46 protein-coding genes, 3 pseudogenes and 2 riboswitches (1 of these 51 running past the window's edge) are annotated in these 57,671 nt (G+C 72.3%); of the genes and pseudogenes, 29 read left to right on the plus strand and 20 right to left on the minus strand.

Annotated elements, in window-relative coordinates:
* Positions 1-684, minus strand: a 684-nt coding sequence (locus ABD198_RS20610; protein WP_344003948.1) for a maltotransferase domain-containing protein, incomplete at its 3' end; no start/stop codon positions are given.
* Positions 685-946: 262 nt separating this feature from the next.
* Positions 947-2,151, minus strand: a pseudogene (locus ABD198_RS20615) (S8 family peptidase).
* Positions 2,152-2,480: 329 nt separating this feature from the next.
* Here ABD198_RS20615 and ABD198_RS20620 point away from each other — a divergent pair.
* A complete protein-coding gene (locus ABD198_RS20620) occupies positions 2,481-5,099 on the plus strand; it encodes a glycosyltransferase family 1 protein (protein WP_344003951.1) in 2,619 nt (872 codons plus the stop codon).
* 42 nt (positions 5,100-5,141) lie between these two features.
* Here the strand turns inward: ABD198_RS20620 and ABD198_RS20625 are convergent, their stop codons facing one another.
* The 5 genes from ABD198_RS20625 to glgX all read right to left on the minus strand — a co-directional run bounded on the left by ABD198_RS20625 (position 5,142) and on the right by glgX (position 14,142).
* Positions 5,142-5,660, minus strand: a complete 519-nt coding sequence (locus tag ABD198_RS20625; protein ID WP_344003953.1) for a DUF1990 domain-containing protein — start codon at positions 5,658-5,660, stop codon at positions 5,142-5,144.
* Between the two features lie 86 nt (positions 5,661-5,746).
* A complete protein-coding gene (locus ABD198_RS20630) occupies positions 5,747-7,792 on the minus strand; it encodes a M4 family metallopeptidase (protein WP_344003955.1) in 2,046 nt (681 codons plus the stop codon).
* Positions 7,793-8,126: 334 nt separating this feature from the next.
* Complete coding sequence (locus ABD198_RS20635; RefSeq protein ID WP_344003957.1) at positions 8,127-9,977, minus strand: ABC transporter ATP-binding protein; 1,851 nt, start codon at positions 9,975-9,977, stop codon at positions 8,127-8,129.
* A complete protein-coding gene (locus ABD198_RS20640) occupies positions 9,974-11,884 on the minus strand; it encodes an ABC transporter ATP-binding protein (protein WP_425580516.1) in 1,911 nt (636 codons plus the stop codon). The genes ABD198_RS20635 and ABD198_RS20640 overlap by 4 nt, the downstream gene beginning before the upstream one ends.
* A gap of 161 nt (positions 11,885-12,045) precedes the next feature.
* The gene (gene glgX / locus ABD198_RS20645; protein ID WP_425580517.1) at positions 12,046-14,142 is read right to left on the minus strand and encodes a glycogen debranching protein GlgX; all 2,097 of its coding nucleotides are present in this window, start codon (positions 14,140-14,142) and stop codon (positions 12,046-12,048) included.
* 274 nt (positions 14,143-14,416) lie between these two features.
* Here glgX and ABD198_RS20650 point away from each other — a divergent pair, with 274 nt between their 5' ends.
* The 6 genes and pseudogenes from ABD198_RS20650 (at position 14,417) to ABD198_RS20675 (ending at position 19,644) form a co-directional block, all read left to right on the plus strand.
* Complete coding sequence (locus ABD198_RS20650; protein WP_344003962.1) at positions 14,417-15,637, plus strand: L,D-transpeptidase; 1,221 nt, start codon at positions 14,417-14,419, stop codon at positions 15,635-15,637.
* Between the two features lie 226 nt (positions 15,638-15,863).
* Positions 15,864-17,123, plus strand: a complete 1,260-nt coding sequence (locus ABD198_RS20655; RefSeq protein WP_344003965.1) for a L,D-transpeptidase — start codon at positions 15,864-15,866, stop codon at positions 17,121-17,123.
* Between the two features lie 125 nt (positions 17,124-17,248).
* Entirely contained in the window at positions 17,249-18,016 is a 768-nt protein-coding gene (locus ABD198_RS20660) for an enoyl-CoA hydratase/isomerase family protein (RefSeq protein WP_344003969.1), read from the plus strand.
* Between the two features lie 179 nt (positions 18,017-18,195).
* A complete protein-coding gene (locus ABD198_RS20665) occupies positions 18,196-18,804 on the plus strand; it encodes an ATP-binding protein (RefSeq protein WP_344003972.1) in 609 nt (202 codons plus the stop codon).
* A gap of 125 nt (positions 18,805-18,929) precedes the next feature.
* Positions 18,930-19,162 (plus strand): annotated as a pseudogene (locus ABD198_RS30760) (MerR family transcriptional regulator); the annotation flags it as partial.
* 269 nt (positions 19,163-19,431) lie between these two features.
* Positions 19,432-19,644 (plus strand): EF-hand domain-containing protein, encoded by a 213-nt coding sequence (locus tag ABD198_RS20675; RefSeq protein ID WP_344003974.1) that lies wholly within the window; start codon positions 19,432-19,434, stop codon positions 19,642-19,644.
* 52 nt (positions 19,645-19,696) lie between these two features.
* Here ABD198_RS20675 and ABD198_RS20680 read toward each other — a convergent pair whose 3' ends face one another.
* The 4 genes from ABD198_RS20680 to ABD198_RS20695 all read right to left on the minus strand — a co-directional run bounded on the left by ABD198_RS20680 (position 19,697) and on the right by ABD198_RS20695 (position 23,608).
* Entirely contained in the window at positions 19,697-20,254 is a 558-nt protein-coding gene (locus ABD198_RS20680) for a glycoside hydrolase family 25 protein (protein ID WP_344003977.1), read from the minus strand.
* Between the two features lie 67 nt (positions 20,255-20,321).
* Positions 20,322-20,726 (minus strand): DUF779 domain-containing protein, encoded by a 405-nt coding sequence (locus tag ABD198_RS20685; RefSeq protein ID WP_344003980.1) that lies wholly within the window; start codon positions 20,724-20,726, stop codon positions 20,322-20,324.
* Positions 20,726-22,243 (minus strand): aldehyde dehydrogenase, encoded by a 1,518-nt coding sequence (gene adh, locus ABD198_RS20690; RefSeq protein ID WP_344003982.1) that lies wholly within the window; start codon positions 22,241-22,243, stop codon positions 20,726-20,728. Before adh ends, ABD198_RS20685 begins: the two co-directional genes overlap by 1 nt.
* A 117-nt stretch (positions 22,244-22,360) precedes the next feature.
* The gene (locus ABD198_RS20695; protein ID WP_344003985.1) at positions 22,361-23,608 is read right to left on the minus strand and encodes a GAF domain-containing protein; all 1,248 of its coding nucleotides are present in this window, start codon (positions 23,606-23,608) and stop codon (positions 22,361-22,363) included.
* A gap of 256 nt (positions 23,609-23,864) precedes the next feature.
* Between ABD198_RS20695 and ABD198_RS20700 the strand changes: the two genes are divergently transcribed.
* The 3 genes from ABD198_RS20700 to ABD198_RS20710 are packed head-to-tail and all read left to right on the plus strand — an operon-like array spanning position 23,865 to position 27,205.
* Complete coding sequence (locus ABD198_RS20700) at positions 23,865-25,133, plus strand: iron-containing alcohol dehydrogenase (RefSeq protein ID WP_344003988.1); 1,269 nt, start codon at positions 23,865-23,867, stop codon at positions 25,131-25,133.
* A gap of 31 nt (positions 25,134-25,164) precedes the next feature.
* Entirely contained in the window at positions 25,165-26,541 is a 1,377-nt protein-coding gene (locus ABD198_RS20705) for a MadS family sensor histidine kinase (RefSeq protein WP_344003991.1), read from the plus strand.
* The gene (locus ABD198_RS20710) at positions 26,531-27,205 is read left to right on the plus strand and encodes a MadR family response regulator transcription factor (RefSeq protein WP_344003994.1); all 675 of its coding nucleotides are present in this window, start codon (positions 26,531-26,533) and stop codon (positions 27,203-27,205) included. Before ABD198_RS20705 ends, ABD198_RS20710 begins: the two co-directional genes overlap by 11 nt.
* A 53-nt stretch (positions 27,206-27,258) precedes the next feature.
* On the opposite strand, the gene mftM is transcribed toward ABD198_RS20710, so the two are convergent.
* The 4 genes from mftM to mdo form a co-directional block, all read right to left on the minus strand.
* Positions 27,259-28,185: a mycofactocin oligosaccharide methyltransferase MftM gene (gene mftM, locus ABD198_RS20715; protein WP_344003997.1), complete on the minus strand. Its 927-nt coding sequence runs from the start codon at positions 28,183-28,185 to the stop codon at positions 27,259-27,261.
* A 34-nt stretch (positions 28,186-28,219) separates the two neighbouring features.
* Complete coding sequence (locus ABD198_RS20720) at positions 28,220-29,737, minus strand: VWA domain-containing protein (RefSeq protein WP_344004000.1); 1,518 nt, start codon at positions 29,735-29,737, stop codon at positions 28,220-28,222.
* A 26-nt stretch (positions 29,738-29,763) separates the two neighbouring features.
* Positions 29,764-31,059: an AAA family ATPase gene (locus ABD198_RS20725; RefSeq protein WP_344004003.1), complete on the minus strand. Its 1,296-nt coding sequence runs from the start codon at positions 31,057-31,059 to the stop codon at positions 29,764-29,766.
* Positions 31,060-31,164: 105 nt separating this feature from the next.
* Positions 31,165-32,457, minus strand: coding sequence for an NDMA-dependent methanol dehydrogenase (gene mdo, locus ABD198_RS20730; RefSeq protein WP_344004006.1), 1,293 nt, complete (start codon positions 32,455-32,457; stop codon positions 31,165-31,167).
* A gap of 383 nt (positions 32,458-32,840) precedes the next feature.
* Between mdo and mftA the strand changes: the two genes are divergently transcribed.
* The 9 genes from mftA to ABD198_RS20775 all read left to right on the plus strand — a co-directional run bounded on the left by mftA (position 32,841) and on the right by ABD198_RS20775 (position 41,419).
* Positions 32,841-32,978, plus strand: a complete 138-nt coding sequence (mftA, locus tag ABD198_RS20735; RefSeq protein WP_344004009.1) for a mycofactocin precursor MftA — start codon at positions 32,841-32,843, stop codon at positions 32,976-32,978.
* Positions 32,979-32,988: 10 nt separating this feature from the next.
* Positions 32,989-33,276 (plus strand): mycofactocin biosynthesis chaperone MftB, encoded by a 288-nt coding sequence (gene mftB, locus ABD198_RS20740; protein WP_344004012.1) that lies wholly within the window; start codon positions 32,989-32,991, stop codon positions 33,274-33,276.
* Positions 33,273-34,538 (plus strand): mycofactocin radical SAM maturase, encoded by a 1,266-nt coding sequence (gene mftC, locus ABD198_RS20745; protein ID WP_344004015.1) that lies wholly within the window; start codon positions 33,273-33,275, stop codon positions 34,536-34,538. Before mftB ends, mftC begins: the two co-directional genes overlap by 4 nt.
* Positions 34,535-35,761, plus strand: a complete 1,227-nt coding sequence (gene mftD, locus ABD198_RS20750; protein WP_344004018.1) for a pre-mycofactocin synthase MftD — start codon at positions 34,535-34,537, stop codon at positions 35,759-35,761. The genes mftC and mftD overlap by 4 nt, the downstream gene beginning before the upstream one ends.
* 5 nt (positions 35,762-35,766) lie before the next feature.
* A complete protein-coding gene (gene mftE, locus ABD198_RS20755) occupies positions 35,767-36,531 on the plus strand; it encodes a mycofactocin biosynthesis peptidyl-dipeptidase MftE (RefSeq protein WP_344004022.1) in 765 nt (254 codons plus the stop codon).
* A complete protein-coding gene (locus ABD198_RS20760) occupies positions 36,528-37,313 on the plus strand; it encodes a mycofactocin-coupled SDR family oxidoreductase (protein ID WP_344004025.1) in 786 nt (261 codons plus the stop codon). The genes mftE and ABD198_RS20760 overlap by 4 nt, the downstream gene beginning before the upstream one ends.
* Positions 37,310-38,866: a mycofactocin biosynthesis glycosyltransferase MftF gene (mftF, locus tag ABD198_RS20765; protein WP_344004028.1), complete on the plus strand. Its 1,557-nt coding sequence runs from the start codon at positions 37,310-37,312 to the stop codon at positions 38,864-38,866. The genes ABD198_RS20760 and mftF overlap by 4 nt, the downstream gene beginning before the upstream one ends.
* 86 nt (positions 38,867-38,952) lie before the next feature.
* Positions 38,953-40,845 carry an acetate--CoA ligase gene (acs, locus tag ABD198_RS20770; RefSeq protein WP_344004031.1) on the plus strand — a complete coding sequence of 631 codons (1,893 nt, stop codon included), beginning with the start codon at positions 38,953-38,955 and terminating at the stop codon, positions 40,843-40,845.
* 7 nt (positions 40,846-40,852) lie between these two features.
* A complete protein-coding gene (locus tag ABD198_RS20775) occupies positions 40,853-41,419 on the plus strand; it encodes an adenylate kinase (RefSeq protein ID WP_344004034.1) in 567 nt (188 codons plus the stop codon).
* Here ABD198_RS20775 and ABD198_RS20780 read toward each other — a convergent pair.
* The 4 genes from ABD198_RS20780 to gcvT all read right to left on the minus strand — a co-directional run bounded on the left by ABD198_RS20780 (position 41,406) and on the right by gcvT (position 45,757).
* Positions 41,406-42,773, minus strand: coding sequence for an L-serine ammonia-lyase (locus ABD198_RS20780; RefSeq protein WP_344004037.1), 1,368 nt, complete (start codon positions 42,771-42,773; stop codon positions 41,406-41,408). The genes ABD198_RS20775 and ABD198_RS20780 overlap by 14 nt on opposite strands.
* 91 nt (positions 42,774-42,864) lie before the next feature.
* Complete coding sequence (gene glyA / locus ABD198_RS20785) at positions 42,865-44,127, minus strand: serine hydroxymethyltransferase (RefSeq protein ID WP_344004040.1); 1,263 nt, start codon at positions 44,125-44,127, stop codon at positions 42,865-42,867.
* Positions 44,128-44,140: 13 nt separating this feature from the next.
* The gene (gcvH, locus tag ABD198_RS20790; RefSeq protein WP_344004043.1) at positions 44,141-44,518 is read right to left on the minus strand and encodes a glycine cleavage system protein GcvH; all 378 of its coding nucleotides are present in this window, start codon (positions 44,516-44,518) and stop codon (positions 44,141-44,143) included.
* 120 nt (positions 44,519-44,638) lie between these two features.
* Positions 44,639-45,757, minus strand: coding sequence for a glycine cleavage system aminomethyltransferase GcvT (gcvT, locus tag ABD198_RS20795; protein WP_344004046.1), 1,119 nt, complete (start codon positions 45,755-45,757; stop codon positions 44,639-44,641).
* A 35-nt stretch (positions 45,758-45,792) separates the two neighbouring features.
* Positions 45,793-45,916: riboswitch (glycine riboswitch) on the minus strand.
* Positions 45,917-46,015: riboswitch (glycine riboswitch) on the minus strand.
* Positions 46,016-46,234: 219 nt separating this feature from the next.
* Here gcvT and ABD198_RS20800 point away from each other — a divergent pair.
* The 9 genes from ABD198_RS20800 to ABD198_RS20840 all read left to right on the plus strand — a co-directional run bounded on the left by ABD198_RS20800 (position 46,235) and on the right by ABD198_RS20840 (position 56,049).
* Positions 46,235-46,903: an AAA family ATPase gene (locus ABD198_RS20800; RefSeq protein ID WP_344004049.1), complete on the plus strand. Its 669-nt coding sequence runs from the start codon at positions 46,235-46,237 to the stop codon at positions 46,901-46,903.
* Positions 46,904-46,987: 84 nt separating this feature from the next.
* Positions 46,988-47,782: an enhanced serine sensitivity protein SseB gene (locus tag ABD198_RS20805; protein ID WP_344004052.1), complete on the plus strand. Its 795-nt coding sequence runs from the start codon at positions 46,988-46,990 to the stop codon at positions 47,780-47,782.
* 127 nt (positions 47,783-47,909) lie between these two features.
* Positions 47,910-48,728, plus strand: a complete 819-nt coding sequence (locus ABD198_RS20810) for an enhanced serine sensitivity protein SseB C-terminal domain-containing protein (RefSeq protein WP_344004055.1) — start codon at positions 47,910-47,912, stop codon at positions 48,726-48,728.
* A gap of 334 nt (positions 48,729-49,062) precedes the next feature.
* Entirely contained in the window at positions 49,063-50,061 is a 999-nt protein-coding gene (locus ABD198_RS20815; protein ID WP_344004058.1) for an ABC transporter permease, read from the plus strand.
* 26 nt (positions 50,062-50,087) lie between these two features.
* Positions 50,088-51,839 (plus strand): ABC transporter substrate-binding protein, encoded by a 1,752-nt coding sequence (locus tag ABD198_RS20820; protein ID WP_344004061.1) that lies wholly within the window; start codon positions 50,088-50,090, stop codon positions 51,837-51,839.
* A 111-nt stretch (positions 51,840-51,950) separates the two neighbouring features.
* Complete coding sequence (locus ABD198_RS20825) at positions 51,951-52,961, plus strand: ABC transporter permease (RefSeq protein WP_344004064.1); 1,011 nt, start codon at positions 51,951-51,953, stop codon at positions 52,959-52,961.
* Complete coding sequence (locus tag ABD198_RS20830) at positions 52,958-54,040, plus strand: ABC transporter ATP-binding protein (RefSeq protein WP_344004067.1); 1,083 nt, start codon at positions 52,958-52,960, stop codon at positions 54,038-54,040. Before ABD198_RS20825 ends, ABD198_RS20830 begins: the two co-directional genes overlap by 4 nt.
* A gap of 14 nt (positions 54,041-54,054) precedes the next feature.
* Positions 54,055-55,329 (plus strand): ABC transporter ATP-binding protein, encoded by a 1,275-nt coding sequence (locus ABD198_RS20835; protein WP_344004070.1) that lies wholly within the window; start codon positions 54,055-54,057, stop codon positions 55,327-55,329.
* A gap of 63 nt (positions 55,330-55,392) precedes the next feature.
* Positions 55,393-56,049: a trimeric intracellular cation channel family protein gene (locus tag ABD198_RS20840; protein ID WP_344004073.1), complete on the plus strand. Its 657-nt coding sequence runs from the start codon at positions 55,393-55,395 to the stop codon at positions 56,047-56,049.
* Here the strand turns inward: ABD198_RS20840 and ABD198_RS20845 are convergent.
* Positions 55,958-57,196: pseudogene (locus ABD198_RS20845) on the minus strand (alpha/beta hydrolase). The gene ABD198_RS20840 and the pseudogene ABD198_RS20845 sit on opposite strands and share 92 nt — an antisense overlap.
* 124 nt (positions 57,197-57,320) lie before the next feature.
* On the opposite strand from ABD198_RS20845, the gene ABD198_RS20850 reads away from it, so the two are divergent.
* Positions 57,321-57,671 carry the beginning of a thioesterase family protein gene (locus tag ABD198_RS20850; RefSeq protein ID WP_344004076.1) on the plus strand. 510 nt of this gene lie beyond the right edge of the window, so the window shows 351 of its 861 coding nt (coding positions 1-351); its start codon is at positions 57,321-57,323; its stop codon lies beyond the right edge, outside the window.

Consider the following 57,671-nt stretch of genomic DNA (forward strand, 5'->3'; position numbering starts at 1 on the left):
GCTGGTGACCAGTTCCCGCAGCGGATACCGCGCCAGCACCGCGTCCACCTCGGGCGTCAGCGCCGCCGCCAGCCGGGCGGACACCGGACGGCCCTCGTCGCGCAGCGCCTCCACCGCCGCGAGCAGCACCTCCCGGTCGTCCGAGCCGGGCACCCCGGCGGCCGCCCGCTCGTACAACCGGGCCCCCTCCTCCAGCACCACCTCCGTGTCGATACCGGCCGGGATCTTGATCTGCGCATGGTGGCGCCAGGTGGTGACCGGGTCGCCCCAGCCCTCCACCTGGTACGTCCACAGTCCCGTGGCGTCGGGAGTGACCTCGGCGCCCCACCGGTCGGTGCCCGGCGCCAGCTCCCGCATCGGCGTGAACGGCCCCGGCCGCCCCTCGGGGTCGGTCAGGACCACATTGGCGGCCACCGCGTCGTGTCCCTCCCGGAACACGGTGGCCGAGATCTGGAACGTCTCGCCCGGGACCGCCTTGGCGGGCCGGCGGCCCTCGCGGACCATCGGGCGGACGTCCAGGACGGGTATCCGCCCCACCGACGTGGCGGGTGCCGCGGACACGGGCTCCGGGGACGGCGGGGGACCGGCGTCGGCCGGGCGCGCGGCGGCAGGATCCGCGGTGCCGCGCCGGGAAGGGGCTCTGCGGCCGGAGGGCGGGGGTGACGAGTGGTGCTTGGCGGGCATGACCGCTCCTGTCCGCGTCAACGAGGGTGGGCGGATGACTGTGGGGAGGTGGGTCCTGCGTGTCTTGCAGAGGTGTGTACCCGGAGGAGCCTTCCCACCCTCATCGGGTGGGCAATCCGGTACTTTGTTAACTACTCACGCGTATGTCGACACACAAGACCGGCCTCGTCCGGAAAGGACGAGGCCGGTCCCGGTGAGCGCCCGCTCCGGCGACCGCGTGGCGGCCCGCTCGGCGGCCGCCGTCCCGGCGCCCCGGGCCCGGCTACGAGGGCGGCACCTGCAGCAGCCGGTCGGGCGAGCCGAGCCCGCGGCCCTTCACCTTGCCCCGAGCGGCCTGCTTCACCAGCGCCTTCGCCACCTGGGCCGGGCCGGCCCGCCGGTGGTCGGCGAGGTACAGGGCCGCCGCCCCCGCGGCGTGCGGCGCCGCCATGGAGGTGCCCGAGTAGGTGGCCCGGGCGGTGTCGCTCGCGGCGGAGGCCGAGGTGATCGCCACCCCGGGGGCGAAGAGGTCGACGGCCGAACCGGTGTTGGAAAAGGCCGGTTTCTTGTCCCGCCGGTCCGTCGCGCCGACCGTGATCGCCTGCCGCACGCTCGCCGGCGAGTACAGCGCGGCCGGACGGCCGTCATTGCCCGCGGCGACCGTGTAGGTGACGCCGGAGGCGATGGAGGCGCGTACGGCCGCGTTGAGCTGGGCGTTGTAGGTGCCGCCCAGGCTGAGGTTGGCCACGGCCGGCTTCTTCGCGTGCCGGGTCACCCAGTCGATGCCCGCGAGCACCTGCGCGGTGGTGCCCGCGCCGTTGCCGTCCAGGACCCGCACCGAGACGACCCGCGCCTTCTTGGCCACGCCGTGGCCGCGGTCGGCGACGATCCCGGCGACATGGGTGCCGTGGCCGTTGGCGTCCTGCGCGGTCCGGTCGTTCTGCACGAAGTCCCAGCCGTGCACCGCCCGGCCCGCGAGGTCCTTGTGCGAGGTGCGGATACGGTGTCGATCACATACACCGTGACGCCCGCCCCCGCGGACTCGGGCCAGGTGTAGCGCCGGTCCAGCGGCAGGCTGCGCTGGTCCACCCGGTCCAGGCCCCAGTTCGGCGGATCGCCCTGGGTGTGCTCCAGCGTCACCCGGCTGTCCTGCACCACCGAGGCGACCCGGGGGTCGGCCGCGAGCCGCCCGGCCGCACCGGCACCGGCCCGGATCGCGAAGCCGTTGAGCACCGTGCCGTAGGTGTGGCTGATTCTCGCCCCGTAGCGCTCGGCCAGATCCTGTGCCGTCGCCGAGCGGGCCCCCGTCCCCTCCTTCAGCGTCACCAGATAGCTGCCGGTCACCGAGCCCGGTGCGCCGGCGCCGAGTATGCGTCCCTGCTCGGGTGCGGCGTGCGCGGGCAGGGCGGCGGCCACGACCGCCGCGGCGGTCAGCACCGCCGTGCATCCCCCCACCCGGCGCAGACGCCCCGTTCGCGTCCGTGCCATGGTCCGAGTTCCCCTCCTCGACTCGGGCGTACGGCCCCGGTGAGCGCCCCATGCCGGTATCGCGGGCCGGTACACCGCCAGGGGGGTGTCCGCCGTGCCCCACCCCCCTCGGACACCTCCGTGGGCAGCCTCTCGCGGCCGGCCGGGTGTCACAAGAACGCCCATGCGGGCGGAATCGGCCATATCCGGATGTGCCTGCCGTAGGCCGTTCAGGGCGAATGGAGGCATGCGGGCCGAGCACCCGGCGAGGGGGGTACCTCCCCCGGTACCGTCGACAGGGACGGCGCGGCACACACCGCGTCCTTCCAGCGAACGCGCCGAGGTGGAATGTGAAGGCGATCCGTCGATTCACCGTCCGACCCGTTCTCCCCGCCCCCCTCCGGCCCTTGAGCGACCTGGCCCGCAATCTGCGCTGGTCCTGGCACGCCGCCACCCGGGACCTGTTCGAGTCCGTCGACCCCGAACGCTGGGCGGCCGCCGGGCGCGATCCGGTGCGGCTGCTGGGCAGCGTGCCCCCCGCCCGCCTCGCCGAACTGGCCGAGGACCGCTCCTTCCTCGACCGCCTCGACGCGGTCGTGGCCGACCTCGACGCCTATATGACCGGCGACCGCTGGTACCAGGCCCAGACCGACCGGCTGCCCGAGGCGATCGCCTACTTCTCCCCGGAGTTCGGCATCACCGCGGCCCTGCCGCAGTACTCCGGCGGCCTCGGCATCCTGGCCGGCGACCACCTCAAGGCCGCCAGCGATCTCGGCGTCCCGCTCATCGGCGTCGGCCTGCTCTACCGGCACGGCTACTTCCGCCAGTCGCTGTCCCGCGACGGCTGGCAGCAGGAGCACTACCCGGTGCTCGACCCGCACGAGCTGCCCCTGGTCCAGCTCGAGGAGCCCGGCGGCACCCCCGCCCAGGTGCCGCTCGCCCTGCCCGGCGGCCGGCTGCTGCACGCCCGGATCTGGGTCGCCCAGGTCGGCCGTGTGCCGCTGCTGCTGCTGGACTCCGACGTCGAGGAGAACGACCTCGGCGAACGCCAGGTGACCGACCGGCTCTACGGCGGCGGCAGCGAGCACCGGCTGCTGCAGGAGATGCTGCTCGGCATAGGAGGTGTCCGGGCGGTGCGCACCTACTGCCGGCTCACCGGGCACCCCGAACCGGAGGTGTTCCACACCAACGAGGGCCACGCCGGCTTCCTCGGCCTGGAACGCATCGCCGAACTGCGCGCCCAGGGGCTGGACTTCGACTCCGCGCTGGAGGCGGTCCGGGCGGGCACCGTGTTCACCACCCACACCCCCGTCCCTGCAGGGATCGACCGCTTCGCCCGCGAGCTGGTCGCCCGCCACTTCGGCCCCGGCGCCGAGCTGCCCCTCATGGAGGTCGACCGCATCCTCCGGCTGGGCATGGAGACCTACCCGGGCGGCGAGCCCAACCTGTTCAACATGGCGGTGATGGGCCTGCGCCTGGCCCAGCGCGCCAACGGCGTCTCCCTGCTGCACGGCCAGGTCAGCCGGGAGATGTTCGCCGGGCTCTGGCCGGGCTTCGACCCGGAGGAGGTGCCCATCACCTCCGTCACCAACGGGGTGCACGCGGCCACCTGGATGGCGCCCGAGGTGTTCCGGCTCGGCGCCCGGCAGATCGGCCCCGAGCGCGCCGAGGAGGCGCTGAGCCTCGGCGACTCCGACCGCTGGGACTCCGTCGCCGACATCCCCGACCAGGACATCTGGGACCTGCGCCGCAACCTGCGTGAGCTGCTGGTGATGGAGGTGCGCGAGCGGCTGCGGGCCTCCTGGCGGCAGCGCGGCGCGCACAGCGCCGAGCTGGGCTGGATCGACCGCGTCCTCGACCCGGACGTGCTGACCATCGGCTTCGCGCGGCGCGTGCCGTCGTACAAGCGGCTGACGCTGATGCTGCGCGACAAGGACCGGCTGATGGACCTGCTGCTGCACCCGGAGCGGCCGGTGCAGATCGTGGTCGCGGGCAAGGCGCACCCGGCCGACGACAGCGGCAAGCGGCTGATCCAGGAGCTGGTCCGCTTCGCCGACGACCCGCGGGTGCGCCACCGCATCGTCTTCCTGCCCGACTACGGCATGGCGATGGCGCAGAAGCTGTACCCCGGCTGCGACATCTGGCTCAACAACCCGCTGCGCCCGCTGGAGGCGTGCGGCACCAGCGGGATGAAGGCAGCGCTCAACGGATGCCTCAACCTGTCCGTGCTGGACGGCTGGTGGGACGAGTGGTACCAGCCCGACTTCGGCTGGGCCATCCCCACGGCCGACGGCGCCGGCACCGACCCCGACCGGCGCGACGACATAGAGTCGGCGGCGCTGTACGACCTGCTGGAGCAGCGGATCACGCCCCGCTTCTACGAGCGCGGGGAGAGCGGGCTGCCCGACCGGTGGATCGAGATGGTGCGCCGGACGCTGAGCCTGCTCGGGCCGAAGGTGCTGGCGGGCCGCATGGTCCGCGAGTACGTGGAGCGGCTGTACGCGCCGGCCGCGCGCGCCCACCGCGCCATGGACCCCGACTCGGCGCGGGAGCTGGCCGAGTGGAAGGCGCGGGTGCGCTCCGCCTGGCACGGCGTGACCGTCGACCATGTGGAGACCTCGGCGACCCCGCCCACCGCGGAACTGGGCTCCACCCTGGCGCTGCGGGTGCGGGTCGGGCTCGGCGCGCTCGGCCCGGACGACGTGGAGGTCCAGGCGGTGGCCGGCCGGGTGGACGAGGAGGACCGCATCGCCGACGGCACCTCCGTGCCGCTGAAGCCCGCGGGCGCCCCCGACCAGGACGGCCGCTGGGTCTACGAGGGACCGCTCACCCTGGACCGCACCGGCCCCTTCGGCTACACGGTGCGCATCCTGCCCTCCCACCCCCTCCTCGCCTCCGGAGCGGAGCTGGGCCTGCTGGCGGTCCCGGCGGAGGACGTCACGGACGGCGGGGGGCTGCTGATGCGGTGAGCGGGGGCGCCGGGGAACGAGGTTGCCGGCCGGCCGCGGGGCTCAGTCCTCGAGGCCGGCGGTGGCCAGGCGGCGGAGGGTCTTGCCGCAGCGGCGGGCGTAGGCGGTCTGGAAGGCGCGGGTGGCCGGGCCGCCCGCGCGGGTGTACCAGCGGGCCGGCCTGCTGAACGCCTCGACGGTCAGCCAGACCGTGCCGTCGCCCGTGCGGTCCACCACGAACGACTCCTCCCCGCTCTCCGGGTGACCGGCCAGCGTGCCGTACGCCCAGCCCGCCTTCCGGTGCTCCTCCAGCGTCCAGACGACCCGGCAGGGCGCCTTCACCACACCGGCGAGAGTGATCGTGACGTCGACCCCGGGCGCGGCGCGGTCGGCGGCGGCGTCCACCCCCACGCCCAGTTCCCGGTGGAGTTCCCAGGTGAGCAGTGCCTCGGTGGCCCGGCGGAACACCTCCTCGCCCTCACCGAGCCGGGTGCGGACGTGCATCGGGTGGAAGCCCGGCGGGCAGAACCCCGCTTCCCGGGTCGCGCCGACGTGGTCGTAGGTGAAGTCCGCAACAGACATGCGACCCAAGCCTAGAGCTGTGCCCCCGCCCTGGTGGAGGGCGGGGGCACGGCTACCGGCCAGGAGACCCTTGATCGGGCTCCCGATTACGGGAAGGTGAGCTTCCAGCTGTCGATGTAGCCGGTGTCGCGGGACCAGTTGTCCTGCACCCGCAGCTGCCAGACGCCGTTGGCGGTCTCGGAGGAGGCGTTCACCGTGTAGGTGGTGTCGATGTCGTCCGAGCTGCCGCCGGTGCCGTAGTCCTTCAGCGTGTACACCGTGCCGCTGGGGCCGACCAGCTGCACCCGGAGGTCACCGATGTAGGTGTGCACGATCTTCACGGCCACCTGGAGGCTGGACGGGGCGTTGCCCGGCCGGCCGGAGACGGTGATCGGGGAGGAGACGGCGGCGCCCCGGTCCGGGATCGCCACGTCGCCGGTGTTCTCGAACGAGGTGCCGCCACCGCCGCCGTCACCGGGGCGGGAGCCCACGTTGACGCCGGCCCAGGCGTGGGCCACGGCCTGGTACTCGGCGCTGTCCGTGCCGTACAGCTCACCGGCCGCCGCGAGGGTGCCGGTGCGGGCGCCCGCGTAGTTGGTGGTCGAGGTGAACTTGGTGGTCAGCGCGCGGAACCAGATCTTCTCCGCCTTGGCGCGGCCGATGCCGGTGACCGGCAGGCCGTCGGAGGTGGGCGAGTCGTAGGTGACACCGTTGATGGTCTTGGTGCCGCTGCCCTCGCTCAGCAGGTAGAAGAAGTGGTTGGCCGGCCCGGACGAGTAGTGCACGTCGATGCTGCCGATGCCGGAGTACCAGTAGTCCTTGGACCGGCCGTCCTTGCTCGGCTTGTCCATGTAGCGCAGCGGCGTGCCGTCGCCGTTGATGTCGATCTCCTCGCCGATGAGGTAGTCACCGACGTCGGAGGAGTTGTCGGCGTAGAACTCGACCGTGGAGCCGAAGATGTCGCTGGTCGCCTCGTTGAGGCCGCCCGACTCGCCGCTGTAGATCAGGCGGGCGGTGACCGAGGTCAGGCCGTGGGTCATCTCGTGCCCGGCCACGTCGATCGAGGTGAGCGGGTTGGCGTTGCCGGAGCCGTCGCCGTAGGTCATGCAGAAGCAGCTGTCCGACCAGAAGGCGTTGACGTAGTTGTTGCCGTAGTGGACGCGCGAGTAGGCGCCGACGCCGTCGCCGCGGATGCCGCTGCGCCCGTGCACGTTCTTGTAGTAGTCCCAGGTCAGCGCCGCCCCGTAGTGGGCGTCGGCGCCCGCCGACTCCGCGTTGGAGGGGGTGCCGTCGCCCCAGACGTCGTCCGGGCCGGAGAACAGGGTTCCGGTGCCGGAGGTGCCGCGGCTGAGGTTGTAGGTCCGGTGGTTGCCGCGCGCCCCGTCGGTGAGGTTGTACGTCGAGCCCGACTGGGTGGTGGTCAGGTTCACGGTGCCGCTGTAGACGGTGTGGCCGGTGCCGGTCTGCACGGCCTGCCACTCGTGCAGCTTCTCGCCGGTGGTGGCGTCCGTGACGACGTGCAGCTCCTGCGGGGTGCCGTCGTGCTGGAGTCCTCCGACGACCGTCTCGTAGGCCACGACCGGCTTGCCGTCGGCCGCCCAGATCACCTTGCGCGGGGCGCGGTCGACCTCGGCGCCCTTGGCGTCGTCGGCCTTGGCGGCGGACAGGGCCTGCTGCTCGGCCTTGGCGGCCGGCACCTTGGCGGCGGTGGTGGCGGGCTTCAGCGCGGCGCGGGTGGCCTTGACGACCTTGTCCGCCTCGCCGGCCTTGTCGCCCTGGACGATCAGGTCGCCGCCGAGGACGGGCAGCCCGTCGTAGGTGCGCTCGTAGCGGACGTGCACGGTGCCGTCGCGGTCCTTGAGGACGTCACGGACGACGAGCTTCTCCTTGGCGCCGAGACCGAGGTCCTTCGCGGTCTCGGCCCTGGTGGCGTTGGCCTCGCGGATCAGTTCGGCGCGCTGGGCGGGGGTGAGCCGGACCGGCTCGGCGCCGGGCTTCGCGGCGCTCGCGGCCGAGGGTGCCTCGGGTGCGGCGGTGGCGCTGCCGGACTGCACCGCCGTGGCGATCAGCGCGGCGACCCCGGCCAGGGCGACCGCGGCGGCGCGGCGGTGGGTGGTGTGGGGGGTGCGTCTGTGGGAGGACCTGCTTCTCAACACTGACTCCTTCTGCACGACCGCGGATCACGCGGCCTGGGGAGACCGGCCGGCGAATGAGCCGTCCGGGCAGAACAAGGCGGTTCCGTGGAACCACGTGCTGCTGTGCGGGAGCTCTGGCGGCGGCACGGCGCGGTGCGGACTTCACGCTGTGGGGTTGCTGTGCAGCGGCCGTGGGCAGAGTGACAGGCGATCAGGTGCTTTGTCAGGAGCGCGTCAGAAGATTGGCCGGAAACGGTCCGTTGTCCGGGAATGCGCGTTCGCTATGCGGACTGGCGCCGGCGTCTTCAGTGAGCGGCCGGACGCCGGTCACCCCCCGCTCCCGTCGCCGCCCTCACGCCAGGCTGTCCCGCCATGCCCGGTGCAGGTCGGCGAAGCGGCCCGTGCCCGCGATCAGGCCGGCCGGGGTGCCGTCCTCCACGATCCGGCCCTGCTCCATCACCAGCACCCGGTCGGCGATCTCCACCGTCGACAGGCGGTGCGCGATGACCACCGCCGTGCGGCCCTTGAGCACCGTGGCCATCGCCCGCTGCACCGCGCGCTCCCCGGGGATGTCCAGCGAGCTGGTCGCCTCGTCCAGGATCAGCACCGCCGGGTCGGCGAGCAGCGCCCGTGCGAACGACACCAGTTGGCGCTGGCCGGCCGAGATGCGGCCGCCCCGCTTGCGCACATCGGTGTCGTAGCCGTCGGGCAGGGCGGCGATGAAGTCGTGGGCGCCGATCTCCTTGGCGGCCCGTTCGATCTGCTCACGGGTGGCCTCCGGGCGGCCGAGGGCGATGTTCTCGGCGACCGTGCCGGAGAACAGGAACGCCTCCTGCGTCACCATCACCACCCCGCGCCGCAGTTCCGGCATGGCCAGATCGCGCAGATCGACGCCGTCCAGCAGCACCCGCCCCTCGGTCGGGTCGTAGAACCGGGCGAGCAGCTTGGCCAGCGTCGACTTGCCCGCGCCGGTGGAACCGACCACGGCGACGGTCTGCCCGGCCTCCAGGGTCAGATCGAAGCGGGGCAGCACCTCACCGCCCGTGCGGTAGGCGAACCGCACCGAGTCGAAGACGACCTTCCGCCCCGGCTCCCCGGACCGCCGCGGAGGCAGCTCGCGCGGTGCCGTCGGCTCGGGCACGCCCGGTGTCTGGGCCAGCAGCCCGGCGATCTTCTCCAGCGAGGCCGCCGCCGACTGGTAGGAGTTGAGGAACATGCCGAGCCGGTCGATCGGGTCGTACAGCCGGCGCAGATACAGCACCGCCGCCGCCAGCACACCCAGCGCCAGCGACCCGGTCGCGACCCGGTAGGCACCCCACAGCACGACCAGCGCCACCGTGGTGTTCGCGATGAGCCGGGAGCCGACGACATAGCGGGCCATCTCCAGCAGCGCGTCGCCGTTGGAGCGTTCGTGCCGCTGGTTCAGCACCCGGAAGCCGGCGTCGTTGGCGGCCTCCCGGCGGAAGGCGCGGACCGGGCGGATGCCGTTCATCGTCTCCACGAACTTCACGATCACCGCGGCCATCGCCGTGGACCGCCTGCGGTACACCCGCCGCGCCCGCCGCTGGTAGGAGCGCACCATCGCGTACAGCGGGAGGAACGAGGCCACGGCGGCGGCGCCCAGCCCGAGGTCCAGCCACAGCAGCAGCACCGAGATGTACACGCAGGACAGCACGACCGTCACCAGCTCCTGCAGGCCCTCCTCCAGCAGCTCGCGCAGCGCCTCCACATCGGTGGTGGAGCGGGAGATGAGCCGGCCCGAGGTGTACCGCTCGTGGAAGTCCACGCTCAGCGCCTGCGCGTGCCGGAAGATGCGCCCGCGCAGATCCAGCAGCACGTCCTGGCTGACCCGCGCGGAGGCGGTGATGAACGCGTACTGCAGCGCCCCGGCCACCGACGCGCAGAGCAGGAAGCCCACGGCGACCGCGAGCAGCGGCCCGTGGTCGTCGGCGCGGAACGCCGGCACCGCGTGGTCGATGGCGTACGCCACCAGCAGCGGGCCCGCCTGCACCGCCGCCTGCTGGAGCAGCAGCAGGACCGCCGTGAGCGCGACCCGGCCGCGCAGCGGCGTCAGCAGCGACCGCAGCAGGACGCGGGTGGCACCCGGGGGAGAGGGCAGCACGTCCCGGTCGAACGGGTCGCCCGAGGCGGACGGTTCGTTGCCCTCCTGGTCCGGGGCGGCTGCGGTGGTGGCCACCGTCATCGCTGGGCCTCCCTCTCCCCCGCCGGGTCGGCGGCCATCAGATGCGCGTACTCCGGGTTGCTGTGCAGCAGTTCGTGATGGGTGCCCACGGCGGTGATCCGGCCGCCGGACAGCAGCGCCACGCGGTCGGCCAGCAGCACGGTCGACGGGCGGTGGGCGACGATCAGGGCGGTGGTGTCGGCGAGCACCCGGCGCAGGGCGGCCTCCACCGCGGCCTCGGTGTGCACGTCCAGCGCGGACAGCGGGTCGTCCAGCACCAGGAAGTCCGGCCGCCCGACCACCGCGCGGGCCAGGGCGAGCCGCTGCCGCTGCCCGCCGGAGAGGCTGAGCCCCTGCTCGCCCACCTGGGTGTCCACCCCGTCCGGCAGCCCGTGAACGAAGCCGGCCTGCGCCACGCCGAGCGCCCGCTCCAGCTCCTCCTCCCGGGCGCCCATCAGCACGTTCTCCTTCACCGTGGCGGAGAACAGCGTCGGGTCCTCGAAGGCGACGGCGACCTTGGACCGCAGCTCCTCCCGTGGCATCCCGGCGATGTCCACCCCGTCCAGCGTGATCCGCCCGGAGGTGACGTCGTAGAGCCGGGGCACCAGCGCGGTGAGCGTCGTCTTGCCGCTGCCGGTGGCGCCCACCAGGGCGAGCGACTCACCGGGACGGATGTGCAGGTCCACGCGGTCCAGCACGGGAGGGGAGCCCGGGGGAGCGTCCGGGTAGCGGAAGGTGACGTTCTCGAAGCGGAGGCCGGAGGGGGCGGGCGCACCCGTCCGGCGCGGTGTCCCGAGGACCTTGGAAGAAGCCTGCGCCTGAGGTGCCTTGGTCACCGCCGACTCCGGCTGGGCGTCCATCACCTCGAAGTAGCGCTCGGTCGCCGTGCCCGCCTCCTGGCTCATCGCCAGCAGGAACCCGATCGAGTCGACGGGCCAGCGCAGCGCCAGCGCCGTGGACAGGAACGCCACCAGCGTCCCCGCCGACAGCTGCCCGTCCGCCACCCGCACGCACCCGAGGACCAGAGCGGCCCCGATCGCCACCTCCGGCAGGGTGACGATGACGCCGAGGATCGTCGCCAGCAGCCGCGCCTTGCGCAGCTCCATGCCGCGCAGCCGGCCCGACAGCTCCCGGAAGACCCGCGCCTGGCTCCGGTGCCGCCCGAAGCCCTTGATGACACGGATACCGAGCACGCTCTCCTCGACCACCGTGGTCAGGTCGCCCACCTGGTCCTGCGCCGCCCGCGAGGCCTGCGAGTACTTCTTCTCGAAGACCACACAGGTGACCAGCACCGGCACCGCGGGCACCAGGACCACCAGCCCCAGCGCCCAGTCCTGCACCAGCATGATGATCACGCCGACGACGATCGTCACCCCGTTGACCAGCAGGAACGTCAGCGGGAAGGCGAGGAACATGCGCAGCAGCATCAGATCCGTGGTGGCCCGCGACAGCAGCTGCCCGGACGGCCAGCGGTCGTGGAAGGCCACCGGCAGCCGCTGCAGACGCCGGTAGAGGTCCGCCCGCATCTCCGCCTCGACGTGCGACAGCGGCCGCGCCACCAGCCACCGCCGGAAACCGAACAGCAGGGCCTCCGCGAGCCCGAGCAGCAGCAGATACAACGCCCCGAGCCACACCCCCGCCGGGTCCCGGCCGGCGATCGGCCCGTCCACCATCCACTTCAGGACGAGCGGGATCACCAGCCCGATGCAGGACGCGACGATCGCGACGAACGCCGCGGTGAACAGCCGCACGCGCACGGGCCGGACGTACGGCCACAGGCGCAGCAGAGTGCGCACGGTGGAGCGTTCCCGCGCTGCCCCGGCCTTGCCGGCCGCGGCATCGGTTCCGGCGTCGGTTCCGGCTTCGGGGCCGGCTTCGGGGCCGGCTTGGTCGTCGGCTCCGGCGGAGGAGGGTGTCGTGGTGGCCATCAGCAGCGAGATTACGGAACGCCACTGACAGTTCCCACCGAGTTTCGGCCCGGTCGGGTTCGGTCTCCGGTCCTAGGACCGGGCCTGCCCGGGGCCCGGCTCCCGGCTGCCCGACCGGGCATCAGGGAGCGGGGCACGGCCCCTCGTTGACGGCGCGTGGCTCAGGGCCGCACCCGCAGCAGCAGCACCGTCCGCCCCGGCACCGTGATGTCCGTGCCCCCGGCGTGCAGGGTGCCCGGTGCGTCCGCCTGCTCCTCGCGGCCCGTGTCGACGACGACCTCGTACCGCTCCGCCCACGGCGGTCCCGGCAGGCGGAACGTCACCGGGTGCTCCCCGGCGTGGAGCACGGTGAGGAAGCTGTCGTCGGTGATGCGGGCCCCGTGCTCGTCGCGTCCGGGGATGTCGCGGCCGGAGAGGTACATGCCGAGCGTGGCGGCGGGCGCGAACCAGTCGTGCTCGGTCATCTCGGTGCCCCGCGGGGTGAACCAGGCCAGGTCGCGCAGCCCGTCCGCGGAGTGCGCACGGCCGGAGAAGAAGGCCCGGCGGCGCAGCACCGGATGCCGGTGGCGCAGCGCGATCAGCCGGGAGGTCAGGTCGAACAGGTTCCGCCAGGCGGGCTCCTGAAGCAGGCTCCAGTCCACCCAGCCCAGCTCGTTGTCCTGGCAGTAGGCGTTGTTGTTGCCGCGCTGGGTGCGGCCCATCTCGTCGCCGGCCACCAGCATCGGCACACCCGTCGACAGCAGCAGCGTGGTGAGCAGATTGCGCAGCTGGCGGCGGCGCAGCGCCAGGATGCGCTCGTCGTCGGTCTCGCCCTCCGCGCCGCAGTTCCAGGAGCGGTTGTCGTCCGTGCCGTCCCGGTCGCCCTCGCCGTTGGCCTCGTTGTGCTTGCGCTCGTAGGACACCAGGTCGCGCAGGGTGAACCCGTCGTGCGCGGTGACGAAGTTGACCGAGGCCCAGGGGCGCCGCCCGCCCCAGGCGTACAGGTCGCTGGAGCCGGAGAGCCGGTAGCCCATCTCCCGCACATCGGGCAGGGCGTGCCGCCAGAAGTCCCGCACGGCGTCGCGGTATCGGTCGTTCCACTCGGTCCACAGCGGCGGGAAGGCGCCCACCTGGTAGCCGCCGGAGCCGATGTCCCACGGCTCGGCGATGAGCTTCACCCGGCGCAGCACCGGGTCCTGGGCGATCACCGCGAGGAACGGGGAGAGCATGTCGACGTCGTGCATCGAGCGGGCCAGCGCCGCCGCCAGGTCGAAGCGGAAGCCGTCGACCCCCATCTCGGTCACCCAGTAGCGCAGCGAGTCGGTGATCAGGCGCAGCACCTGCGGCTGGACGACGTGCAGGGTGTTGCCGCAGCCGGTGTAGTCGGCGTAGCGGCGGGCGTCCGGCTGCAGCCGGTAGTAGCCGCGGTTGTCGATGCCCTTCAGCGACAGCGTGGGCCCGAGCTCGTCGGCCTCGGCGGTGTGGTTGTAGACCACGTCGAGGATGACCTCGATCCCGCCCGCGTGCAGGGCGCGCACCATCCGCTTGAACTCGCCGACCTGCTGCCCCCGGGTGCCCGTGGCCGCGTAGGCGGCGTGCGGAGCGAAGTAGCCGATGGAGTTGTAGCCCCAGTAGTTGCGCAGGCCGCGGCGGAGCAGATGGTCCTCGTGGGCGAACTGGTGCACCGGCAGCAGCTCCACCGCCGTCACCCCGAGCCGCACCAGATGCTCGATCGCCGCCGGGTGCGCCAGGCCCGCGTAGGTGCCGCGCAGCTCTGGAGGTATGCCGGGGTGCCGCTGGGTGAAGCCCTTGACGTGCAGTTCGTAGATCACCGAGTCCGCCCACGGCGTCTTCGGCCGGTGGTCGTCGGACCAGTCGTCGTCATCGTGGACGACCACGCCCTTCGGCACGAACGGCGCGGAGTCCCGGTCGTCGCGCACGGTGTCCGCGACATGCTGCTCCGGCCAGTCCCGCACGTGCCCGTACACCTCCGCCGGCATCGTGAAGTCGCCGTCCACCGCGCGGGCGTAGGGGTCGAGCAGCAGCTTCGCCGGATTCCAGCGGGCGCCGGTCCACGGGTCCCAGCGGCCGTGCACCCGGTAGCCGTAGCGCTGCCCGGGCATCACACCCGGCACGAAGCCGTGCCAGATCTCATGGGTCAGCTCGGTCAGCGGGGCCCGGCTCTCCCTGCCCTGGTCGTCGAAGAGGCACAGCTCCACCCCCTCCGCCCCGGCCGCCCACAGCGCGAAGTTGGTCCCCGCCACCCCGTCCGGGCCCACCCGGAACCGGGCGCCCCTCCCCGGTGGCCCGCTCTCCGGCCACCGCCTCCTGCTCGGCTGCGCTGGACACCTGTCAGCCTCCCGCGGCTCGTGGAACGACGGGGGACAGGGCTGCGGCCATGGTGCCGGCTCCGCCGCGGCTCACCCTGCGCGTCGTTCTCCCCACTGTTCTGCCCATCGCGTGCCTCGCACTCACGTTTCCCTCCGGGGCGGCCTGGTCGCTTCGGGGGAACGGCGACGTTTCCCGGGGACGAGGCCCGTCGTTGTGCATCGCGTGAGGCACGTACAAGGGCGCGCACGGCGCGCGTGGGCCGCGCTGGCCGCCGTAGTGACATGGGCAGGACTGCTCGCCGGGGCCGTCGGCTGCGGCCCGGACGGCCCGGTCGGCGGGGCGTTCGGGCCACCGGCCGCCGAGGACGTCATCCGGGTGGCGCCCGGGGACGGCGACAAGGACGTACGCCCCGGCGACCGGCTGCGGGTGTGGGTGCCCGACGGGCGGCTGGAGTCGGTGAAGGCCGTCAAGTCGCAGGACGCACGGGAGACGCCGGTGCCGGGCCGGGTCTCCGCCGACGGGCTGACCTGGACGCCCGACGAGAAGCGGCTGGCGCTGGCCGCCAAGTACACGATCGACGCGGTCGCCGTGGACGGCTCCGGACGCCGCTCCGCCCGCCACACCACGTTCACCACGCACGTCCCCGAGAAGCGCTTCATCGGCTATGTCGCCCCCGACGACCGCTCCACCGTCGGCACCGGGATGATCGTCTCCCTGGAGTTCAACCGCGCCATCAGGAACCGCGCCGCCGTCGAACGCGCCGTCCGGGTCCGCTCCGTACCGGCGGTCGAGATCCGCCCGCACTGGTTCGGCGCCTCCCGCCTCGACTTCCGCCCCCAGCACTACTGGAAGCCCGGCACCAAGGTGTCCGTCGAGCTGCGCCTGCGGGACGTCGAGGCGGCCCCCGGCGTCTACGGCCTGCAGCACCGCACCTTCACCTTCACCGTCGGCCGCAGCCAGGTGTCGGTGGTCGACGCCTCCCGCCACACCATGAAGGTCCACCGCGACGGCGAGCTGCTCGCCACCGTGCCGATCACCGCCGGGGCCGAGAAGACGCCCACCTACAACGGCAAGATGGTGATCACCGAGATGCTCGAGGTCACCCGCATGAACAGCCGCACGGTCGGCTTCGGCGGCGAGTACGACATCCCCGACGTCCCGCACGCCATCCGGCTGACCGACTCCGGCACCTTCCTGCACGGCAACTACTGGGCCGACACCGACGTCTTCGGCGAGGAGAACGTCAGCCACGGCTGCATCGGGCTGCGCGACGACAAGGGCGGCAACCCCGAGGCGCCCGGCGGCTGGTTCTTCGACCGCAGCCTGGTCGGCGACGTCGTCGAGGTGATCAACAGCAAGGACAAGTCCGTCGCCCCCGACAACGGCCTCGGCGGCTGGAACATGAGCTGGCAGGAGTGGAAGGCGGGCAGCGCCGTGCAGTGATCCCCCCGGGGGCGCCGCACCAGCTCCCGCGGATCTTGAAGGTGCGGCGCCCGTCCCGCGGACGCCGGGCGGCCGGTCCGCCGCGGCGGGGGCGGTTGAAGTTGGGACTGAATGGTGACATCGACGCCCGGTTCAACGCCCCTGGCCTGCGGTTAGGATGCGCCGGTGCGCGTGCGGTACGCGCGGGGGCGCGGGTCCGGCCAGGCCCGCCGAGGGGAGTGGCAAGTTGAACGTGGGGCCGATATCGGGGGCGTCGGTGGGGGCGCGGGGACGCGGCGGCACGCGGCGGCGTGCGGGCACCAGGCTGGCGGCGCTGGCACTCGGTGTGATGCTGGCGGCCACCGCCTGCGGCGGCGGGGGCACGAACGCCGGCTCGGGTGACGGCAAGGCCAAGGGCAAGGACTCCACCGCCGCGCAGAGCAAGCAGTCCGAGGCGGTCGTCACCATCGCGCCCAAGGACGGGGCGAAGTCCGTCAAGACCAGCGGCGCGCTGAAGGTGACCGCCGCCAAGGGCAAGCTCACCGAGGTCGTCGTCAAGGACCCGGACGGCGAGAAGATCGAGGGCCGGATATCCGGCGACGGCGCCACCTGGACGCCGTCCACCCACCTGGCCGTCTCCACCAAGTACACGGTGCACGCGGTCGCCAAGGACTCCGAGGGCCGCACCGCGGCCGAGGACTCCACCTTCACCACCCTGACACCGCAGAACACCTTCATCGGCAACTTCACCCCCGAGGACGGGGCGAAGGTCGGTGTCGGGATGCCGTTCTCCGTCCGCTTCACCCGGGGCATCACCGACCCGGACGCCGTCGAGCGGGCCATCCGCATCACCACCGAGCCGGCCGTCGAGGTCGAGGGCCACTGGTTCGGCAACGACCGCCTGGACTTCCGGCCCGAGAAGTACTGGAAGGCCGGCACCAAGGTCAGCGTCCACCTCAACCTCGACGGCGTCGAGGGCCGCCCCGGTGTCTACGGCGAGCAGGACAAGAAGATCTCCTTCACCATCGGCCGCAGCCAGGTCTCCGTGGTCGACGCCAAGAAGCTCAAGATGAAGGTCATGCGCGACGGGAAGGTCATCAAGACCATCCCCGTCACCACCGGCGCGCCCGGCTACGAGACCTGGAACGGCCAGATGGTCATCAGCGAGAAGCTGAAGGTCACCCGGATGAACGGCGAGACGGTCGGCTACGGCGGCGAGTACGACATCAAGGACGTCCCGCACGCCATGCGCCTGAGCACCTCCGGCACCTTCATCCACGGCAACTACTGGGGCGGCGACGCCTTCGGCAACCGCAACGCCAGCCACGGCTGTATCGGCCTGCGCGATGTGCGCGGCGGCTGGGACAAGAAGACCCCGGCGGCCTGGTTCTTCAAGAACTCCATGATCGGCGACGTGGTGATCGTGAAGAACTCCAAGGACAAGACCATCGCCCCCGACAACGGGCTCAACGGCTGGAACATGTCCTGGGAGAAGTGGAAGTCGTAAGTCCGCGCGCGGGACGAGACGTGACTCCCCGCGCGGGACGAGGCGTGATGCGCCCGTGAGACGGCGGCCCCGGTGTGAGGTACGGCACCGGGGCCGCCGGCGTTAGCCCCCGTTAACCTGCTCTCATGACCGTGAATCTCGAAGTCGCCGAGGGCGTCGGCACGCTGCGCCTGGACCGCCCGCCCATGAACGCGCTGGACATCGCCACCCAGGACCGGCTCAAGGAACTCGCCGAGGAGGCCACCCGCCGCGACGACGTGCGGGCCGTGGTGATCTACGGCGGGGAGAAGGTGTTCGCGGCCGGCGCGGACATCAAGGAGATGCAGGCCATGGACCACACCGCGATGGTCCTGCGCGCCCGCGCCCTGCAGGACTCCTTCACCGCGGTGGCCCGCATCCCCAAGCCGGTGGTGGCCGCGGTCACCGGCTACGCGCTCGGCGGCGGCTGCGAGCTGGCGCTCTGCGCCGACTACCGCATCGCCGCGGAGAACGCCAAGCTGGGCCAGCCGGAGATCCTGCTCGGCCTCATCCCGGGCGCGGGCGGCACCCAGCGCCTGGCGCGGCTGATCGGCCCGTCCAAGGCGAAGGACCTGATCTTCACCGGCCGCCAGGTCAAGGCCGACGAGGCGCTGGCGCTGGGCCTGGTGGACCGGGTGGTGCCCGCCGAGGAGGTGTACTCCGCCGCGCACGCCTGGGCGGCGAAGCTCGCGCAGGGGCCGGCGATCGCGCTGCGCGCGGCCAAGGAGTCCATCGACACCGGCCTGGAGACGGACATCGACACCGGTCTCGCCGTGGAACGCAACTGGTTCGCGGGCCTGTTCGCCACCGAGGACCGGGAGCGCGGTATGCGCAGCTTCGTGGAGGAAGGGCCGGGCAAGGCGAAGTTCCTCTGACGGCGAGGTGAAAACCTGCGCCAGGGCTTGCAATTGACGCGATGTCTGATTCCAGTCCCTCGGCAGGGCGGTTTATGGCAGCCTTAAGGGCGCCTTAAGCCCGCCTTGTCGAGGGAGTCCGTCGATTGCCGCAGAGCGAGCCGTCTCCGCAGGTGAGGCAGGGTGCCGACGGCCGCGAAATGCCTCTGGCATATGACGGCGGACCGGTGCGGAAGAGGGGCGCACAGGGGGCGTATTCCTCCGGAACGGCCCCCGGGGCCGCCCCCGGCGGTCATGATGGGGGCATGGCGGGGCTGGAGGGTATGGAACAGCCGCGGGGAGACGGACGTGCCACTGCGTCGCGCTGGTCGCCGACGGTCGAGGACGAACGCGCCCTGAAGGCACTGGAGTTGTTCGGCAACCCCACGGAGCAAGAGGTTCCGTTGCCGTCCCGTCCCGAGTCCGCGGCCACCGCCCGCCGACTGGTCCAGATGGTGATCCTGCGCCAGTGGGGCCTCAACGCCAGGACCACCGAGGACGCCGTCTTACTCGTCTCCGAGCTGGTCGGCAACGCCGTACGCCACACCGGCGCCCGCGTCTTCGGGCTGCGGCTGCGCCACCGCCGCGGCTGGATCCGTATCGAGGTCCGCGACCCGTCCCGCGGCCTGCCCTGTCTGATGCCGGTCCAGGAGATGGACATCAGCGGACGCGGCCTCTTCCTCGTCGACACACTGGCCGACCGCTGGGGCGTCGACCTGCTGCCCCGCGGCAAGACCACCTGGTTCGAGATGCGCGTCACCGACCGCTGAGCGCGCGTCCCGCGTCACCGACCGCTGAGTCCGTCCCGCGTGTCGGTCTTCGGATGCGTCCCGCGCCACCGGTCGCCGGGCGCGTCCTTGAGTCTCCACCCGCTGGAGACACCACACTCCTCGCCATGAACGAAGACGGCACCGAGCTGTTCACCATCGGTGAGCCGGCCCGCGCCACCGGCCTGTCCGTGCGCACCATCCGCTACTGGTCCGACGAGGGCGCCCTGCCCCCGGCGGCTACCGCCTCTACGACGCCGCAGCAGCGGCCCGCCTCGAGCTGATCCACGACCCTGCGCGAACTGGGCCTGTCGCGCCGGCGGACGTCCGCCGGATCCTGGCCGGCGAGACCACCGTCGCCCCCGGAATCGCCCCGCGCCGCCGGGATCCTGCGCGACCTGATCGGCGACGCCGACCCCGCCGCCGTGAAGGAGCGCCTCGCCGCGGGCACCGACCCGCGCCTCGCCCGCTACCGCGCGCTCAACGCGATCGTGAACGGCCAGGACCCCCCCGCCTCCTAATGAGGCGGAGTTCGCCTGGGTGGTCGCCGCACTGGACGCGAGGGCGGCCAGCTAATCTGACCTGCGACAGCAAGCCAGTACGAACAGCACATGAACGAGGGGCGGATCGGTGGCGGACATCGAAGAAGCGCGCAAGCAGTTCGAGCGGATCGACACGAACGGGGACGGTTACATCACCGCTGCCGAGTTCAAGACCGCTCTGGCCCAGGGCGGCGACTGGAACGTCACCGAGGCGGTCGCCGAGGCGATCATCGCCAGCCGCGACCTCGACGGCGACAAGCTGCTGTCCTTCGACGAGTTCTGGGCCCACCTGAACAAGTGACCCGCGGCGCCGGATGACCCGAAGCGCAAGGGCCCGGTCTCGCGGCCGGGCCTCAGGCGCCGCCGGCCCACTCCTTCAGCGCCGCCTTGCCGGCGAAGTCGGCGACGTTCTTGTCCAGCGGGTCGTCGGTGTACTGGTGGAAGCGCCACTTGGCCTTGATGCGGGGCTTGCCCGCGGTGACGTAGTCGGCGATCCACAGGCCGTCGCCGGCGTAGGAGGTGGTGTCCACGTTGAGCCAGAAGTTGCGGTTGCAGTAGAGGATCACCCGGTGGTCCGGGCGGAGTGCCTTCACCTTGCGGATGAAGGAGTCCTTCTCCGCGTTGCCGGCCCGGGTCCCGTCGCCCGTGGTCTCCCAGTCGACGGCGAGGATGTCCCCGGCGCGTTCCGGGGCCTTGGAGACGAAGTACTCGGCCTGGGCGGTGAGATTGCCCGGCCAGAGGAAGTGGTAGAAGCCGGTCACCAGACCGGCGTCGCGGGCCGTCCTGGTCTGGGCGGCCAGCTTGGGGTTGACGTAGGAACGGCCCTCGGTCGCCTTGATGAAGACGAAGGAGAGGCCGTCGGTGTCGTAGGACGAGGGCTGGTACGAGCTGACGTCGATACCGCGCAGCATGATGCTCCCGAAGTGCCGGGGGATGTTCTGGAATCAAGGATTCCCCCGGCACTTCGCGGCAACCGTGTCAGTCCGTGACGTCGGCCCCCGTCGGCAACGGCGGCTCCGCCTCGGCCCGTTGGAACTCCTCGTCGGTGAGGACCCGGGAGCGGAGCAGGAAGCGGACGCCCTCGGGCGCCTCCAGCGAGAAGCCGCTGCCCCGGCCGGGCACCACGTCGACGGTGAGGTGAGTGTGCCGCCAGTACGCGTACTGGTCGGCGCTCATCCAGAACGGTGTGTCACCGGCGACATGTCCGAGCAGGACGTCACAGGCGCCGACCCGGAACTCGCCGCGCGGGTAGCACATCGGTGCGCTGCCGTCGCAGCAGCCGCCGGACTGGTGGAACATCAGCGGACCGTGCATGCCCTTCAGTCTGTTCACCAAGTCCGCGGCTGCCTGCGTCAGTTCGACCCGGGTCACGCGCGCTCCCATCAGAAGAAGCCGAGCTTCTTGGCCGAGTAGCTCACCAGCAGGTTCTTGGTCTGCTGGTAGTGGTCGAGCATCATCTTGTGCGTCTCGCGGCCGATGCCGGACTTCTTGTAGCCGCCGAACGCCGCGTGCGCCGGGTAGGCGTGGTAGCAGTTGGTCCACACCCGGCCCGCCTTGATCTCGCGGCCCATGCGGTAGGCGGTGTTGCCGTCCCGCGTCCACACGCCGGCGCCCAGGCCGTACAGGGTGTCGTTGGCGATCTTCAGGGCCTCGTCGACCGAGTCGAACCTGGTCACCGACACCACCGGGCCGAAGATCTCCTCCTGGAAGATCCGCATGTCGTTGGTGCCCCGGAAGATCGTCGGCTCGATGTAGTAGCCGCCCTCGAGGCCCTCCACCGTGCGCGGACCGCCGCCGGTGAGCAGCTCGGCGCCCTCCTTCTTGCCGATGTCGATGTAGGAGAGGATCTTCTCGTACTGGTCGTTGCTGGCCTGCGCGCCGATCATGGTCGCCGGGTCCAGCGGGTTGCCGCTGACGATGGCCTTGGTGCGCTCGACGCAGCGGGCCATGAACTCGTCGTAGATCGACGAGTGGATCAGCGCCCGGGACGGGCAGGTGCATACCTCGCCCTGGTTGAGCGCGAACATCACGAAGCCCTCGACGGCCTTGTCCAGGAAGTCGTCGTCGGCGGCCGTCACGTCCGGCAGGAAGATGTTGGGCGACTTGCCGCCCAGCTCCAGCGTGACCGGGATGATGTTCTCGCTGGCGTACTGCATGATCAGGCGGCCGGTGGTGGTCTCACCGGTGAACGCCACCTTCGCGATGCGCGGGTTGGAGGCCAGCGGCTTGCCCGCCTCCACGCCGAAGCCGTTGACGACGTTGAGCACGCCCGGCGGCAGCAGGTCGGCGATCAGCTCGACCACGTACAGCAGGCTGGCCGGGGTCTGCTCGGCGGGCTTGATGACCACGCAGTTTCCGGCGGCCAGCGCGGGCGCCAGCTTCCACGCGGCCATCAGGATCGGGAAGTTCCACGGGATGATCTGGCCGACCACGCCCAGCGGCTCGTGGAAGTGGTACGCCACCGTGTCCGCGTCGATCTCCGCGATGCTGCCCTCCTGGGCGCGCACCACCCCGGCGAAGTACCGGAAGTGGTCCACGGCGAGCGGGATGTCGGCCGCCAGCGTCTCGCGCACCGGCTTGCCGTTCTCCCAGGTCTCCGCGACGGCGATCTTCTCCAGGTTCTCCTCGATCCGGTCGGCGATCCTGTTGAGGATGTTCGCCCGCTCGGTGGTGGAGGTGCGGCCCCACGCGGGCGCGGCGGCGTGCGCGGCGTCCAGCGCCAGCTCGATGTCCGCGGCGGAGGAGCGGGCCACCTCGCAGATGACCTTGCCGGTGACCGGGCTCGGGTTCTCGAAGTAGCGGCCTTCGACGGGGGCGACCCACTTTCCGCCGATGAAATTGTCGTACCGGCTGTTGAAGGCGACGATGCTGCCGTCCGTGCCGGGCTGCGCGTACACCATGGCGGCTCTCCTCGGGGGATGGTGAGTTGCGGTGGTCCGACGGACCGTGCCGTCGTGATGCCGCTCACTGTGACTCCCCGAGGTTGGCGGGAGGTTGGCGCCGGAACGGCGCCCTTCTCAGTCGCGCAGCGCGGTGCTGAGCCGGCCCACCGCGATCGGGCGGCGGGTGTCGCCGGGCGCCAGCAGCCGCAGCGCCCGCTGGTGCACCTCCGCGTCGTACGGGGCCCGTTCGCCATAGCTCAGGCTGTGCTGGGGATCGGTGCTGGCCAGGACCGCCTCGCGCACGGCGACCTCCAGCTGGGCCCGCCATTCGACGATGCCGGGCGCCTCGGAGCGGGGCAGCAGCGGCCCGCCGTAGTGGCGCAGGGCGGTGGTGAGATCGCCCTGCTTCAGCGCGCGCAGCACGTCCACCGCGTCGCAGGAGACGGGGCCGGTCAGGGCGTAGCGGCGCGGCGCGATCCCGCCGCCCAGCGCGCGCCGCAGATGGGAGACCTCCGCCTTGAACGTGGACGCGGTGACCGGGCGGTCGCCGTACAGCGCCTCCCGCAGCCGGTCGGCGGTGAAGCCCTCCGGCTCCAGCGCCAGCAGGGTGAGGATCTCCAGCTGGCGCGGGCGCAACGGCAGCGGGGCGCCGCCGCGTTCGGCCCGCTCGGCGCCCAGGCAGGTCAGCCGCACGGGCGCGCCGGACGGCGCGGGCGGCTGCGCGGGCAGCTCGGTGCGCAGCCGGCTCTCGATGGCGGACACCAGGGAGCGGACCGTGGACATCGCGAGCGGGTGCGAGCGGTCCCAGGTGGTGGACAGGTCCAGCACGCCGAGGATGCGGCCGTCGGGTGCGTGCACCGGAGCGCAGTAGCAGACCCAGCCGTGCAGCGCGCTCACCAGGTGCTCGGCGGAGAAGACGGTGCTCGGGCGGCCGGTGCGCAGCGCCAGCGACAGGGCGTTGGTGCCCATGGCGGGCTCGTCCCAGCGGCCGCCGGGCGCGAAGTTGACCCGCTCGGCGCGGGCCCGCATGGTGCGTCCGCCGCAGGTCCACAGGATGGTGCCGGACTCGTCGGTCACGGCGCTGACAAAACCGGCGTCCTCGGCGATGCTGCGCAGCTCGTCCGCCAGGTCGTCGACCGGCCGGCGCAGCGGCGACCCGGCCCAGCGGCGGGCCACCGAACCGTCCTCGGACACGGGCGCGCTGTCCAGCCGCGGGTCCACCATGACCAGGGAGCGGCCCCACGACTCGGTCACCTCGGGCCGCAGCGCCCCTCGGGCCGGCGGAACGGCCCCGACCGCCTTGCGGCCGGCCACCCAGCGGGACCACTCGTCCTCCAGCGTCGCCCTGCGCTGCCAGAGGTCGCTGTCGCTGCGCTGTGACATCTGCTTCCCTGTCGTCGAACGGGGACAGTCGGCCATTGTCCGCCGGAGCGGACCGGAGCACACCTGTCCATTCGGACGGGTACGCGCGCTCCGGTCGGACGGGTTCCGCCCGTGGACGCGCATGTCTACGGTGGTGCTCGGTGAGGACGTAAGGGTCAGTCGGTCTGTTGTAAGAGTTATCCGACAGCGAAGCGGCAAAATCAAGGTTTCACTTATGTTGCCGGCCTCGACTGCAGCAACGATCCGGGGAGGTCGCGTGGCGCTCATTCCAGGGCCGGTGGTCACCGATCGGGAACCGAGTGCCGACTGGAGCGGTGACCAGCGGTGGGAGCTGGCCGGACCGCAGCCGACCGGCGCGGAGGCCGCCCCGCAGCCCGCCCGGCTGGCCAAGTTCCATGTGCCCGAGATCGTCTTCGGGCCCGGCTCGCTGGCCGAGATCGGCCACTGCGCGCTGCGGCTCGGCGGCCGCCGGCCGTTCCTGGTCACCGACCCGGGGCTGATCGAGGCCGGGTGGGTGGAGGAGGCCGCCGGTCATCTGCGCCGGGTCGGCCTGCGCCCCGTGATCTGGCACGACGTGACCCCCAACCCCAAGGACCACGAGGTCGAGGCCGGGTTCGGGCGGTACGTGGAGAGCGGCTGCGACGTGATCGTGGGCGTCGGCGGCGGCTCCGTCATCGACGCCGCCAAGGGCGTGGCGATCCTGGCGTCCAACGGCGGCCACATCCTCGGCTACGAGGGCGTGGACCGGGTGGTGCAGCCGATCCCGCCGACCGTGATGGTGCCGTCCACCTCGGGCACCGGCGCCGATGTGTCGCAGTTCGCGGTCATCACGGACACCACCCAGCACATCAAGATCACCATTGTCAGCCGGACCCTGGTCCCGGAGATCTCCGTCATCGACCCGCGGCTGCTGACCACCATGCCGGACTGGCTGAACGCGGCGACCGGCCTGGACGCGCTGACCCACGCGATCGAGGCGTTCGTGTCCCGGGCGCACAATCCGCTCACCGACATCCACGCCCTGCACGCCGTCGAACTGATCACCCGGAACCTGGTGCGCACCCGGATCCAGCCGAAGGACTTCGGCGCCCGGCTCGCCATGGCGCAGGCGTCGCTGGAGGCCGGGATGGCCTTCACCAACGCCATCCTCGGCGCCACCCACGCCATGAGCCACCAGGTCGGCGGACTGCTGGACGCGCCGCACGGCGTGGTCAACGGCGTGCTGCTGCCGCATGTGATCCGCTTCAACGCCCAGGCGTGGCCGGAGCGTTTCGCCGCCCTCGGCGCGGCGGCCGGGATCCCCACCGACGGCGTCCCTCCCTACGAGGTGGCGCTCCAGCTGGCCGATCTGGTGCGCGCGCTCGCCGACGACCTGGGCGTGCCCAAGGGGCTGGCGAGCCTCGGGGTCGCGGAGTCCGACGTGTCCGTACTGGCCCGCACCACCCTGAAGGACGCGTGCATGGCCACCAACCCGCGCGACATCGACCGGCACGCCGCCGAGACGCTGTTCCGCGAGGCGCTGTGAAGCGCCACGGCCACCGGGCGAGGCGAGCCGGATGAGCAGCGTTCCCGAACGGTCCCCGTGGACCGACGACCTGGGCGTCCTCACCGGGCTGCGGTCGGGCAAACGGTCCTACTACCCCGCCTATGTGCGCTCCATGGAGCGGCTGGAGCGGACCGTGGAGGCCCTGGACGGCATCTCCCGCGCGCTGGTGCGCACCGCCGAGGGGCCGCGCGCCCTGGTGGAGGCCGTGATCCGGGCGGCTGCCGAGCATCTGCAGGCCCGCCGGCTGCTGCTGGTGGTCGCCGACGGGGCGCTGCGGGCGGCCCGGCCGCGCTTCCTGCTCTACGCCGACGACGTGCTGATCGACGACGAGACCCGGGTGCCCGCCGAGGCGCGCGAGCACCTGGCCGTGCTGCGCACCCGGCCCTGGGAGGCCGAGGCACCCGCCGGGGGCGGCGGCTGGGTGCGGGCGCCGATGACCCTGGACGACGAGCCGGTCGGCGGCATCGCCGCCCAGCCGGGCCCCGGCGTGGAGGTCGCGGACACCGACCTCGCGGTGCTGCGGGTGCTCGCCAACCAGGCCGCCGTCGCCCTGCACAACACCTACCTCTTCCACGCCGCGACCGCGCTGCGCGGCCGCACCGAGGAGCTGTCGGAGGCCGCCGAACGCCAGGCCAGGGACCTCGCCGCGCGAAGCGCGGAACTCGCCGAGACCCAGGCCCGCCTGTTCGACGCGATGCGCCGGCAGACGCTCGACGACGAACGCCACCGCATCGCCCGCGAACTGCACGACAGCGTCACCCAGTACGTGCTCAGCGCGGGCATGACGATGGAGGTGTGCCGGGCCGAACTGGAGGCGCTGGGCGGTCCCGCGGCCCGGATCGCCGGGCGGCTCGCCGAGGCCAAGGACCTCAACCGGCAGGCCGTGGAACGGCTGCGCGCCTCCATCTACGCGCTGCACCACACCGAGGAGCCCCCGGGACCGCTGCCGGTGATGCTGGAGCGGCTCTCCACGGTGCACCTGCCCACCGCGCTGGACGTCCGGGTGGAGGTCCGGGGCCGTCCGGTGCCGCTGCCGCCGCGCGCCGAGCAGTCCGTGCTCCGGCTGACCGGCGAGGCACTGTTCAACTCCGCCACCCACGGCAAGGCCGCCCGCGCCCTGGTCCGGCTCCGCTATCAGCCGGACGTGCTGGTGCTGACCGTCTCCGACGACGGCACCGGAGACCCCGCGCATCTGCGGCGGGTGCTGGCGCTGTCCCGGGCCGCCGACCTGTCCGGCCGGCACCGCGGCCTCGCCAACATGGTGGCCAGGGTCGAGGAGCTCGGGGGCAGCCTGACCATCCGCCGCTCGAAGCTGGGCGGCGTCCTGCTGCGGGCCCGCATCCCGCTTCCGGTACGCGTCGACGAGGAGACGGCCGATGACCGCTGACACGACCGCTGACACCCTTCAGGGCAGCACCGACACCCTGCGGATCGTGCTGGTGGACGATCACGCGATCGTCCGGCACGGGCTCAGGTCGATCCTGGAGCGCGAGAGCGACCTCGAGGTGGTCGGCGAGGCCAGCACCGCCGCCGAGGCCGAGGCCGTCGTCGACCGGGTACGGCCCGCGATCGTGCTGCTGGACCTGAAGCTGTCCACCGGGGCCGACACCGAGGGCCTGGAGCTGTGCGCGAGCCTGACCCGCCGCCACCCGGGACTGGCGGTGCTGGTGCTGACCACCTTCCTCGACGACAACCTCGTGGTCGAGGCGATCCGCCACGGCGCGCGCGGCTATGTCGTCAAGGACGTCGACACCACCGAACTGCTGCGCTCGATCCGGGCCGTGGCCCGCGACGAGAGCGCCTTCGACTCGCACGCCGCCGCGGCGATGGTCCGCTCGATGCGGGTGGGGCCCGAACAGCCCCGGTTCACCGAACGCGAGCTGAAGGTCCTGCCGCTGCTCGCCCGCGGGCTCAGCAACCGCGAGATCGGCGCGGAGCTGTACATCTCGGAGACCACCGTCAAGTTCCACGTGCGCAACATCATGCGCAAGATGGACGTCGGCAGCCGCGCCGAGGTCGTCTACGAGGCCAGCAAACTGGGCGTGATCTGAGGTCCGGCCTGGTCTTCTGTGCTCCTCGGTGTCGCTCGGGGTGCTCCTCCGGGTCACCGGCCGGGCTCGAGGACCAGCCAGCCGCCGTGGTACGAGTCGACGGCGTACGGCACCCGGGTGCGGCGGCCGAGCGCGGCGAGCCGGTCCGGGTCGAAGCAGCGCACATGCCCGTACGCGGCGGTCGGCTCGTCCTCGTAGGGCACGGCCACCACTACCCGGCGGCGCGCCAGCCGCAGCGCCTCCCGGACCACGGTGTCCCCGTGCCCGGGTTCCAGGTGCTCCAGGACGTGGATGACGGTCACGGTGTCCACCGACCGGTCGGGCAGCGGCACCCGCGCCGCGTCGCACACCAGCGTCGCCAGGGCGGTGCCCCGCGCCCGCGCGACCTCGGCCAGCAGCCGCATGGTGCCCCGGGAGAGGTCGGACGCGGTCACCGCGCCCTGCCGCCGCTCGGCGAGCAGCAGCGGCAGGAACCCGAAGCAGGAGCCCAGGTCCAGCACCGAGCCCTGGCCGACGAGTTCGAGGGCCCGGCCGTAGACGGGGGCGAACCCGGCGATCGACGAGTGCGCGGCGTCGGCCGGCCGGTGCGCGCACCGCCGGATCCGGGCGAGGGTGTTGTCGTAGAAGGTGGTCCAGGCGGCCAGCGGGCCGTCCACACAGGAGCGCACCACTCCCGTGAACACCCGCTCGAAGACATCGTTCCCGGACAGCCAGCCCGGCGCGAACAGCTCCTCGGCGAGCAGTCCCGCCAGATCGTTGTCCAGCTGATCGGGGCGCAGCCAGTGCCCCAGCTCGACCCGCCGGCCGCGGCGGCGCAGGCTGAAGTGCTCGGTGCGGACGATGGGATCCGGCACCGTGGCGCAGCCGGGACGCTCGCGCACCACGTGCACCACCGCGTCGGTGTACCGGCCGGGCGCACCGGGCGCCAGCGGGTCGATGCGGCGCGCGGCGACGGCGATGCGCGGCGGGGAAACGCTCATGACGGCTGCTCCGCCGGAGGATCTGCCACGGTGCTCATCGGCCGGTCGCCTCCGCGGCCAGCCGGTGGGCCACGCGCTCCAGCCCGGCGAGGTCGCCCACCACCTGCACCCGGTCGCAGTGCTCCGCGTACCGGGGCAGGTCGCAGGCGCCCAGGGACCAGGACCAGCGCGGCTCCGGGGTGAGCCAGACCGTCTGCCGCACCCTGCGGGTGATCTCCTCGAAGGCGGCCAGCCCCGGCGGGTTGCCGTTGCCCCGGCCGTCGCCGAGCACCAGCAGCGTGGTGCGCCGGCCGAGCGCGGGGGAGTGCTCGGCCAGCAGCAGCTCCAGCGTCCGGCCGTAGTCGGAGGTGGCGTCCACATCGAGCAGACCGCCCGCCGGCAGCCCGTCGAAGACCAGGCCGAGCGCCTTGTGCAGCGGGTGCTCCGCGAACAGCTCGGTGATCTCGACGGGTTCGTCGACGAAGGCGAACGAGCGGACCTGACCGAACAGGGACTGCAGTCCGTGCACCAGATGCAGGGTGAAGCGGGCGGTGGCGCGCACCGACAGCGACACGTCCGCGAGGACGACCAGCCGCGGCCGGTCCTCCGCGCGGGTCACCGTGACCGGCCGGAACGGCACACCGTCGTAGCGCATATTGCGGCGCATGGTGCGGCCCGGGTCGACCCGGCCCCGGGGCGTGGCGCGCCGGCGGCTGGTGAGCGCCCCGCCCAGGGTGCGGCCCACCCGCCGCAGCGCCTCCTCCAGCTGCTCCCGCTCCGCCTCGTCGATGCTCTCGGTGCGGGCGCGACCGGCGATCCGGGCCGACTCCACGGCCACCGCCTCGAGCTCGGCGAGCCGGTCCAGATGGCGGGCGAGCAGCTCGGGCAGCCGGTCGACGACACCGGCCAGCGGGCCGCGCGCGCCGGCGGCGTCGTCCCGTTCGTCGTCGGACGCGCCGGACGGGCGGCCGAGCAGGGCGTCCGCCTGCGCCACAGACAGCTCGGTGCCGAGCCGGTGACCGGTGCCGGGGGCGAGCCGTCCGGGCACCCCGGCGCCGTGCAGGCGCTCCGTCTCCAGCTGCACCGAGGGGGTGCCCGCGGCGTCCGTGCCGCCGTCCTCCGACAGCACGATCTCGTCGGTCATCGAGGCCAGGTCGATCTTGTTGGCCTCCTGGTGCAGGTTGTACTGCTCGGCCAGGTCCCGCTGGTCGAAGTAGTCGCGGATGTCGGACGGCTTGCCGTGGCTGTGGCCCTGCTGCGGAGTCCCGGCCGGTTCCTCGGAGACGGTGTACGACTCCAGCTCCCCGGTGTCGGTCAGGTCGTCGTGGGCGTGATCGTGGCCGTGCCCGCCGGCGTCCCGCGCCACCGGGCGCAGCGCGAAGAACGCGGTGAACAGCTCGTCGAACAGCTCGTCGTCCCGCCGGTCCTTGACCAGCGTCATCCGCAGCGCCTCCCGCAGGGTCTCCCGGTCGGCGAGCACACCGGGCTGGGCGGCCCCGCGCATGGCGTCCACCGCCTCCGACGCGGAGACCCGCATCCCGGACAGCCGCAGCAGGCGGACGAATCGGTGCACCCCGGCTTCCATCTCCCACCCCCGGTTCAGCCGTCGCCGGTGCGGCGGCGGGCCACGGCGGCGAAGGCGCGGGCACCCTGGCCGGAACCGGGCTCGGCGCGGCGGACGGGGCCAGGACCGGGCGAGCCGTAGTAGCCGTCGTCGTGCCGGCCCGGCAGGTCCTTGGCCTTGCGCACCTCACGGCCGTCAGGCCCGTCGAGCGCGGCGGGCCCGGCGTCGGGGTCGTCGCCGGTGTCGCGGTGCTGCCCGTTGTGCCGGTGGGGGTGCCCGTCGTGGTGGTGACCGTCGTGGTGATGGCCTCCGTGGTGAGGGTGCCCGTCGTGGTGGTGGCCCCCGTGAAGGTGCCCCGGCTCGGGCAGCTCCCGGTTGGGGTCGACCAGGCGGGGCAGCACCTCCTGGGCGCGCCCGAGATCGCGCTCGTACTTGAGCACCACCCCCGCGGTCTCGGCGAGGACCACCGGATCGAGTTCCTCCACGCCGAGCACGGCGAGCGTGCGGGCCCAGTCGATGGTCTCCGAGATGCTCGGGCTCTTGCGCAGCGGCAGCTCGCGCAGCCCCCGGACCACCTCGACCAGGTGCCGTGCCGCGGCCTCCGGCAGCCCCGTCCGCTTCGACCGCACGATCTGAAGCTCGCGTTCCGCGTCCGGGTAGTCCAGGAAGAGGTGCAGGCAGCGGCGCTTGAGCGCGGCGGACAGATCACGGGTGTTGTTCGAGGTCAGCACGACGAACGGCGGGACCTTCGCGGTGAAGGTGCCGACCTCCGGGACCGACACCTGGTACTCGGCGAGGCACTCCAGGAGCACGGCCTCCAGCGCCTCGTCGGCCCGGTCGACCTCGTCGATCAGCAGCACGGAGGGCTGCTCGCCGCGCACCGCGTCCAGCAGGGGGCGCGGCGCGAGGAACCGGTCGGAGAAGAACACGCTGTCCTGCTCCGCGATCCTGCGCACCGCCGAGGCCAGGTCGGGGGCGTCGGCCGTGAGGTCGCCGATCTTGTCGCGCAGCATCTGGGTGTAGAGCAGCTGCTTGCCGTAGTCCCACTCGTACAGGGCCCGGCTCTCGTCCTGGCCCTCGTAGCACTGCAGCCGCAGCAGCCGGCGCCCGGTGACCGCGGCGAGGGTCTTGGCCAGCTCGGTCTTGCCGACCCCGGCCGGGCCCTCCAGCAGCACCGGCTTGTTCAGCCGGGTCAGCAGGAACACGGTGGTGGCGAGCCGCCGGGAGGCGATGTAGCCGTGGGCCGCGAGCCGTTCGGCGACGTCGTCGACCGAGGCGAACGCGTAAGTCTCGGCGGGGTTCTCGGTGTCCTCGGTGGGGATGGTGTGCACGTGTCCTCCGTCCGTCGGGGGGACGCCGGGGAAGCGGGGGCGGGGCGACGATGACCTCGGGGCGTCTCCCCGCCCCCGTACCTGCCGGGCGTCGCCGGGGAGCGCTCAGCCGAGCAGGTCGTCCAGGTCGCCGGTCATGCAGTGCTCGACGACCGGGCGGACGGTGTCGAAGGTGCACTCCTTGGCGTTGCCCGGGGTGCAGGCGTCGCCGAGGACGTGGTGGGTGATGCGGTCGACGTCGGCCGCGTCGCCCGCGATCTCCTTGGCCCGCTCGTAGAACTTCGTCGGGCCCTGGCCCAGGCGGTTCTTGGAGTAGGTGTCCTGGCGGACGTCGGTGAACTTCTCCGGGATGCCGACGTCGCGCAGCAGCCGGATGCCCGCGGCGAGCGCCGCCTCGGCCGCCTTGACCTTGGTCATGCCGTGGGTGTCCACGCCCATCGCCTCGGCGATGTCCGCGAACCGCTCGTAGTGCGTGGGCATGTTGAACGCCCACACGCGGGGCAGCGCGATGGCGTTGTTGAGGCCGTGGTGGGTGTCGTAGAAGGCGCTCACGGCGTGCGAGATGGAGTGGATGATGCCCAGGCCGCCCGAGTTGAACGCCTGCGCCGCGATGTACTGGGCGTACATCATGCCCTCGCGTCCGGCCAGGTCCTGGCCGTTCCACACCGCCTGCCGCAGGTGACGTGCCGTCAGCCGGATGGCGTGCAGCGCGTTGCCCAGCGACGGCTGGAAGTTGAGCCGGGAGACGTACGGCTCGGAGGCGTGGGCGAGGACGTCGAAGCCGCACTGGGCGGTGTAGTCCAGCGGGCAGTCGTAGTACAGCGTCGGGTCGTCGATGGCGAGGGAGGCCACCGCGGCGTCGTCGAAGGCGACGTACTTGTGCGGATTGTCCGGGTCGGTGGTGGTGTCGGTGATGACGTACGCCCACGAGGTCTCCGAACCGGTGCCGGCCGTGGTGGAGACCGCGATGTGCGGCGGGTTCTTGGGGTTCTCGGACTTGTTGAAGCCCTCGAAGTCGTTGACGTTGCGGCCGTCGTGGGCCACCGAGATCCGGGCGCCCTTGCAGGCGTCGTGCGCGGAGCCGCCGCCGATGGAGACGAAGGAGTCGCAGGCGTTCTCCTGGTACAGCGCCACGGCGTCCATGACGTTGTAGTCCTTGGGATTGGACTCGACCTTGTCGTACAGCACGACCTCAAGGCCGTGGTACTTCAGCGACTCGACGATCTTGTGCACGGTGTCGCTGCCGCGCAGACCCGTGGTCATCACCAGCGTCCGCCGGAACCCCAGCTTCTTCGCCTCCGGACCGATCAGCTCATGGGCGCCGGGGCCCATCAGCGCCCGGGGGAAGGGGTGGAACTCCTTGATGGGGAAGGGCTTGAGAAGTTCTTCGACCTGCATGATCGCGACTGTCCTTTCCGCGCGGTGATCCGCGCGAGCTGCGTCGACTGCTCCGTCGCCGGCGGCGCAGGGTCCGGGGGAGCACGGACGTGCCGGCAGTGTGCGGCGGGCTTCACCCTCCGGGAACGGCGCTGCGGGCGACACCGGCCGCACGGGCGGCAGATCGGCACGGAAGGACAGTCCCGGCCCCCTCCGGTCGCAGGGGCCGGCCCGGGAACACCGGCGCCGTGCGGCCCGGCCCTGTCCGACCGGGCAGGGCTGGGGCGGCCGGAAGCAGGGCGAACGGCGCCGTGGCCCCGCCCTAGCGTCGGCATCGGGCCGGTGCCGCGAATGCGAGCGCCGGACCCCTCACCTCATCCGCCCCCCTTCTCAGGAGGCTTGTCATGCCCGCAGTCCAGGACGAGAACCGCGTCGCCGAGCCGGAGGCCACCGCCCCGGCGCCCGTCTCGGCGGACGGTGACGTGAGCGAGGAGGTCCTCGTCGAGGAGGTCTCCATCGACGGCATGTGCGGCGTCTACTAGGCCGGCCGCGATGACCACCCCGGCCTTCGACACCGCGCGCCCGTACCGGCTCAGCCCGAGTGTCGCGCTGCGCCCCGAACCGTTCGGGGCGCTCGCCTACCACTTCGGCAACCGCCGGCTGTCGTTCCTCAAGGCGCCCGAACTCCTCGAGCTGGTCCAGCGCCTGGACGGCCGCACCAGCGTGCGGGACGTGCTGGCCGGGGTGCCCGAGCGGCGCCGGGAGGCCATCCGCCGGGCGCTCGCCTCCCTGGCCGCCGCCGACATGATCGTCCCCACCGAAGCGGAGCCGCAGCCGTGACCCTCACCCCCGAAGCCCCGCCCGTGCCCGCCCTGGCCGAGCAGTTCAAGGGCGGCCTGCACGCCCCCATCTGCCTGACCTGGGAGTGGACCTACGCCTGCAACCTCTCCTGCGCGCACTGCCTGTCCTCCTCCGGCCGGCGCGACCCGCTGGAGCTGTCCACGGACGAGATGCGCTCCGTGATCGACGAGCTGCAGCGCATGCAGGTCTTCTACGTCAACGTCGGCGGCGGCGAGCCCACCGTCCGCCCCGACTTCTGGGACCTGCTGGACTACGCCGTCGCCCGCCGGGTCGGCGTGAAGTTCTCCACCAACGGCCTGCGGATCACCCCCGAACGGGCCCGGCGGCTGGCCGCCACCGACTACGTCGACGTCCAGATCTCCCTGGACGGCGCCACCCGTGAGGTCAACGACGCGGTGCGCGGCCGGGGTTCGTACGACATGGCCGTGCGCGCCATGGAGAACCTCGCGGAGGCCGGCTTCCGCGACTTCAAGATCTCCGTGGTGATGACCCGCCAGAACGTCAGCCAGCTCGACGAGTTCGCCGCGCTGGCCGACCGCTACGGCGCCCAGCTGCGCATCACCCGGCTGCGGCCCTCCGGACGCGGCGCGGACGTCTGGGACGAACTGCATCCGACGCCGGAACAGCAGCGGGAGATCTACCACTGGCTGCTCCGCCACGGCGAACGGGTGCTCACCGGGGACTCGTTCTTCCACCTCAACGCCCTGGGCTCCGAGCCGCTCCCGGGGCTCAACCTGTGCGGCGCCGGACGCGTCGTGTGCCTCATCGACCCCGTCGGGGACGTCTACGCCTGCCCGTTCGCCCTCCACGACGCCTTCAAGGCGGGCAACGTCCGCGCGCCCGGCGGCTTCGAGCGGGTGTGGCGGGACTCGGCGCTCTTCGCCGAGCTGCGCGGGCCCGGCACCGGCGGGGCCTGCTCCGGCTGCCCGGCGTACGACAGCTGCCAGGGCGGCTGCATGGCCGCGAAGTTCTTCACCGGGCTGCCGCTGGACGGCCCCGACCCCGAGTGCGTCAAGGGCCACGGCGCCGCCGCGCTCGCGGCGGTCGACCCCGGTGCGCTGCCGCGCCAGGGCAAGGACCACTCGCACCGCACGGTCCCCCTCGGCATGCCCGCGGTCCGCACCGCCCGCCCGGACCGCCCCTGCGACGAGAGCCCGCTGGCGGGGCTCATCCCCGCTCACGTACCGGACGACGAGCACGACGAGCACGACGAGAACGAAGAGGACGGGACAACGACATGAGCGCGTGGATCGAGACGGTCGCCGAGGCCCAGCGGCGAGCGCGCAGGCGGCTGCCGAAGTCCGTCTACAGCGCCCTGCTCGCCGGTTCCGAGAAGGGCGTCTCCTACGACGACAACACCGCCGCCTTCGCCGAACTGGGCTTCGCCCCGCGGGTGGCCGGCCTGTCCGCCAAGCGGGACCAGGCCACCACCGTCCTCGGGCAGGACATCGCCCTGCCGGTGATCATCTCCCCGACGGGCGTGCAGGCCGTGCACCCCGACGGCGAGGTCGCCGTGGCCCGCGCCGCCGCCGCGCGCGGCACCGCGATCGGGCTCAGCTCCTTCGCCAGCAAGCCGCTGGCCGAGGTCGTCGCCGCCAACCCGAGCACGTTCTTCCAGATGTACTGGATGGGCTCCAAGGACGCGATGACCCGGCGCATCGAGTACGCCCGCGAGGCCGGCGCCAAGGCCCTGATCGTCACCCTCGACTGGTCGTTCTCCTACGGGCGCGACTGGGGCAGCCCCCGGATCCCCGAGCGCCTGACGCTGAAGGAGATGCTGCGCTTCGCGCCCGAGGCGGTGACCCGCCCGCGCTGGCTGTGGGACTTCGTCAGGTCCCGGAGCCTGCCGGACCTGACCACCCCCAACCTCGCCGAGCCCGGCCGGGACGCCCCCACCTTCTTCGGCGCCTACGGCGAGTGGATGCAGACCCCGCCCCCCTCCTGGGACGACGTGCGCTGGCTGCGCGAGCAGTGGGACGGGCCGTTCCTGCTCAAGGGCGTCTGCCGGGTCGACGACGCCCTGCGCGCCGTGGACGCCGGAGTCACCGCCATCTCCGTGTCCAACCACGGCGGCAACAACCTGGACGCCACCCCGGCCCCCATCCGCGCCCTGCCCGCCATCGCCGACGCGGTCGGCGACCAGGTCGAACTGCTGCTGGACGGCGGAGTCCGGCGCGGCAGCGACGTCGTCAAGGCGCTGGCGCTCGGCGCCCGGGCCGTGATGATCGGCCGCGCCTATCTGTGGGGCCTCGCGGCAGCCGGGCAGCAGGGCGTGGAGAACGTGCTGGACATCATCAGCCGCGGCATCGACTCCGCCCTGCTCGGCCTCGGCCGCTCCTCGGTGCACGAACTGACCCGCGACGACGTGGTCGTCCCGCCGGGCTTCACCCGCGCCCTGGGCACGCCCCGCACCCCGGACGCACCCCGCACCTCGGGCGCGCCCAGCACTCCGGGCACGGTCTGATTGCCATGGCCGCCACCCGCCTCGCGGAACTGACCTGGCCGGACCTCGAGGACCGCCGTCCCCTCGTCCTGCTGCCCCTCGGCTCCTGCGAACAGCACGGCCCCCACCTGCCGCTGGACACCGACACCGCGGTGGCCCGGGCGGTGACCGAGCGGGCGGTGGCCCGGCTCGGCGCCGACGGGACGGACGTGGTGATCGCGCCGCCGCTGACCTACGGCGCCAGCGGCGAGCACGAGGGCTTCCCCGGCACCGTCTCCATCGGCCACGAGGCGCTGCGGCTGCTGATCACCGAGATCGGCCGCTCCCTGCTGCGCTGGGCCGGCCGCCTGCTGGTGGTCAACGGCCACGGAGGCAATGTGCCCGGCCTCGCCGACGCGGTGACCGGGCTGCGCGGCGAGGGCCGGGACGTGGCCTGGTGGCCGTGCACGCTCCCGGGCGCCGACGCCCACGCGGGCCGCACCGAGACCTCGCTGATGCTCCGGCTGCGCCCGGCGGCGGTACGCCCCGAGCGGGCGGTCGCCGGGCCCACCGAGCCCGTCCGGCTGCTGATGGACCGGCTGATCGCCGAGTCCGTGCGCGGAGTCAGCCCGTCCGGCGTCCTGGGCGACCCGGCCGGGGCCGGCGGCGCGGAGGGGCACGGGCTCCTGGAGCGGATGGCGGACCGGCTGGCGGACGGTGTCCGCGCCTGGCAGGTGTCCGAGCAGGGGCGGCTGAGCACTCCGGCGTCCGTCCCGCGGCCCGTCGTGGCCCGTTCCGGAGAAGCCTCATGACGCGGCGCCGGGTCGCCGTGGTCACCGGCGCCGCCCGCGGCATCGGCGCCGCGACGGTGCGGCGCCTCGCCCGGGACGGCTGGGCGGTCGTCGCCGTCGACCGGTGCGCCGACGACCCGGACGTGCCGTACCCGCTCGCCGAGCCGCATCAACTGGATGAGCTGGACCGGGAGTTCGCCATGGTCCGTACGCTCCGCGCCGATGTGCGCGACGCCGGAGCCCTGCGGGACGCGGTGGAGCTGGCCGAGTCCGAGTTCGGTGGTCTGGACGCCGCGGTGGGCGCGGCGGCGGTGATCCTGGGCGGCGGCCCGGTGTGGGAGCAGAGCGACACGCAGTGGCGGACCCTGCTCGACGTGGACCTCCTCGGCGTCGTCCATCTGGCGCGGGCCGCCGTGCCCGCCCTGCTGCGCCGCCCCCGCCCCCGGCAGGGCCGGTTCGTCGCCCTCGCCTCGGCCGCCGCGCACCGGGGCCTGTGGGGGCTCGGCGCCTACTGCGCCGCCAAGCACGCCGTGGTCGGCCTGGTCCGCGCCCTCGCCTGCGACCTGCGGGAGACCGGCGTCACCGCGGTCGCCGTCTCCCCGGGCGCCACGCGCACCGACATGCTCCGCGCCACCGCCGGCCTGTACGGCCTGCCCGACCCCGAGCGGCTCGCCGAGCGGCAGCTGACGGGGCGTCTGCTGGAGCCCGAGGAGACGGCCGCCGTGGTCGCCTGGGCCTGCTCGGCGGAGTCCGGCGCGGTCACCGGTTCCGTACTGCACGCGGACGGAGGCTTCACGGCATGACCTGGTTCCTGCGGGACGTCGCACGCACCACCCGTTCCCATTCCGTGAGCCTCGCGGCACCCGGCCACAACCGGCTCCCCGACGGCTTCGCGGTCGAACTCGCCGGCGACACCCACCGCTCCGAGGACGGCCATCTCATGCTGGGTGGCTCGCCGCCGCGGCTGCTGCGCCTCGGACCGGCCGCCGTACGGGCGCTGGCCGACGGCCGCCTCGTGGTGCGGGACGCGGGGAGCGCCGCCCTCGCCCGCCGCCTGCTGGACGCGGGCGTGGCCCACCCCCGTCCCGCGCCCGTCCCGGTCCGCGACACCACCCTCGCCGTGCCCGTCCGGGACCGGGCGGACCAGCTCGACGGCCTGCTGACCGCCCTGCGCGCCGACCCGGCCACCTCCGAACTGCCCGTCCTGGTCGTCGACGACGGGTCCCGGGACCCCGAGGCCCTGGCGCGCGTGGCCCGGCGTCACGGAGCACGGCTGCTCACCCACCCCCGCAATCTCGGCCCGGCCGCCGCCCGCAACACCGCGCTGCGGCACGCCCGTACGGCCTTCGTCGCGTTCTGCGACTCCGACGTCCTGCCCGGACCGGGGTGGCTGGCGCCGCTGCTCGCCCACTTCGCCGACCCGGCCGTGGCCCTCGTCGCGCCCCGGATCGTCGCCCTGCCCGTACCGGCCCCCGGTCTCCTGGACCGCTACGAACACCTCCGCTCGCCGCTCGACATGGGGGAGCGGGAGGCGCCGGTCGTGCCGGTGTCGATGCTCTCCTACGTCCCGAGCGCCACGGTCGTCGTCCGCCGCTCGGCCGTGGGCGCCGGCTTCGACGAGCGGATGCGGGTCGGCGAGGACGTCGACCTGTGCATGCGGCTGCACGAGGCGGGCTGGCGGCTGCGGTACGTCCCGCAGGTCCGCGTGGGCCACCGTCACCGCACCGGTCTGCGCGACTGGCTGGCCCAGCGTGCCGGATACGGCACCGGCGCCGCCGACCTGGCCCTGCGTCACCCCGGCCGGGTGCCCCCGCTGTACGCCGCGCCCTGGTCCCTCGCGGCCTGCGCCCTGCTGCTGCGCGGGGGGCCGCTGCCGGCCGCCGGCGCGCTGGCGCTGACCGCCGCCACCGCCGTCCGCGTGACCCGGCGCATGCCCGACGCCGACCACCCGGCCCGCGCCGGCGCCCTGCTGGCACTCGCCGCCCTGCGCGGCACCGGCGAGCAGCTGCTGCGCTGCGCCACCCGCCACCACTGGCCCCTCGCGCTGGGAGCTGCTGCCGTCAGCCGCCGGGCCCGCCGCCTGCTGGCCGTCGCCGCACTCGCCGAGGGGCTGGCCGACCACCACCGTTCGGGAAGCTCGCTCCACCCGCTCACCCACACCGCGATCCGCCGCCTGGACGACCTGGCCTACGGCTGGGGCGTGTGGCAGGGCGCCCTGCGGCGCCGCACCGCCGAGCCGCTGCTGCCCCGTCTCGCCCTGCCGCTGCGCGACCGCCGCGCCCGGCGCCCCTGGGAGCCCCGGCCGGTGGCACCAACCTCGCACCAACCGGAAGCGGCCACCGTGGAGACCTGGTGACGGACGTGCCCGCCCCGAGTCGCGTCCGTCACCGCCCAGCCCGCACCCCGCTGGCCGTCTGCCCGCACCCCTTTGGAGGAAGCCGCATGTCCCCGCGCCCCGATCGACGTCCCGCGCCCGACCTGGAGTTCTGGGCACGGCAGGCCGGGCACCTGCACTGGGAGACCGAGTGGTCCGAGGTCCTCGACCGCTCCGACGCGCCCTTCGTGCGCTGGTTCACCGGTGGCCGGCTGAACGCCGCCTACAACTGCGTCGACCGGCACGTCGAGGCCGGGCACGGCAACCAGGTCGCCTTCCACTGGGAGGGCGAGCCCGGCGACACCCGCGCCATCACCTACGCCGACCTGCGACGCGAGGTGTGCCGGACCGCCAACGCCCTGCTCTCGCTGGGCCTGAGGGCCGGTGACCGGGTCGCCATCCAGCTGCCGATGATCCCGGAGGCCGTGTTCGCCATGCTGGCCTGCGCCCGGCTCGGGCTGCCGCACAGCGTGGTCTTCGGCGGGTTCTCACCGGCCGCGCTCCGCTCCCGCATCGAGGACGCCGGGGCCAGGCTGCTGATCACTTCCGACGGGCAGTACCGGCGCGGCCGGGCCGAGCCGATGAAGGCGCTCACCGACGAGGCGACCGCCCACACGCCGGGCGTCGAGCACGTCCTGGTGGTCCGCCGCACCGGCACCGCGGTGCCCTGGACCGAGGGCCGGGACCTGTGGTGGCACGAGCTGGTGGACCGGCAGAGCATGGAGCACACCCCGGAGGCCTTCGACGCCGAGCACCCGCTGTTCATCCTCTACACCTCGGGCACCACCGGCCGGCCCAAGGGCATCCTGCACACCACCGGCGGCTACCTCACCCAGGCCGCCTACACCCACCGCACCGTCTTCTCCCTCGACCCCGGCAGCGACGTCTACTGGTGCACCGCCGACATCGGCTGGATCACCGGGCACACGTACATCGTCTACGGCCCGCTCGCCAACCGCACCACCTCGGTGATGTACGAGGGCACGCCCAGCACCCCGCACGAGGGGCGGCACTTCGAGATCATCGAGCGGTACGGGGTGTCCGTCTACTACACCGCCCCCACCCTCATCCGCACCTTCATGAAGTGGGGCGAGGACATCCCCGCCCGCTACGACCTGTCCTCGATCCGGGTGCTCGGCAGCGTCGGCGAGCCGATCAATCCCGAGGCCTGGCGCTGGTACCGCACCCACCTCGGCGCCGGACGGGCGCCCGTGGTGGACACCTGGTGGCAGACCGAGACCGGCGCCGTGATGATCGCCCCGCTGCCCGGCGGGCCGCCCGCCAAGCCCGGCTCGGCGCAGACGCCGCTGCCGGGGATCTCCGCCAAGGTCGTCGACGACCGGGGCCGCGAGGTCGGCAAGGGGGAGAGCGGCTACCTGGTGCTCGACCAGCCGTGGCCGTCGATGCTGCGCGGCGTCTGGGGCGACGACGACCGCTACCGGGAGACGTACTGGTCCCGCTTCGCCGAGCAGGGCTACTACTTCGCCGGTGACGGGGCCCGCTACGACGACGACGGCGACATCTGGCTGCTGGGCCGGGTCGACGACGTGATGAACGTGTCCGGGCACCGGATCTCCACCGCCGAGGTGGAGTCGGCGCTGGTGTCCCACCCCGCGGTCGCCGAGGCCGCCGTGGTCGGCGCCTCGGACCCGACGACCGGTCAGGCCGTCGTCGCCTTCGTCATCCTGCGCGGCGCCGCCGCCGGAACACCGGCCGACGAGGTGGTCTCGGCGCTGCGCGAGCACGTGGCGCGGGAGATCGGGCCCATCGCCAAGCCCCGGCGGATCCTGGTCGTCCCCGAACTGCCCAAGACCCGCTCCGGGAAGATCATGCGCCGGCTGCTCCGCGACGTCGCCGAGAACCGCGAGACGGGCGACGTCAGCACCCTCGCGGACGCCTCCGTGATGGAGCTGATCAACGCGGGCCTGGCGGGGGCCTCCGCACCGGCCGGGGGCCGGTGAGGTGACGATGCGACTCCTTCTCATGGGCCCGCCCGGAGCGGGCAAGGGCACCCAGGCGGAGATTCTCAGCCGGAGACTCGGCGTCCCGCACGTCTCCACCGGCGACCTGTTTCGGGACCACGTCGGCAGGCGGACGCCCCTGGGCCGGGAGGCGGCGCGGTTCCTGGACGCGGGCGAACTCGTACCCGACCGCGTCACCACGGACATGGTCCGGCACCGCCTGGAACAGCCGGACGCCGCGCGGGGATTCCTCCTCGACGGCTTCCCCCGCACGGTCCGCCAGGCGCACGCCCTGTCGGCGATCCTGTCCGCCCGGGGCGAGGCACTGGACGCCGTCGTGGAGTTCACCGCGCCCGAGGAGGTGCTCGTGCGGCGCCTGCTCGCGCGGGGCCGCCCCGACGACACGGAGGACGTCATCCGGCACCGGCAGCGGGTCCATCACCGCGAGACCGTGCCCGTCCTCGGGCACTACTCCGGGCTGGTGCGCACCGTCGAGGCCGTGGGGACGGTCGAGGAGATCACCGCCCGGACCCTGAGCGCCCTGGGGCTGCCGGAGGGCGTCAGCACTCGATGATGTTGACCGCCAGCCCGCCGCGGGCCGTCTCCTTGTACTTCACCGACATGTCCGCGCCGGTGTCCTTCATGGTCTTGATGACCTTGTCCAGGGACACCTTGTGGGAGCCGTCGCCGCGCATCGCCATGCGGGCGGCGGTGACCGCCTTCACCGCGGCCATGCCGTTGCGCTCGATGCACGGGATCTGCACCAGGCCGCCCACCGGGTCGCAGGTCAGGCCCAGGTTGTGCTCCATGCCGATCTCGGCCGCGTTCTCCACCTGCTCGGGGCTGCCGCCCAGCACCTCGGCCAGCGCGCCCGCCGCCATCGAGCAGGCCGAGCCGACCTCGCCCTGGCAGCCGACCTCGGCGCCGGAGATGGAGGCGTTCTCCTTGAACAGCATGCCGATGGCGCCGGCGGCGAGCAGGAAGCGGACCACGCCGTCCTCGTCGGCGCCCGGCACGAAGTTGATGTAGTAGTGCAGGACGGCCGGGATGATGCCCGCGGCGCCGTTGGTCGGGGCGGTCACCACCCGGCCGCCGGCCGCGTTCTCCTCGTTCACCGCCATGGCGTAGAGGGTGATCCACTCCATGGCGAGGGCCTGCGGGTCGCCCTCGGAGCGCAGCTTGCGCGCGGTGTTCGCGGCCCGGCGCTTCACCCGCAGCCCGCCCGGCAGGATGCCCTCGCGGGTCATGCCGCGCTGCACGCACTCCCGCATCACCCGCCAGATCTCCAGCAGGCCGGCCCGGATCTCCTCCTCGCTGCGCCAGGCCCGCTCGTTCTCCAGCATCAGCGCGGAGATCGACAGACCGGTCTCCCTGGTCAGGCGCAGCAGCTCGTCGCCGGTGCGGAAGGGATACTTCAGCACCGTGTCGTCGAGCTTGATCCGGTCCGCGCCCACCGCGTCCTCGTCGACCACGAACCCGCCGCCCACCGAGTAGTACGTCTTCGTCAGCAGTTCGGCGCCGGAGGCGTCGTACGCCCACAGGGTCATGCCGTTGGCGTGGTACGGCAGCGCCTTGCGGCGGTGCAGCACCATGTCGTCGTCGAAGGAGAAGGCGATCTCGTGCTCGCCGAGCAGCCGCAGCCGGCCGTTCTCCTTGATCTTCTCCACCCGCTCGTCGGCCGTGTCCACGTCCACCGTGCGGGGCGAGTCGCCCTCCAGGCCGAGCAGCACCGCCTTCGGGGTGCCGTGCCCGTGGCCGGTGGCGCCCAGGGAGCCGTACAGCTCCGCGCGGACCGAGGCGACGGAGCCGAGCAGCTCCTCGTTGCGCAGCCGCCGGGCGAACATGCGGGCCGCCCGCATGGGACCGACCGTGTGCGAACTCGACGGGCCGATGCCGACCGAGAACAGGTCGAAGACGGAGATGGCCACGGGGACTCCTAGGAAGCGGGGGTGGTGCTCAACGGGGCGGGGCGGCCGTGCCGGCTCGTGGCGGGCACGGCCGCCCCGGTGATGCTCTGTGCTACTTGTTCAGCCCCGGGTACAGCGGGTGCTTCTCCGCCAGTGCCGCGACCCGGGCCTTCAGCGCCTGGGCGTCGTACGACGGCTTGAGCGCCTCGGCGATCACGTCCGCGACCTCGGCGAAGTCCTCGGCCGTGAAGCCGCGGGTCGCCAGGGCCGGCGTACCGATGCGCAGACCGGAGGTCACCATCGGCGGGCGCGGGTCGTTGGGGACGGCGTTGCGGTTGACCGTGATGCCCACCTCGTGGAGGCGGTCCTCGGCCTGCTGACCGTCCAGCTCGGAGTCGCGCAGGTCGACCAGGACCAGGTGGACGTCGGTGCCGCCGGTCAGGACGGACACGCCCGCCGCCCTCGCGTCGTCCTTCACCAGGCGCTCGGCGAGGATGCGGGCGCCCTCCAGCGTACGACGCTGGCGCTCCTTGAACTCCTCGCTCGCGGCGACCTTGAAGGCGACCGCCTTGGCCGCGATCACATGCTCCAGCGGGCCGCCCTGCTGACCGGGGAAGACCGCGGAGTTGATCTTCTTCGCCAGCTCGGCGGTGGACAGGATCACACCGCCGCGCGGGCCGCCCAGCGTCTTGTGCGTGGTGGTGGTCACCACATGGGCGTGCGGCACCGGGTTGGGGTGCAGGCCCGCCGCGACCAGACCGGCGAAGTGCGCCATGTCGACCATGAGGTAGGCGCCGACCTCGTCCGCGATCCGGCGGAACGAGGCGAAGTCCAGCCGGCGCGGGTAGGCCGACCAGCCTGCCACGATCAGCTTCGGCTTGCTCTCCTTGGCCAGCCGCTCGACCTCGGCCATGTCGACCTGGCCGTCGTCGCCGACGTGGTAGGCGACCACGTTGTAGAGCTTGCCGGAGAAGTTGATCTTCATGCCGTGGGTCAGGTGCCCGCCGTGTGCGAGGTTCAGACCCATGATCGTGTCGCCCGGCTTGAGCAGCGCGAACATCGCGGCGGCGTTGGCCTGCGCACCGGAGTGCGGCTGGACGTTGGCGTGCTCGGCGCCGAAGAGCTCCTTCACCCGGTCGATGGCGATCTGCTCGATCACGTCGACGTGCTCACAGCCGCCGTAGTAGCGGCGGCCGGGGTAGCCCTCGGCGTACTTGTTGGTGAGGACCGAGCCCTGAGCCTCCATGACCGCGACCGGCGCGAAGTTCTCCGAGGCGATCATCTCGAGGGTGGACTGCTGGCGGTGCAGCTCGGCGTCGACCGCGGCGGCCACCGCCGGGTCGAGCTCGTGCAGGGGCGTGTTCAGAACGGTCATGGCGTACGGCTCCTCAGCCGGCGATGTGGGCGTCGTACTCGGCGGCGGAGAGCAGGTCGGACGGCTCCTCGGAGACGCGCACCTTGAACAGCCAGCCGCCCTCGAAGGGGGCCGAGTTCACCAGCGACGGGTCGTTCACCACGTCCTCGTTGATCTCGGTGACCTCACCGGTCACGGGGGAGTACAGGTCGCTGACCGACTTGGTCGACTCCAGCTCGCCGCAGGTCTCGCCCGCGGTCACGGTGTCCCCGACCTCGGGGAGCTGGACGAACACGACGTCGCCGAGCGCGTTCGCCGCGTGCTCGGTGATGCCGACCGTCGCGACGCCGTCCTCGGCGGCCGACAGCCACTCGTGCTCCTTGCTGTAACGCAGCTGCTGGGGGTTGCTCATGGCCTGAATTCTCCTGTACGGGGGTGATGACTGCTGACTCAGGGACCTGGGTGAGGCATGCGTGAGCAGGCCGGACGTGCCTCGATGCGCGGCACGCGCGGTGGTCCGGCTACGACGGTGTCACTTCTGGCGCTTGTAGAACGGCAGCGCAACGACGTCGTACGGCTCGTGGGTGCCGCGGATGTCCACGCCGACGCCCTCGGTGCCGGGCTCGGCGTACGCGGCGTCGACGTACGCCATGGCGATCGGCTTGCCCAGCGTCGGCGACGGGGCTCCGGAGGTGACCTCGCCGATCACCTCGCCGCCGGCCACCACCGCGTACCCGGCGCGGGGCACCCGGCGGCCCCGGGCGACCAGCCCGACCAGGACCCGCGGCGGGTTCTGCGCGGCGCGCTCGGCGGCCTCGGCGAGCGCGGCCCGGCCCACGAAGTCGCCCTCCTTGTCGAACTTCACCACCCGGCCGAGACCGGCGTCGAAGGGGGTGAGGGAGGTGCTCAGCTCGTGCCCGTACAGCGGCATGCCGGCCTCCAGGCGCAGGGTGTCCCGGCAGGACAGCCCGCACGGCACCAGCCCGGCGCCCTCGCCGGCCTTGGTCAGCGCCTGCCACAGCTCGACCGCGTGCTCCGGCTTCACGAACAGCTCGAAGCCGTCCTCGCCGGTGTAGCCGGTGCGGGCGATCAGCGCCGGCACGCCGGCGACCGTGCCCGGCAGGCCGGCGTAGTACTTCAGGTTCTCCAGGTCGGCGTCGGTGAGGCTCGCCAGGATGCCCGGGGACTCGGGGCCCTGCACCGCCAGCAGCGCGCAGGCGTCGCGGTCGTCGCGCACCTCGGCGTCGAAACCGGCCGCGCGCTCGGTCAGCGCGTCCAGCACCACCTGGGCGTTGGAGGCGTTGGCGACCACCATGTACTCGGTCTCGCCGAGCCGGTAGACGATCAGGTCGTCCAGGATGCCGCCGTCCTCGCGGCAGATCATGGTGTAGCGGGCGCGGCCCGGCTTCACCGCCCCGATGTTGCCCACCAGGGCGTAGTCCAGCAGGGCGGCCGCCTGCGGGCCGGTGACGGTGATCTCACCCATGTGCGACAGGTCGAACAGGCCGGCCCTGGTCCGCACGGCGTTGTGCTCGTCGCGTTCGGAGCCGTAGCGCAGGGGCATGTCCCAGCCGGCGAAGTCGGTCATCGTCGCGCCGAGGGCACGATGCACGGCATCGAGCGCGGTGCGGCGGAGTTCGGTACTGCTCATCGGTCGGTCTCCCAAGCATGACAGGCGAGGACATTTCCTCCCCATCTGTCATCGGAACCTGAGAGGTTCGCCATGACCACCGCTGTCGCGGCGATCAGGACTTGCACCTTGGGTGGGGCCACCGGAGCACTGCGGCAGCGGCCCGCTTTTCAGATGTGCCTCGCCCGCGCGGTAACGGGGCCTGAGAGATTCAAGGGAGGGACTTGCTCCTTCGGCGCCCCGGCGGCAAGGTGCCGGGGACTCTCCCGCGCGGATTCAAACGGCCGGTATGCAGTTGGCGCGCACATCATTGCACGCATCCCGCGCGTTCGGCAGGGGGACCCTTCTCAGCAGACGCACAGCGCGCACGACGATCACAGCAGGCTGTGACAGGTCTGTTCCGGAACGCGGACCAAAACGCACCACCAGGGCATTACCGTCTCTTTACACTCGGCGGGGAGGGGTCCACCGGACCGGCCCCAGGGGAGGACGAACACGGTGAACAGGATCACGGCGTACGCCACGACCCCGGGTGTCGGGCTGCCCGGCAGTCCCGTCGCACCCACCCGGGAGACGTGCGCGCCGCTGCCCGCGCCCGTCGTCCGCGATCTGCGCGACCGGGCGGGCCGCAGCCCGCGCGCGCTCCTGTTCGGCCCGCGCGACCTGGTCGCGGTCACCGGCCTGCCGGGCAGCGGCAAGTCCACCCTGATGCAGCGCACGGTGCGCGGCAGGCGCATCGACTCCCAGGACACCCGCGACCGCTGGGCGAGCCGGGTGCCCCGCTTCCTCCCCTACGCCTGCTACCGGCCCCTGGTGCGCCTCGCCCACTACGCCGGCCTGCGCCGCGCCCTGCGCACCGGCGAGCCCCTGGTCGTCCACGACTGCGGCACCCAGACCTGGGTGCGGCGCTGGCTCGCCCGCGAGGCCCGCCGCCGCGGCGGCGCCCTGCACCTGATCCTGCTCGACGTCCCGCCCGACGAGGCTCTCAAGGGCCAGCGCCGCCGCGGCCGCGCCGTCTCCCGCTACGCCTTCCACCGCCACCGCACCGCCACCCACCGCCTCCTCCAGGCAGCCCACCAGGGCCACCTGCCCCCCGGCTGCGCCTCGGCCGTCCTCCTCGACCGCCCCGCAGCCAACACCCTCCAGCACATCGGCTTCACGGGCTGACCGGGGCGACGGCCGTGGAGAACGGGGGCTGGAGGGCGCGTTAGCCTTCTGGGCACGGCAGTGTTTCAGGCAGGCGGTAGGCAGATGGACATTCCGGCGGGCTTCTCCGCGGACTTCCCGGCGCAGGCGCATCCCCATCCGCATGGCGGGTGGCCCGGCAACGAGCTGGAGGAGGTGCTCTCCGCGTCGCTCGGTGTGCCCTCGGCCGGCGGGCGGATCGTCGAGGTGCTGGGACGCAGCTTCATCTGGGTGCCTCTGCCCAACGGCGGCGGCCCGCACAGCGGCCCGCTCGACCTGCCCACCATGGAGCTGGACGGGCAGGCCTACGTCCCCGTGTTCAGCTCCGAGGAGCAGTTCCACCAGGTCGTCGGCTCGCACATGGCGTACACCATCGCGCCGGCCGTGGAGTTCGCGCGCGGTCTGCCGCCGCAGGCGGGCATCGCGATCAACCCGGGCGGGGTGGTCGGCATCCCGCTGCCGCCGCCCGCGGTGGCCGAGCTGTGCCGCGCAGGGCGCACCCCGCTGGACGGCCCGGCCTCCGGTGCCCGCGTCCGCCTGTTCGAACCCGACTGGCAGGACGACCCCGTCGACTTCCTGTCGGCGGCGTCCGCGGAGTTCGACACCATCGGCGTCGTCACCACCGCCCGCCGCTGCCTGGCGGCGATCGAGACCGCCGATCCGGTGATGTTCGTGGGCGTGGAGCTCTCCCAGTGGGAGGGCGACCTGCGCGCCCGGCCGCTGGAGGCCCTCGGCCGTGCCCTGGCCAAGGCGCCGACACCGTGGCCGGTCAACCTGGTCCTGCTGGACGTGACGCAGGACCCGGTGGGCACCTGGATGCGGGAGCGGGTGCGTCCCTTCTACCAGCGGCCGGCCGGCTGACCCGCGGGGTGCGGCCCGTGCGGCCGGCCACGGCGCCCCGTGCCCGCAGCCGCACGGCGGACCCCGGGCTCCGGGGCGACCCTTAAGCTAGGTCCACTCACGGCGTTGACACAGAGGGGCGGTAACAGTGAGCGCGAGCGGCACCGCCGCGACCGGCCAGGTCGAGCACATGCTGCGCCAGGTGACGCCGGGGCGCTACGACGCCTACGAAGCCCTGCTGCGCGCCCTCGCCACCCCCTCCACCGGCCAGGTCTGGATGCTGCTGTGGCACGGCCAGGCCGGCTCCCCGGACGCCCAGTACGCCAACATGGAGGTCGACGGCCACGGCTACGCCCCGTGCGTCACCTCCGCGCAGGAACTCTCGGCGAGCGGCTGGAACCGCTCCTACGAGGTCGTCGACGGCCTCGACGTGGCCCGCGCCCTCTACCCCGACCACTACGGCCTCTGGCTCAACCCGCACGCCCCCGGCGGCGGCGTCGGCATCCCCTGGCTCGACCTGCGCCGCATCGCCACCGGCCTCGACCGCCAGCCCGCCGGGCCGCTGCGCCTGTCCGAACCGGCCGTCGAGATCCCGCAGTTCTACGCCCTGCTCACGCAGAACGCCCACCGCACCCCGGCGGTGCGCTCCCTGCGCCGCGCCTGGGTCCAGCCCGCGCTCGGCGCTCCGTACCTGGCCATCGGCCTCGATGTGTACGACACCTCCCCGCAGGCGGTGGACTCGGTGCGCACGATGATGCAGCAGTCCCTCGCCGCCATCCCGGACGGCCTTCCGGTGTCCACGGTCGCCATGAGCGACGAGCACGACCCGGTCGCCATGTGGCTGCGCCACAACGCCCGCCCCTTCTACGACCGCGAGGCCCACGCCCCGGCCCCCTCGGCCGCCCCCGCGCCCGCCGCCGGCTACGGCTATCCGCCGGTCCAGCCCCCGGCCCCCGGCGCCTACTGAGCCGCACCCGGCCGCCCCGCCCCACCGCCGCGCCCCGCCCCCGTCACCGGGCGCGGTTCACGCGCGTAGACGGAGTCAAAAGGCGCCTGTGTGCCGGGATTTGCCCCGATTCGCCTACGTCCGGCCCGCGTTAGCCGCTGTCCGGATAACGGAACTCCCAGGACAGCATCACGTTTACGCATCCATTCACGACCAGGTCTGGCGACTGATCGCCGATGCGTTGAAGACTCCCGGAGACACGGGCCGGTCGGTCCTGTGTACGAGACAAGCGACCGCTACAGCGGCAGCAAGGGGGGGTCGGCGGATCGCCGGCCCGAGAGGGGTCAATCGCACCGTGACCGCACCGATCGAGACCACGGGGGCGGAAGCCGGAGCACAGCCCGAGGCCGTGCTCGCCGGGGTCAAGAAGAGCCAGATCGAGGGGCGTTCGCTCACCCAGATCGCCTGGATGCGCTTCAAGCGCGACAAGGTGGCGATGGCCGGTGGTGTGGTGGTCGTCCTGCTCGTCCTGATGGCGGTGCTCTCCAAGCCCATCCAGTGGGTCTTCGGCCTGGATCCCAACAAGTTCAACCAGGACCTCATCGACCCCGCCCTGCTGGCCCCCAAGGGCGGCTGGGGCGGCATGAGCTGGGAGCACCCGCTCGGTGTCGACCCGCAGTACGGCCGGGACATGCTGGCCCGCATCATCGACGGCTCCTGGGTCTCCCTCCTGGTGGCCGGCGGTGCCACGCTGCTCTCCGTGCTGATCGGCACCGTGATGGGCCTGCTCGCCGGGTACTACGGCGGCTGGGTCGACTCCATCATCAGCCGGATGATGGACACCTTCCTGGCGTTCCCGCTGCTGCTGTTCGCCATCTCCATCTCGGCCTCGGTGCAGGACGGCTTCTTCGGACTGGACGGCCTGCCGCTGCGCATCTGCGTGCTGATCTTCGTGATCGGCTTCTTCAGCTGGCCGTACATCGGCCGTATCGTGCGCGCGCAGACGATGAGTCTGAGGGAGCGTGAATTCATCGAGGCGGCGCGCAGCATGGGCGCCCGCGGCCCCTACGTCGTGTTCCGGGAGCTGCTGCCCAACCTCGTCGCACCGATCATCGTCTACTCGACGCTGATCATCCCGACGAACATCCTCTTCGAGGCATCGCTGAGCTTCCTCGGCGTCGGTATCGCTCCGCCGCAGGCCTCCTGGGGCGGCATGCTCAGCAACGCCGTGGATCTGTACACGGCGGATCCGCAGTACATGTTCGTGCCCGGACTGGCGATCTTCATCACGGTCCTGGCCTTCAACCTGCTGGGTGACGGGCTGCGTGACGCCCTCGACCCTCGCAGCAAGTGATCCATCGATTGAGGGGGCTTCCTCAGGTGAAGACGAGAAGGGTGACCGCCGGCGTGGCGTCGGTCCTGGCGTTGTCGCTGGGCGCTGCCGCATGCGGCGGTGGTGGCAAGGACGACGACGGCAACGGAGGCAACGCCAAGAAGGACGCGGCGCTTACCTCCATCGTCAACGCGTCGGACAAGAAGGGGGGAACCGTCACCTACCAGCACTCGGACGTGCCGGACTCCCTCGACCCGGGCAACAGCTACTACGGCTGGGTGATGAACTTCTCCCGCCTGTACGGCCGTACGCTCACCACGTTCAAGCCGGCCGCGGGCAAGGAGGGCCTCGAGGTCGTCCCCGACCTCGCCGAGTCCCTCGGCAAGCCGAGCGCGGACGCCAAGACCTGGACGTACAAGCTGCGCAAGGGCGTGAAGTTCGAGGACGGCACCCCGGTGACGTCCAAGGACGTCAAGTACGCCATCGAGCGCTCCAACTTCGCGCCGGAGGCGCTGTCCAACGGCCCGACCTACTTCAAGGCGTTCCTCGAGGGCGGCGACAAGTACAAGGGCCCGTACAAGGACAAGTCGCCCGAGGGCATCAAGTCCATCGAGACGCCGGACGACCAGACGATCGTCTTCCACCTCAACCAGCCGTTCGCCGACTTCGACTACCTGGCGACGTTCTCCCAGACGGCCCCGGTGCCGCGGGCGAAGGACGACGGCGCGAAGTACGTCCAGCACATCGTGTCCTCCGGCCCCTACAAGTTCCAGTCGTACCAGGAGGGCCGCAGCGCCACCCTGGTGCGCAACCCGGAGTGGGACCCGAAGACGGACCCGATCCGCAAGGCGCTGCCGGACAAGATCGAGATCAAGTTCAAGGTCAACCCGGTCACCGTCGACAACAACCTGCTGTCCGACAAGATCACGGCTGACGCCGCCGGCACGGGTGTGCAGCCGCAGACCCAGCCGAAGGTCCTCTCCGGCAAGCTGGCCAAGCAGACGGACATCTCCTACGCCGGCGCCACCCAGTACCTGGCGCTGAACGTGAACGTGAAGCCGTTCGACAACATCCACTGCCGCAAGGCCGTGCAGTACGCCATCGACAAGCAGTCCGTGGTGGACGCCATGGGCGGCTCGCCCAAGGGCGACGTGGCCACCACGCTGCTGCCGCCGACGGTGAACGGCTACACCAAGTTCGACACCTACGCCACGCCGGGCAACAAGGGCGACGTCAACAAGGCCAAGGACGAGCTGAAGCAGTGCGGCAAGCCGAACGGCTTCGCCACCAACCTCACGGCCCGCTCCGACCGGCCCGCCGAGGTCGCCGCCGCCACCGCCATTCAGAACGCCCTGAAGAAGGTGGGCATCCAGGCCGAGATCAAGCAGTTCCCCTCGGGCAAGTACTTCTCCAACTTCGCCGGTGTCCCCAGCTACGTGCACAAGCACAAGCTCGGCATGATGTCGATGGCGTGGGGTGCCGACTGGCCGACCGGCTACGGCTTCCTGGACCAGATCGTCAACGGCGCCGCCATCAAGCCCTCCGGCGGCAACAACCTGATGGAGCTGGACGACCCCAAGATCAACAAGGCGCTCAAGGAAGGCATCGCCAACACCGACGAGGCCGAGCGCACCAAGACCTGGGGTGAGATCGACAAGATGGTGATGGACACCGCCACCGTCGTGCCGCTCGTCTACCGCAAGAACCTGCTGTTCCGCCCGGAGTCCGCGGCCAACGTCACGGTCACCCAGGCGTACCTCGGCATGTACGACTACGTGCTCATGAGCTCCGCCAAGTAGCACATGCCGCTTCACACAACAGCAGGGCCGGTATTCCACTGAAAGGCAGGTGAAGGCGCCGGACGGCCGGGGCGGACACGATCCGCCCCGGCCGTCCGGAGCCGCACAGCTGTGGCTGCGTACATCATCCGACGCGTCTTCGGCGCGGTGCTGTTGCTGCTGGTGGTCAGCGCAGTCACCTTCGCGATCTTCTTCCTGGTCCCACGGCTCGGCGGCCAGACGGCCGATCAGCTCGCCACCCAGTACGTCGGCAAGGACGCCAACCCCGAGTCCGTCGCCGCGATCAAGAAGAACCTGGGCCTGGACCAGCCCCTCTACGTCCAGTACTGGGACTTCATCAAGGCCATCGTGGCGGGCGCCGACTACAAGTTCGGCCCCGACGCCACCCACTGCGACGCCCCGTGCTTCGGCTACTCCTTCAAGAGCCACGTCGAGGTGTGGCCGCAGCTGACCGAACGGATCCCGGTCTCCTTCTCGCTGGCCGTCGGCGCCGCCGTGATCTGGGTGATCAGCGGTGTCACGACCGGTGTCATCTCCGCGCTGCGCAAGGGCAAGCCGGTCGACCGCATCGCGATGATCATCGCCCTGGCCGGCGTCTCCCTCCCGATCTTCTTCACCGGGCAGGTCCTCAACGCCCTGTTCGTCTACGAGATCCCCATCTGGGAGAGCGTGGAGTACATCCCGTTCACGGAGAGCCCCGTCGACTGGGCCTGGCATCTGATGCTGCCCTGGATCAGCCTCGCCTTCCTCTTCTCCGCGCTGTACGCCCGGCTCACCCGGGCGGGCATGCTCGAGACGATGAGCGAGGACTACATCCGCACGGCCAGGGCCAAGGGCCTGAAGGAGAGCACGGTCGTCACCAAGCACGGCCTGCGCTCGGCGCTCACCCCGATCGTCACCATTTTCGGCATGGACTTCGGGCTCCTGGTCGGCACCGCGGTGCTCACCGAGACCGTCTTCTCGCTGCAGGGCATCGGCGCGTACGCCGTGCAGTCCATCAAGGACAACGACCTGCCCATCGTCATGGGCGTGACCCTGGTCGCGGCCTTCTTCATCGTCTTCTGCAATCTCGTCGTCGACCTGGTGTACGCCGCCATCGACCCCCGCGTGAGGTACTCGTGAGCAAGCTCGAAAAGGCGGCGCTCGGCGAACCGGCGCCGCTCGCACAGTCCGACGCGGACGACGTGTTCCTGTCCGTGCGTGATCTGCGCATCCACTTCGACACGGACGACGGTCTGGTCAAGTCGGTGGACGGCGTCAGCTTCGACGTGGCCCGCGGCAGGACCCTCGGCATCGTCGGCGAGTCCGGCTCCGGAAAGTCCGTCACCTCGCTCGGCGTGATGGGCCTGCACCGCACGGCCCGCGCCAAGGTCAGCGGCGAGGTCTGGCTGGACGGCCAGGAGCTGATCGGCGCCCATCCGGACGAGGTGCGCCGGCTGCGCGGACGGAAGATGGCGATGATCTTCCAGGACCCGCTGTCGGCGATGCACCCCTACTACACCGTCGGCCACCAGATCGTGGAGGCGTACCGGGTCCACCACGACGTCAGCAAGAAGACCGCCAAACAGCGGGCGGTCGAGATGCTCGACCGGGTCGGCATCCCCGAGCCCGCCAAGCGCGTCGACAGCTACCCGCACGAGTTCTCCGGCGGTATGCGCCAGCGCGCCATGATCGCCATGGCGCTGGTGAACAACCCCGAGCTGCTGATCGCGGACGAGCCCACCACCGCCCTGGACGTCACCGTGCAGGCGCAGATCCTCGACCTGATCCGGGATCTGCAGAAGGAGTTCGGCTCCGCCGTCATCATGATCACCCACGATCTGGGCGTCGTCGCCGAGATGGCCGACGACCTGCTGGTGATGTACGGCGGCCGGTGCGTGGAACGCGGCCCGGCCGAGGCCGTGTTCTCCGAGCCCCGCCACCCCTACACCTGGGGCCTGCTCGGCTCGATGCCGCGCCTGGACCGTGACGACACCGACCGCCTCATCCCGGTGAAGGGCTCGCCGCCCTCCCTGATCAACCTCCCGCCCGGCTGCGCCTTCAACCCGCGCTGCCCGTACGCGGACATCCCCAAGGACGACGTGACCCGCACGGTCCGCCCCGAGCTGACCGAGGTCGGCAGCCGGCACTGGGCCGCCTGCCACATGAGCCAGGAGCAGCGGGAGCGTATCTGGACCGAAGAGATTGCGCCGAAGCTGTGAGTGACGAAAAAGCGGTGAGCATCCCGCAGCAGAGCGGTGGCACCCGGGCCAAGGACGCCGGCGCCGACGGCGAGATCCTGCTCAAGGTGACCGGTCTGCAGAAGCACTTCCCGATCCGCAAGGGCCTGCTCCAGCGGCAGACCGGCGCGGTGCGCGCCGTCGACGGCATCGACTTCGAGGTCCGCAAGGGCGAGACCCTCGGTGTCGTGGGCGAGTCGGGCTGCGGCAAGTCCACCATGGGCCGGCTGATCACCCGGCTGCTCGAACCGACGGCCGGCACGGTCGAGTTCGAGGGCCGGGACATCACGCACCTGAGCACCGGCGCACTGCGGCCGATGCGCCGGGACGTGCAGATGATCTTCCAGGACCCGTACTCCTCGCTGAACCCGCGGCACACCATCGGCACCATCGTCAGTGCGCCGTTCCGGCTCCAGGGCGTCACGCCCGAGGGCGGGGTGAAGAAGGAGGTCCAGCGGCTGCTGTCGGTGGTCGGCCTCAACCCCGAGCACTACAACCGCTACCCGCACGAGTTCTCCGGCGGCCAGCGCCAGCGCATCGGCATCGCCCGCGCGCTCGCGCTCAACCCCAAGCTGGTGGTCGCGGACGAGCCGGTCTCGGCGCTGGACGTGTCGATCCAGGCGCAGGTGGTGAACCTGCTGGACGACCTCCAGGAGGAGCTGGGCCTGACCTATGTGATCATCGCGCACGACCTGTCGGTGGTCCGGCACGTCTCCGACCGGATCGCGGTGATGTACCTCGGCAAGATCGTGGAGCTGGCGGACCGCAACTCGCTCTACAAGGCGCCGATGCACCCCTACACCAAGGCGCTGCTGTCGGCGGTGCCGATCCCGGACCCCAAGCGCCGGAAGGCCAAGAGCGAGCGCATCCTGCTCAAGGGCGACGTGCCCTCGCCGATCTCCCCGCCGAGCGGCTGCCGCTTCCACACCCGGTGCTGGAAGGCCACGCAGATCTGCCGGACCACCGAGCCGCCGCTGCTGGAGCTCAGGCCCGGCCAGCGGGTCGCCTGCCACCACCCGGAGAACTTCGAGGACCAGGCCCCGCAGGACACCGAGCTGCTGACGGAGGCCAAGGAGGCCGCCGCCGTGCTGGGCCGGGTGCCGGAGAGGCCGGCGGAGAAGACGAAGAAGACGAAGAAGGTCTCGGACGAGTCCGGGAAGTCTTCGGGAGAGTCCGGGGAGTCCCCGGACGGGCCCGGGAAGTCCCCGGACGGGCCCGTAAAGGCCTCGGAGGCGTCGGAGAAGTCCTCGGACCCCTCTTCGGACAAGTAAGCGTCCACGAGCCCTCGCCTTCTATTGCAAGGCGGGGGCTCGATGCTGGGTGAGAATGTAAGGGTGCTCCAGCAACTCTTCAGCCCGTCCGTCCAGCACACGCTCGACCTGATCGGCATCTTCGTCTTCGCGATCTCCGGCGCCCTGCTGGCCGTCCGCAAGAACTTCGACGTGTTCGGCATCGCCGTGCTCGCCGAGGTCACCGCGTGCGGCGGCGGGCTCTTCCGTGACCTGGTCATCGGGGCCGTGCCCCCGGCCGCCTTCACGGACCTGGGGTACTTCGTCACCCCGCTGCTCGCCGCCACCCTGGTGATCTTCCTGCACCCGCAGGTGGAGCGGATCCAGGCGGCCGTCAATGTCTTCGACGCGGCCGGCCTCGGCCTGTTCTGCGTCGCCGGGACGATCAAGGCGTACGAGTACGGGCTCGGGCTGACCGCCTCCGCCTGCCTGGGCCTGGCCACCGCCGTGGGCGGCGGCGTGCTGCGGGACGTGCTCGCCAATGAGGTGCCCTCGCTGCTGCGCTGGGACCGCGATCTCTACGCCGTCCCCGCCATCGTCGGCTCCGCGCTGGTCGCGCTGTGCATCCGCTACGACGTGCTGACCGCGTTCACCAGCGGGGCCGCGGTGATCACCGCGTTCGTGCTGCGGCTGCTGGCGATGCGCTACCACTGGCGGGCGCCCCGGGCCTGGCACCGGCGCTCGACGGTCCGGGAGGAGTGAGGGCCGAGGGGTGGGAGACGGTCCGCTGCCCGCCCAGCTCCTCGGTCAGCCACCGGAACGCCGGCACCACCTGTGGCCGTCACAGCGTCATCGTGTGCCCGCCCGCGCTCCGCGGCAGCTTCACCACCTGCACGCTGGTCGGCGGCTTCGCCGCCCGGCCGAGGGCCAGGGCGTCCTCGTAGCCGTCGCCCTGCTGACCGGAGAGGTACAGCGAGATCCGGGGCGGGGCGACCGCCTCGCGCAGCAGCGTCAGCGGATTGTGCGCCGTGCGCAGCGCCGGGTCGCGCCCGGTGAGGGAGGTGCGCTCGGCGGCGGGGTCGTTGTAGCCGGAGAGGCTGACCGCCGCCCGGTAGCGGTCGGGGTGGGCGACGGCGAGCTTGGTGGCGCAGTGGCCCCCGGCCGAGTACCCGGCGACCGCCCAGCCCTGCGGGGCGCGCTGTACGCGGAAGTTGTCCATCACCATGCGCGGCACGTCGACGCTGAGCCAGCTGTCCGCGTTCACCTTGCCGGGCAGGTTGGCGCAGCCGGTGTCCGCGCCCGGCACCAGCGTGGTGCGCGGCGACACCAGGACGAACGGGGCGATGCGCCCGCTGCGCATCAGCGGCAGCAGCTGCTCGTGCACGTCCAGGGTGCCGAACCAGGCCTTGGCCGAGCCGGGGTAGCCCGGCAGCAGCTCCACCACCGGGAACCGGTGTCCGCGCCAGGCGGGGTCGTCGTACTGCGGCGGCAGCCAGACGTACACCTCGCCGCGCACCCCCGACACCCGCCCCTCGAGTTTCGTGACCTGGACGCCGCCGGCCGCCCGCATGCCGGGACCGCGGGCCGGCCCGAAGGTCTGCCGCACCCGGGGCAGCCGCTCCAGCGAGATGCCTCCGGTGCCGTCGGCGCCGAGGTCGGCGGCGTGCTCCACATGGTCGGCGGTGCCGAGCAGATCGCCCCAGTCGTCGTAGAGCTGGTTGGCGTTGTTGACCAGAGTGAAGACCAGGGCGACCGCGGTGAGCTGGGCGAACAGCAGCATGAACACCCGGGCGAGGGCCCGCACCGCCCGCGGTCCGCGGACCCGGCTCCACAGCACCAGCGGCAGGCCGAGGGCCAGGACGCACAGCACGGCGAGAGTGCAGAGGAACGGGGTTCCGGTGAGGCTCATGTCCCGGTAGAGGGGAAGTGGGGGCATCCGGTTCATCGCCGTGACCGGGGCCCCAGTGGCTCTCCCGGTGTCCTGCGCGACACAAAAGCTACCGCTTAGTAGTTAGTTCTTGTACTGTTCATCCATGCCAGAAGCAGCCTCCGCCCCGGCCGTCCGGGCATCGATCGGCGCCAGCGAGTTCGACCGCGACACCGCGGTCACCCGCCGCGAGCCCGGCGTCTACGACATCGACCTCTCCGCCGGCTGGACGATCATCAACGCCGTCAACGGCGGCTATCTGCTGGCGGTCCTGGGCCGCGCCCTCGCGGACACCCTGCCGCACTCCGACCCGTTCACCATCTCCGCGCACTACCTCACCGCGTCCCAGCCGGGCCCCGCGGTGGTGCGCACCGAGACCGTGCGCACCGGACGCACCCTGTCCACCGGCCAGGCGTCCCTCTTCCAGTACGACGAGCAGGGCCGCGAGGTCGAGCGC

The organism is Streptomyces thermocarboxydovorans (assembly GCF_039524635.1).
In the GTDB taxonomy this organism is placed as follows: Bacteria; Actinomycetota; Actinomycetes; order Streptomycetales; family Streptomycetaceae; genus Streptomyces; species Streptomyces thermocarboxydovorans.

Bases quoted from the DNA above. Each gene is read 5' to 3' on its own strand.
- ABD198_RS20805 (WP_344004052.1), top strand. From the start codon at position 46,988: ATGGACATTCCGGCGGGCTTCTCCGCGGACTTCCCGGCGCAGGCGCAT.
- gcvT (WP_344004046.1), bottom strand. From the start codon at position 45,757: ATGAGCAGTACCGAACTCCGCCGCACCGCGCTCGATGCCGTGCATCGT.
- adh (WP_344003982.1), bottom strand. From the start codon at position 22,243: ATGGTGTACGCGCAGCCCGGCACGGACGGCAGCATCGTCGCCTTCAAC.
- ABD198_RS20625 (WP_344003953.1), bottom strand. From the start codon at position 5,660: ATGTCTGTTGCGGACTTCACCTACGACCACGTCGGCGCGACCCGGGAA.
- gcvH (WP_344004043.1), bottom strand. From the start codon at position 44,518: ATGAGCAACCCCCAGCAGCTGCGTTACAGCAAGGAGCACGAGTGGCTG.
- mftD (WP_344004018.1), top strand. From the start codon at position 34,535: ATGAGCGCGTGGATCGAGACGGTCGCCGAGGCCCAGCGGCGAGCGCGC.
- mftE (WP_344004022.1), top strand. From the start codon at position 35,767: ATGGCCGCCACCCGCCTCGCGGAACTGACCTGGCCGGACCTCGAGGAC.
- ABD198_RS20635 (WP_344003957.1), bottom strand. From the start codon at position 9,977: ATGACGGTGGCCACCACCGCAGCCGCCCCGGACCAGGAGGGCAACGAA.
- ABD198_RS20695 (WP_344003985.1), bottom strand. From the start codon at position 23,608: ATGTCACAGCGCAGCGACAGCGACCTCTGGCAGCGCAGGGCGACGCTG.
- glyA (WP_344004040.1), bottom strand. From the start codon at position 44,127: ATGACCGTTCTGAACACGCCCCTGCACGAGCTCGACCCGGCGGTGGCC.
- ABD198_RS20775 (WP_344004034.1), top strand. From the start codon at position 40,853: ATGCGACTCCTTCTCATGGGCCCGCCCGGAGCGGGCAAGGGCACCCAG.
- ABD198_RS20760 (WP_344004025.1), top strand. From the start codon at position 36,528: ATGACGCGGCGCCGGGTCGCCGTGGTCACCGGCGCCGCCCGCGGCATC.
- ABD198_RS20665 (WP_344003972.1), top strand. From the start codon at position 18,196: ATGCCTCTGGCATATGACGGCGGACCGGTGCGGAAGAGGGGCGCACAG.
- mftB (WP_344004012.1), top strand. From the start codon at position 32,989: ATGACCACCCCGGCCTTCGACACCGCGCGCCCGTACCGGCTCAGCCCG.
- ABD198_RS20705 (WP_344003991.1), top strand. From the start codon at position 25,165: ATGAGCAGCGTTCCCGAACGGTCCCCGTGGACCGACGACCTGGGCGTC.
- ABD198_RS20685 (WP_344003980.1), bottom strand. From the start codon at position 20,726: ATGGGAGCGCGCGTGACCCGGGTCGAACTGACGCAGGCAGCCGCGGAC.
- ABD198_RS20710 (WP_344003994.1), top strand. From the start codon at position 26,531: ATGACCGCTGACACGACCGCTGACACCCTTCAGGGCAGCACCGACACC.
- mdo (WP_344004006.1), bottom strand. From the start codon at position 32,457: ATGCAGGTCGAAGAACTTCTCAAGCCCTTCCCCATCAAGGAGTTCCAC.
- ABD198_RS20680 (WP_344003977.1), bottom strand. From the start codon at position 20,254: ATGCTGCGCGGTATCGACGTCAGCTCGTACCAGCCCTCGTCCTACGAC.
- ABD198_RS20660 (WP_344003969.1), top strand. From the start codon at position 17,249: ATGACCGTGAATCTCGAAGTCGCCGAGGGCGTCGGCACGCTGCGCCTG.
- mftF (WP_344004028.1), top strand. From the start codon at position 37,310: ATGACCTGGTTCCTGCGGGACGTCGCACGCACCACCCGTTCCCATTCC.
- mftM (WP_344003997.1), bottom strand. From the start codon at position 28,185: ATGAGCGTTTCCCCGCCGCGCATCGCCGTCGCCGCGCGCCGCATCGAC.
- ABD198_RS20640 (WP_425580516.1), bottom strand. From the start codon at position 11,884: ATGGCCACCACGACACCCTCCTCCGCCGGAGCCGACGACCAAGCCGGC.
- mftA (WP_344004009.1), top strand. From the start codon at position 32,841: ATGCCCGCAGTCCAGGACGAGAACCGCGTCGCCGAGCCGGAGGCCACC.
- acs (WP_344004031.1), top strand. From the start codon at position 38,953: ATGTCCCCGCGCCCCGATCGACGTCCCGCGCCCGACCTGGAGTTCTGG.